The organism is Flexivirga endophytica (assembly GCF_014640635.1).
GTDB lineage: Bacteria > Actinomycetota > Actinomycetes > Actinomycetales > Dermatophilaceae > Flexivirga > Flexivirga endophytica.
The window spans coordinates 1-57671 of the sequence record NZ_BMHI01000007.1 but is presented as its reverse complement, the minus strand read 5'-3'; the positions used below and the strand labels follow the sequence as shown (position 1 = coordinate 57671).

50 protein-coding genes, 1 tRNA gene and 2 pseudogenes (1 of these 53 running past the window's edge) are annotated in these 57671 nt (G+C 68.0%); 32 read left to right on the top strand and 21 right to left on the bottom strand.

Annotated elements, in window-relative coordinates:
* On the top strand, positions 1–603 hold the 3' portion of the coding sequence (locus IEX71_RS20050; RefSeq protein WP_188838860.1) for an ABC transporter ATP-binding protein. The gene continues 207 nt to the left of window position 1, outside the view; the window shows 603 of its 810 coding nt (coding positions 208–810); the start codon falls outside the window, past its left edge; it ends in the stop codon at positions 601–603.
* Between the two features lie 5 nt (positions 604–608).
* Positions 609–3182, top strand: a complete 2574-nt coding sequence (locus IEX71_RS20045; RefSeq protein WP_229749900.1) for an ABC transporter permease — start codon at positions 609–611, stop codon at positions 3180–3182.
* Between the two features lie 79 nt (positions 3183–3261).
* Here the strand turns inward: IEX71_RS20045 and IEX71_RS20040 are convergent, their stop codons facing one another.
* Positions 3262–3483 carry a DUF3107 domain-containing protein gene (locus tag IEX71_RS20040; protein WP_188838859.1) on the bottom strand — a complete coding sequence of 74 codons (222 nt, stop codon included), beginning with the start codon at positions 3481–3483 and terminating at the stop codon, positions 3262–3264.
* Positions 3484–3664: 181 nt separating this feature from the next.
* Complete coding sequence (locus IEX71_RS20035; RefSeq protein ID WP_229749899.1) at positions 3665–4294, bottom strand: TetR/AcrR family transcriptional regulator; 630 nt, start codon at positions 4292–4294, stop codon at positions 3665–3667.
* Between the two features lie 76 nt (positions 4295–4370).
* Between IEX71_RS20035 and moeB the strand changes: the two genes are divergently transcribed.
* The 4 genes from moeB (at position 4371) to IEX71_RS20015 (ending at position 12510) form a co-directional block, all read left to right on the top strand.
* Complete coding sequence (moeB, locus tag IEX71_RS20030) at positions 4371–5537, top strand: molybdopterin-synthase adenylyltransferase MoeB (protein WP_188838857.1); 1167 nt, start codon at positions 4371–4373, stop codon at positions 5535–5537.
* A 9-nt stretch (positions 5538–5546) separates the two neighbouring features.
* Positions 5547–5867: an MGMT family protein gene (locus tag IEX71_RS20025; protein WP_188838856.1), complete on the top strand. Its 321-nt coding sequence runs from the start codon at positions 5547–5549 to the stop codon at positions 5865–5867.
* Positions 5868–5980: 113 nt separating this feature from the next.
* Entirely contained in the window at positions 5981–9100 is a 3120-nt protein-coding gene (locus tag IEX71_RS20020) for an ATP-dependent helicase (RefSeq protein ID WP_188838855.1), read from the top strand.
* On the top strand, positions 9097–12510 hold the full coding sequence (locus IEX71_RS20015; protein WP_188838854.1) for an ATP-dependent helicase: 3414 nt from the start codon (positions 9097–9099) through the stop codon (positions 12508–12510). The genes IEX71_RS20020 and IEX71_RS20015 overlap by 4 nt, the downstream gene beginning before the upstream one ends.
* A 186-nt stretch (positions 12511–12696) precedes the next feature.
* Here the strand turns inward: IEX71_RS20015 and IEX71_RS20010 are convergent, their stop codons facing one another.
* On the bottom strand, positions 12697–14067 hold the full coding sequence (locus IEX71_RS20010) for a phosphotransferase (protein WP_188838853.1): 1371 nt from the start codon (positions 14065–14067) through the stop codon (positions 12697–12699).
* Between the two features lie 41 nt (positions 14068–14108).
* Here IEX71_RS20010 and nudC point away from each other — a divergent pair, with 41 nt between their 5' ends.
* From nudC to IEX71_RS19975, 7 genes are all read left to right on the top strand, one after another.
* On the top strand, positions 14109–15086 hold the full coding sequence (gene nudC / locus IEX71_RS20005) for an NAD(+) diphosphatase (RefSeq protein WP_188838852.1): 978 nt from the start codon (positions 14109–14111) through the stop codon (positions 15084–15086).
* Positions 15083–17233 carry an ATP-dependent DNA helicase UvrD2 gene (locus IEX71_RS20000; protein ID WP_229749898.1) on the top strand — a complete coding sequence of 717 codons (2151 nt, stop codon included), beginning with the start codon at positions 15083–15085 and terminating at the stop codon, positions 17231–17233. Before nudC ends, IEX71_RS20000 begins: the two co-directional genes overlap by 4 nt.
* Before the next feature lie 235 nt (positions 17234–17468).
* Complete coding sequence (locus IEX71_RS19995) at positions 17469–17759, top strand: hypothetical protein (protein WP_188838851.1); 291 nt, start codon at positions 17469–17471, stop codon at positions 17757–17759.
* 294 nt (positions 17760–18053) lie between these two features.
* Positions 18054–18320 carry a WhiB family transcriptional regulator gene (locus IEX71_RS19990; protein ID WP_188839031.1) on the top strand — a complete coding sequence of 89 codons (267 nt, stop codon included), beginning with the start codon at positions 18054–18056 and terminating at the stop codon, positions 18318–18320.
* 494 nt (positions 18321–18814) lie between these two features.
* Positions 18815–19468 (top strand): DUF6801 domain-containing protein, encoded by a 654-nt coding sequence (locus IEX71_RS19985; RefSeq protein WP_188838850.1) that lies wholly within the window; start codon positions 18815–18817, stop codon positions 19466–19468.
* A 307-nt stretch (positions 19469–19775) separates the two neighbouring features.
* Positions 19776–21380 carry a PucR family transcriptional regulator gene (locus tag IEX71_RS19980; RefSeq protein WP_188838849.1) on the top strand — a complete coding sequence of 535 codons (1605 nt, stop codon included), beginning with the start codon at positions 19776–19778 and terminating at the stop codon, positions 21378–21380.
* Between the two features lie 180 nt (positions 21381–21560).
* Positions 21561–22406, top strand: a complete 846-nt coding sequence (locus IEX71_RS19975; RefSeq protein ID WP_188838848.1) for a GNAT family N-acetyltransferase — start codon at positions 21561–21563, stop codon at positions 22404–22406.
* 27 nt (positions 22407–22433) lie between these two features.
* On the opposite strand, the gene IEX71_RS19970 is transcribed toward IEX71_RS19975, so the two are convergent.
* Positions 22434–23987 (bottom strand): serine hydrolase domain-containing protein, encoded by a 1554-nt coding sequence (locus IEX71_RS19970; protein ID WP_188838847.1) that lies wholly within the window; start codon positions 23985–23987, stop codon positions 22434–22436.
* Between the two features lie 323 nt (positions 23988–24310).
* On the opposite strand from IEX71_RS19970, the gene IEX71_RS19965 reads away from it, so the two are divergent.
* Genes IEX71_RS19965 through IEX71_RS19945 form a run of 5 tightly spaced genes read left to right on the top strand, consistent with a single transcriptional unit; the run spans position 24311 to position 29496 of the window.
* Positions 24311–25813: an ABC transporter substrate-binding protein gene (locus IEX71_RS19965; protein ID WP_188838846.1), complete on the top strand. Its 1503-nt coding sequence runs from the start codon at positions 24311–24313 to the stop codon at positions 25811–25813.
* Between the two features lie 32 nt (positions 25814–25845).
* The gene (locus tag IEX71_RS19960) at positions 25846–26781 is read left to right on the top strand and encodes an ABC transporter permease (RefSeq protein ID WP_188838845.1); all 936 of its coding nucleotides are present in this window, start codon (positions 25846–25848) and stop codon (positions 26779–26781) included.
* Complete coding sequence (locus IEX71_RS19955) at positions 26778–27671, top strand: ABC transporter permease (protein WP_188838844.1); 894 nt, start codon at positions 26778–26780, stop codon at positions 27669–27671. The genes IEX71_RS19960 and IEX71_RS19955 overlap by 4 nt, the downstream gene beginning before the upstream one ends.
* 8 nt (positions 27672–27679) lie before the next feature.
* A complete protein-coding gene (locus IEX71_RS19950) occupies positions 27680–28711 on the top strand; it encodes an ABC transporter ATP-binding protein (protein WP_188838843.1) in 1032 nt (343 codons plus the stop codon).
* Positions 28708–29496, top strand: coding sequence for an ABC transporter ATP-binding protein (locus IEX71_RS19945; protein ID WP_188838842.1), 789 nt, complete (start codon positions 28708–28710; stop codon positions 29494–29496). The genes IEX71_RS19950 and IEX71_RS19945 overlap by 4 nt, the downstream gene beginning before the upstream one ends.
* A 6-nt stretch (positions 29497–29502) precedes the next feature.
* Here the strand turns inward: IEX71_RS19945 and IEX71_RS19940 are convergent, their stop codons facing one another.
* The 5 genes from IEX71_RS19940 to IEX71_RS19920 form a co-directional block, all read right to left on the bottom strand.
* Positions 29503–30828, bottom strand: coding sequence for an ABC1 kinase family protein (locus IEX71_RS19940; protein ID WP_188838841.1), 1326 nt, complete (start codon positions 30826–30828; stop codon positions 29503–29505).
* Positions 30825–31679 (bottom strand): TOMM precursor leader peptide-binding protein, encoded by an 855-nt coding sequence (locus IEX71_RS19935; protein WP_188838840.1) that lies wholly within the window; start codon positions 31677–31679, stop codon positions 30825–30827. Before IEX71_RS19935 ends, IEX71_RS19940 begins: the two co-directional genes overlap by 4 nt.
* Positions 31680–31775: 96 nt before the next feature.
* Positions 31776–34433: a multicopper oxidase domain-containing protein gene (locus tag IEX71_RS19930; protein WP_188838839.1), complete on the bottom strand. Its 2658-nt coding sequence runs from the start codon at positions 34431–34433 to the stop codon at positions 31776–31778.
* Positions 34430–35551: a DUF8744 domain-containing protein gene (locus tag IEX71_RS19925; RefSeq protein WP_229749897.1), complete on the bottom strand. Its 1122-nt coding sequence runs from the start codon at positions 35549–35551 to the stop codon at positions 34430–34432. Before IEX71_RS19925 ends, IEX71_RS19930 begins: the two co-directional genes overlap by 4 nt.
* Positions 35524–35808 carry a DUF2249 domain-containing protein gene (locus IEX71_RS19920; protein WP_188838838.1) on the bottom strand — a complete coding sequence of 95 codons (285 nt, stop codon included), beginning with the start codon at positions 35806–35808 and terminating at the stop codon, positions 35524–35526. Before IEX71_RS19920 ends, IEX71_RS19925 begins: the two co-directional genes overlap by 28 nt.
* Positions 35809–35948: 140 nt before the next feature.
* Between IEX71_RS19920 and IEX71_RS19915 the strand changes: the two genes are divergently transcribed.
* On the top strand, positions 35949–36521 hold the full coding sequence (locus IEX71_RS19915) for a M48 metallopeptidase family protein (protein ID WP_188838837.1): 573 nt from the start codon (positions 35949–35951) through the stop codon (positions 36519–36521).
* Positions 36522–36569: 48 nt separating this feature from the next.
* Here the strand turns inward: IEX71_RS19915 and IEX71_RS19910 are convergent, their stop codons facing one another.
* Both IEX71_RS19910 and IEX71_RS19905 read right to left on the bottom strand, forming a co-directional pair.
* Positions 36570–37064, bottom strand: a complete 495-nt coding sequence (locus IEX71_RS19910; RefSeq protein WP_188838836.1) for a hypothetical protein — start codon at positions 37062–37064, stop codon at positions 36570–36572.
* Complete coding sequence (locus tag IEX71_RS19905; RefSeq protein ID WP_188838835.1) at positions 37061–37291, bottom strand: hypothetical protein; 231 nt, start codon at positions 37289–37291, stop codon at positions 37061–37063. Before IEX71_RS19905 ends, IEX71_RS19910 begins: the two co-directional genes overlap by 4 nt.
* Before the next feature lie 176 nt (positions 37292–37467).
* On the opposite strand from IEX71_RS19905, the gene IEX71_RS19900 reads away from it, so the two are divergent.
* Both IEX71_RS19900 and IEX71_RS19895 read left to right on the top strand, forming a co-directional pair.
* Complete coding sequence (locus tag IEX71_RS19900; RefSeq protein WP_188838834.1) at positions 37468–39492, top strand: sensor histidine kinase; 2025 nt, start codon at positions 37468–37470, stop codon at positions 39490–39492.
* On the top strand, positions 39489–40151 hold the full coding sequence (locus IEX71_RS19895; RefSeq protein WP_188838833.1) for a response regulator: 663 nt from the start codon (positions 39489–39491) through the stop codon (positions 40149–40151). The genes IEX71_RS19900 and IEX71_RS19895 overlap by 4 nt, the downstream gene beginning before the upstream one ends.
* A gap of 20 nt (positions 40152–40171) precedes the next feature.
* Here the strand turns inward: IEX71_RS19895 and IEX71_RS19890 are convergent, their stop codons facing one another.
* Both IEX71_RS19890 and IEX71_RS19885 read right to left on the bottom strand, forming a co-directional pair.
* Positions 40172–40738 carry an NUDIX hydrolase gene (locus tag IEX71_RS19890; RefSeq protein WP_188838832.1) on the bottom strand — a complete coding sequence of 189 codons (567 nt, stop codon included), beginning with the start codon at positions 40736–40738 and terminating at the stop codon, positions 40172–40174.
* 8 nt (positions 40739–40746) lie between these two features.
* Positions 40747–42249: a zinc-dependent metalloprotease gene (locus IEX71_RS19885; protein ID WP_188838831.1), complete on the bottom strand. Its 1503-nt coding sequence runs from the start codon at positions 42247–42249 to the stop codon at positions 40747–40749.
* Positions 42250–42493: 244 nt separating this feature from the next.
* On the opposite strand from IEX71_RS19885, the gene IEX71_RS19880 reads away from it, so the two are divergent.
* Both IEX71_RS19880 and IEX71_RS19875 read left to right on the top strand, forming a co-directional pair.
* Positions 42494–42922 carry a molybdenum cofactor biosynthesis protein MoaE gene (locus tag IEX71_RS19880; protein ID WP_188838830.1) on the top strand — a complete coding sequence of 143 codons (429 nt, stop codon included), beginning with the start codon at positions 42494–42496 and terminating at the stop codon, positions 42920–42922.
* A gap of 4 nt (positions 42923–42926) precedes the next feature.
* Positions 42927–44048, top strand: a complete 1122-nt coding sequence (locus tag IEX71_RS19875; protein ID WP_188838829.1) for a YlbL family protein — start codon at positions 42927–42929, stop codon at positions 44046–44048.
* A 127-nt stretch (positions 44049–44175) separates the two neighbouring features.
* Here the strand turns inward: IEX71_RS19875 and IEX71_RS19870 are convergent, their stop codons facing one another.
* Positions 44176–44721, bottom strand: coding sequence for a PPA1309 family protein (locus IEX71_RS19870; RefSeq protein WP_188838828.1), 546 nt, complete (start codon positions 44719–44721; stop codon positions 44176–44178).
* Between the two features lie 121 nt (positions 44722–44842).
* Here IEX71_RS19870 and IEX71_RS19865 point away from each other — a divergent pair, with 121 nt between their 5' ends.
* From IEX71_RS19865 to IEX71_RS19840, 6 genes are all read left to right on the top strand, one after another.
* Positions 44843–47854 (top strand): UPF0182 family membrane protein, encoded by a 3012-nt coding sequence (locus tag IEX71_RS19865; RefSeq protein WP_188838827.1) that lies wholly within the window; start codon positions 44843–44845, stop codon positions 47852–47854.
* 138 nt (positions 47855–47992) lie between these two features.
* Positions 47993–48066, top strand: a tRNA-Met gene (locus tag IEX71_RS19860).
* Positions 48067–48248: 182 nt separating this feature from the next.
* Positions 48249–48479 (top strand): helix-turn-helix transcriptional regulator, encoded by a 231-nt coding sequence (locus IEX71_RS19855; protein ID WP_188838826.1) that lies wholly within the window; start codon positions 48249–48251, stop codon positions 48477–48479.
* A gap of 6 nt (positions 48480–48485) precedes the next feature.
* A complete protein-coding gene (locus IEX71_RS19850; RefSeq protein WP_188838825.1) occupies positions 48486–49679 on the top strand; it encodes a tyrosine-type recombinase/integrase in 1194 nt (397 codons plus the stop codon).
* Positions 49680–49921: 242 nt separating this feature from the next.
* Positions 49922–50062, top strand: coding sequence for a hypothetical protein (locus IEX71_RS22615; protein ID WP_229749896.1), 141 nt, complete (start codon positions 49922–49924; stop codon positions 50060–50062).
* Positions 50046–50369, top strand: a complete 324-nt coding sequence (locus tag IEX71_RS19840) for a YlcI/YnfO family protein (RefSeq protein ID WP_188838824.1) — start codon at positions 50046–50048, stop codon at positions 50367–50369. The genes IEX71_RS22615 and IEX71_RS19840 overlap by 17 nt, the downstream gene beginning before the upstream one ends.
* On the opposite strand, the gene IEX71_RS19835 is transcribed toward IEX71_RS19840, so the two are convergent.
* From IEX71_RS19835 to IEX71_RS19810, 6 genes and pseudogenes are all read right to left on the bottom strand, one after another.
* Entirely contained in the window at positions 50370–51662 is a 1293-nt protein-coding gene (locus tag IEX71_RS19835; protein WP_188838823.1) for a hypothetical protein, read from the bottom strand.
* Complete coding sequence (locus IEX71_RS19830) at positions 51662–51982, bottom strand: hypothetical protein (protein ID WP_188838822.1); 321 nt, start codon at positions 51980–51982, stop codon at positions 51662–51664. The genes IEX71_RS19835 and IEX71_RS19830 overlap by 1 nt, the downstream gene beginning before the upstream one ends.
* 128 nt (positions 51983–52110) lie before the next feature.
* Complete coding sequence (locus IEX71_RS19825; protein WP_188838821.1) at positions 52111–52740, bottom strand: hypothetical protein; 630 nt, start codon at positions 52738–52740, stop codon at positions 52111–52113.
* Positions 52741–52742: 2 nt separating this feature from the next.
* Positions 52743–53180, bottom strand: a complete 438-nt coding sequence (locus IEX71_RS19820) for a single-stranded DNA-binding protein (RefSeq protein ID WP_188838820.1) — start codon at positions 53178–53180, stop codon at positions 52743–52745.
* Between the two features lie 135 nt (positions 53181–53315).
* Positions 53316–54524, bottom strand: coding sequence for a competence protein CoiA family protein (locus tag IEX71_RS19815; RefSeq protein ID WP_188838819.1), 1209 nt, complete (start codon positions 54522–54524; stop codon positions 53316–53318).
* Positions 54525–54613: 89 nt separating this feature from the next.
* Positions 54614–55099: pseudogene (locus tag IEX71_RS19810) on the bottom strand (type IV secretory system conjugative DNA transfer family protein); the annotation flags it as partial.
* Here IEX71_RS19810 and IEX71_RS19805 point away from each other — a divergent pair.
* Positions 55084–55740, top strand: a pseudogene (locus tag IEX71_RS19805) (ABC transporter); the annotation flags it as partial. The pseudogenes IEX71_RS19810 and IEX71_RS19805 overlap by 16 nt on opposite strands.
* Before the next feature lie 43 nt (positions 55741–55783).
* A complete protein-coding gene (locus tag IEX71_RS19800) occupies positions 55784–55945 on the top strand; it encodes a hypothetical protein (RefSeq protein WP_188838818.1) in 162 nt (53 codons plus the stop codon).
* A gap of 370 nt (positions 55946–56315) precedes the next feature.
* Here the strand turns inward: IEX71_RS19800 and IEX71_RS19795 are convergent, their stop codons facing one another.
* Positions 56316–57257, bottom strand: a complete 942-nt coding sequence (locus IEX71_RS19795; protein ID WP_188838817.1) for a GlxA family transcriptional regulator — start codon at positions 57255–57257, stop codon at positions 56316–56318.
* A gap of 108 nt (positions 57258–57365) precedes the next feature.
* On the opposite strand from IEX71_RS19795, the gene IEX71_RS19790 reads away from it, so the two are divergent.
* The coding region (locus IEX71_RS19790) for a putative quinol monooxygenase (protein WP_188838816.1) at positions 57366–57671 on the top strand (306 nt) is incomplete at its 3' end.

Below are 57671 nucleotides of genomic sequence, written 5' to 3'. Positions count from 1 at the left end.
GCAGGACTCGACACCGCGTCGTTCGGCACCGCGCAGATCGGGTCGACCGAGCTCACCGGACTCAACGACAAGCAGATGACGAAACTGCGGCGTGACCTGATCGGCTTCGTCTTCCAGTCGTTCAACCTGGTCCCGACGCTCACCGCCCGGGAGAACATCACGCTCCCGCTGGACATCGCCGGCAAGAAGGTCGACAAGGAGTGGATGGACGCCGTCGTCGATCGGCTCGGTCTGGCCGACCGGCTGGGTCACCGACCCAGTGAGCTCTCCGGTGGGCAGGTGCAGCGTGTGGCCTGTGCCCGTGCCCTCGTCGGCCGGCCGCAGATCATCTTCGGCGACGAGCCGACCGGCAACCTCGACTCCCGGTCGTCGGCGGAGGTGCTGTCGATCCTGCGCGCGACCGTGGACGACTTCAAACAGACCGTGGTGATCGTGACCCACGACCCGCGCGCGGCGTCATACGCCGACCGGGTGATCTTCCTGGCCGACGGCCAGATCGTGAACGACCAGCGAGGTCTGTCCACGGACGACATCTACGAATACATGAAGCACCTGGACGAGCACCCGCCCGCCCCGGTCCCGGTGCCGGACGAGCAGGACTGAGCGCGATGGCATCCACGATGCGCAAGGTCTCCTTGCGAAATCTCGCGGCGCACAAGTTGCGCCTGATATTGACGGTCCTGTCCGTCGTGCTCGGCACGTCATTCATCGCCGGTGCGCTCATCTTCACCTCGACGATGAGCAACTCCTTCAACGGCATCTTCGACAAGGTCGCCATCGGCGTCGACACCCAGATCAGCCCGAAGACCACCGACACCAACGCGTATGGCGGGGTGGAGAGCCTCGGGGTGCCGGACTCCGTCATACAGCAGATCCAGCGCGACAAGGACAAGCTCGGCGTCGCACAGATCGTCCCGGGCTACCAGTCGATGATGACGATCGCCGACTCGAAGGGAAAGGCGATCCAGACCGGCGGCGCGCCGACCATGGGCGCCAGCTGGGTTCCCAAGACCCAGGCGCTCGACCCCGACGGCGCGACGATCCTGCCCGGTGGTCGCGCGCCCAACGGACCGCACGAGGCGGTGCTCAACGAGAGCGCGGCCAAGCGGGCCGACCTCAAGGTCGGGTCCCGCACCAAGGTCGTCGTGTCGGCCGGCAACGCCAAGCCCTTCGAGGTCAAGATCGTCGGGCTGGTCGACATGGCGGGCGACACGTCCGGCTACACCGAGATGGACTTCGACGCCGCCACCGCGAAGACGCTCTTCACCGACGGTTCGCACGCGTCGATGGTCCAGCTCGGTGCGGTCAAGGGAGTGTCCGCCGATACGTTGAAGCAGCGCATCAACAAGGAGTTCCCCGGCTACAAGGTCCAGACCGGCGACGAGGTGCGGCAGGAGAACAAGGACGCGATCAATTCGTTCCTGCAGATCTTCAACTACATCCTGTTGGCCTTCGCGGCGATCGGTCTGATCGTCGGCACGTTCATCATCTACAACACCTTCTCGATGATCGTCGCCCAGCGGGTGCGTGAGCTCGCGCTGCTGCGTGCCATCGGCGCCGGGCGTGGCCAGGTGCTGCGTTCGGTGATGCTCGAGGCGGTCGTCGTCGGACTCTTCGGCTCGATCGTCGGCCTGGGAGTCGGCACCGGTCTGGCCGCCGGACTTCAGGCCCTGTTGTCCAGCACCGGCACCGGGCTGCCCAGTGGCTCGCTCGTGGTCGGTCCCGCCGCTATCATCGCCTGCCTCGTGGTGGGCGTGGTCGTCACGACGGTCAGTGCGATCGCACCGGCCCGCCGCGCGTCGCGGGTCGCGCCGGTCGAAGCGATGCGGGAGAGCCAGACCGACGGCGCCGCGTCGCTGAAGGTGCGCACCATCATCGCGATCGTCCTCGCCGTGCTCAGTGCTGTCGCGCTCGCGATCGGTGCCAGCGGCAAGGGTGGCAACGCGGCCCTCATGGTCGGCATCGGTGCCTTGGGCACGATCATCGCGGTCGTCTGCGGAGCGCCCGCTCTGGCGCGACCGGTCGTGGGTGCGCTCGGATTGGTGCTGGCCAAGCCGTTCGGCAAGCTCGGACAACTGGCACGCACCAACGCCATACGCAATCCACGTCGTACGGCGGCAACCGCGTTCGCGCTCACGCTCGGCCTGATGCTGGTGGCGATCATCGGCACGTTGGGTGCGTCCTTCAAGTCGACGATCGACCGCGCCGTCAACGACGAGGTCAAGGCTCCGATCATGGCGATCGGCACCGGTGGGACGGGTGCGCTGCCGCCGGCGGTCAGCAAGGAGATCAAGAAGGTCGACGGTGTCGACAGCGTGATCTCGATCCACGGGGTCGAGGGGACGCTGAACGGCAAGGAGGTCGGCGGCAATTCGCCGAGCGGCGACCTGACCAAGGCGGCGAACATCAAGCTGGTCAAGGGCAGCTCGAAGCTGACCCCGAACGGCCTGCTGACCTCCGACAAGGCGGCCAAGAAGTACCACTGGTCGGTCGGGGAGAAAGTGACCTTCACCAGTCACTTCGGGAAGAAGGCCACCGTCCAGGTCGTCGGCATCTACAAGAGCTCGGCGCTGCTGGATCCGTGGCAGATGGGCAATGCGGCCTACGAGAAGCTGACACCGCCGAGTATGCGGGCCGACTACGTCGACCTCATCATGCTCGACGACGGCGCGGACAGCGCGGCCGTGCAGCAGAAGATCGAGGACGCGACGGGTAGCTACCTGACCGTGAAGGTGCAGACCAAGGAGGAGTTCGCCAACTCCTCGGCGCAGCAGATCAACCAGATGCTGGTGGTGCTCTACGGCATGCTCGGCCTGGCCCTGATCATCGCCGTGCTCGGCATCATCAACACGCTGGCGTTGTCGGTCGTCGAGCGCAAGCGGGAGATCGGGATGCTGCGTGCCGTCGGGATGCTGCGCAAGCAGGTACGTCGCACGATCTACCTGGAGTCGGTGCTGATCTCCATCTTCGGAGCGCTGCTCGGCATGGTGCTCGGGGTGATCATCGGATGGTGCCTGGTGCGGACCTTCCGGGAATGGATGGCCGGCATCACTCCGGTCGTCCCGTGGGGCACGGTGTTGTTCACGCTGGTCGCCGCGGCGGTCTGCGGTGTGCTCGCCGCGCTGTGGCCCGGCATACGGGCCGCCCGCACCAAACCGTTGGAGGCCATCGCGGACGTGTGATCCGTGGGTTGCAGCGAACGGGCCGGGTCATCCGAAGTGGATGATCCGGCCCGTTCGCTGTGCGAGCTCGACCAAGGATTCAGCCGCCGAAGCCGACCCGGCCGCGCTGCTCGCTGCCGATGTCGACATACCCCAGCTCACTGCCGGGTATGACGACGTGGTGGCCGCGCTCGTCGGCGAGCACCAGGGGAGTGCCCTTCTCGAGAGCGGTTTCCACCAGCTTGCGCACCTCTTCCGGCGACTGCTCGGACTCCAGGACGACCTCGCGTGCGACGTGCTGCACACCGATCCGGATCTCCACGTTCAAGCTCCTTTGAGTTGGGCTGCTTCACGAACTGGCGCTCACTCTACGTCCGGCCGGTCGGCACCGTGGAAGGTGCCGCAGCGACTGGCACAGTTACCGCCCAGTGGCGCACCCGCAGGTGTGCCCCTCGGTGGGAAGTGTGCCACTCGGTGAGTGGACGGTATGCCGTCAGTGCGCGTCAGGCGTCGGGCTGTTCCGGGTGCAACGGGAAGCCGGCCAGGCCGCGCCATACGAGACTGGAGACCAGACCCTCGGCAACCTCGCGCGGGACGGTGCGGCCCTGCATCCACGAACGCGCGACGGTCTGCGACATGCCAACGGTTGCGACACCGAGCAGCAGCGCGCTCTCCGGCGGCAGGTCGGTGTCCTCCTGGATGACCTTGGCGACGGCGGCGGCGCACTCGGCGCTCATCTTGTCGACCCGCCCGGCAACCTCGGGCTCACCGAGCAGATCCGACTCGAAGACCAGCCGGAACGCTGCGTCCTCGCGCTCGACGAACGAGAAGAAGGTGCGCACCGCGGCAGCGACACGCTCCTGGTTGTCCTGTGTCGAGGCCATGGCCGCGCGGACCAGCTCCGGCAACTCCGAGGTGTGCTGCTCGATCAGCGCGAGGTAGAGGTCGAGCTTGCCCGGGAAGTGCTGGTAGAGAACGGGTTTGCTGACGTGGGCGCGCTCGGCGATCTCGTCCATGGCCGCCGCGTGGTAACCCGACTCCGCGAACACCGACTGCGCAGCCTCCAGCAACTGGGCACGGCGGGCCGAGCGTGGCAGTCGTCCTCCGCGGGCTCCCGCGTCCGCAACACTCACTCCAGGTTCCTTTCTGATCAACGCCCGACAAGGCGCATCCGCTCGGCATACTAGAGCGAGACTAGGCTTCGGCATTGTGACTTGCCCACAAAGGTTACGCGGCGGTACGCCCAGCGACAGCAACCAGGCCGAGCGATATTCGCGGCACACGCTGCTGCCCGAGGTCGGGGTGGCCGGCCAACGCAAACTCGCGGATGCCCGCGTGCTCATTGTCGGCGCGGGAGGTCTGGCAGCTCCGGTGCTGTCCTATCTGGCCGGCGCCGGAGTCGGTCGGCTGACTGTCATCGACGACGACGTCGTCGAGCTGAGCAACCTGCACCGCCAGGTGATCCACCGGACCGCCGACATCGGTGTCGCCAAGGTCGACTCAGCGGTGCGCGCGGCCACCGATCTCAACCCCGACATCGAGGTCGTCGGCATCGAAGCGCGGCTGACCGCGGACAACGCGCTGACCGTCTTCGCCGACCACGATCTGGTCGTGGACGCCACCGATAATTTCGCCACGCGCTACCTGATCAACGACGCCTGTGTGCTGCTCGGACTGCCGCTCGTGTGGTCCTCCATCAATCGCTTCGACGGCCAGGTCACTGTGTGGGCGTATGGCGAATCCCCTTGCTACCGCTGCATTTTCCCGACCGCTCCACCGCCGGGAACGGTGCCGTCCTGCGCGGAGGCGGGTGTCGTGGGGTCGCTGCCCGGCGTCATGGGGTCGATCCAGGCGACCGAGGCGGTCAAGCTCGTGCTCGGCATCGGCGAGTCGCTCGCCGGGCGCATGTTGGTGCACGACGCGCTCGCCGGGACGTGGGACAGCGTTCCCGTCGTTCGTGATCCCCAGTGCGCGGTCTGCGGCGAGCACCCGAGCATCACCGTGCTGCAGGACGAAACGGGTTCGTGCGAGGTGGCCGGGGAAGCCGTCCCGACGATCAGCGCGCGCGAGCTGGCGGAGCTGATGGAGTCGGGCCGGGCTCCGGTGTTGGTCGACGTGCGCACCCCCGGCGAACGCGACATCGTGTCGCTGCCCGGCGGCGGCATACAGGTGGAGGTCGGGGAGTTGCGCGACGGCAGCGGGCTGGACGCGCTGGCCGGGATCGACGGATCCGCTGTCTTTTATTGCAAGAGCGGTGCCCGCTCAGCCGACGCCGTGCGGCTGGTCGCGGCCACGACGGGCGTGCGGGCCCGGTCGCTCGACGGCGGCGTGCTCGCGTGGATCGACGACGTCGACCCGTCCCTGCCTCGCTACTGACAGGGCGCGATGACCGTCCACGAGTTGCCCGACCTCGCCGACGCGGTGCTCGAGGTCGTCGACCAGGTGCCGCCCGGCCGGGTGGTGACGTATGGCGACATCGGCAAGGTCGTCGGTGCCGGACCGCGACAGGTCGGCGCGGTGATGTCGGAGTACGGCGCGATGGTCACCTGGTGGCGAGTGTTGCGGGCTGATGGCCGGCCGCCGCAGGGGCACGAGGACGAGGCGCTCGCGCACTACCGCGAGGAGGGCACCCCGCTGAAGGGGACGTTCCTGGACCGGGTGGACCTGCGCCGCGCGCGCTTCGACCTGGTCGACGCCGGACTCTGATCAAGCGGGGTACCCGTGCATCGAGCGGCATGGCAGGACAGGGCGATCAGCCATGCCGGTCAATACGTCGGTATGCCGGTCGATGAAGGCGTATGTCGGTCGCGCGTGATGGGATGAGCCACGTGCTGGAGCTACGACGACCGCCGGACCTGACGGCCAGTCCGCCGGTCCTGGACGACGTGCAGCAGGCGGTGCGCGACAGCACCCAGCGGGCGTCCGTCGTGATCGGCGCACCCGGCACCGGCAAGACGACGCTCGCGGTCGAATGTGTCGTGGCGGCGGTGGAGCGCGGCATCCGCCCGGACGCCTGCCTGCTGCTGGCCCCGACCCGGCTCGCGGCAGCGGAGCTGCGCGACCGGGTCACCGCCCGGTTGCAGCGGACCTCCACCGAGCCGCTGGCCCGCACCCACCAGGCGCTCGGTTTCGGCATCCTCCGGCAGGCTGCGGCGCTGGAAGGTGAGCCGGCGCCACGGTTGCTCAGCGGGCCGGAGCAGGACGTGGTGCTGCGTGAGTTGCTGGCCGGTCACGAGGCCGGTGACGGCATACCGCCGGGGTGGCCGGAGTTCGTGCACAACGCGTTGCCGACCAGGGGCTTTCGCAACGAGCTGCGCGACCTGCTGATGCGCGCGGTGGAGTGGGGGCTGACCGCTGCGGAGCTCGCCGAGCTCGGGCGCCGGCACGAGCACCCCGAGTGGGAAGCCGCAGCGCGGGTGCTCGACGAATACGACCAGGTGACAGCGCTTTCGCGGCCCGGCGCGTTCGACCCCGCGTGGATCCTCAGCGCCGCCGCCGATCTCCTGGAGACTGATCCCGACGCGCGTGATCGGGTGCAGCGGGCGATCCGGGTCGTCGTGGTCGACGACGCGCAGGAGCTCACCCGGGCGGCCGCGCGCCTGCTGCGGTTGGTCGTCGCACCCGACACGCGAGTGGTGCTGATCGGGGACCCCGACGCCGCCGTACAGAGCTTCCGGGGCGCAGACCCGCTGATGTTCGGTGCACTCGGTGACCACTTCGGTGCACCTGACCGCGTGACGCTGCCGGCCGGACATCGCCAGCCACTGGCGGTGCGCGAGGTGGCCGAGCGGGTCGCCGAGCGCATCGGCGCGGTCGCCGGGGCGGAGCATCGGGTGGTGGCGTCGCGACCCGGCGGACGCGTCGATGTCGCGCTGTTGCGGTCGGCTCCGCAGGAGGCGGCCCACATCGCGGCACAGTTGCGGCGGGCGCACCTGCTGGACGGACTGGCCTGGTCCCAGATGGCGGTCATCGTGCGCGGGCAGGGCCGTGCCGGGTCGTTGCGTCGTGCGCTCGGCACCGCAGGTGTGCCGGTCAACTCGCCACCCACCGTGGTGCCGCTGCGCGAGGAGCCGGCCGTGCGTCCGTTCCTCGCGCTGCTGGAGACCATCGGCAAGCTGCTGACCGATGACCCCGATCCGATGAGTCCGGAGCTCGCCGCCGACGTGCTGACCTCTCCGTTGGGTGGCGCGGACGCCGTGGCGATGCGCCGGCTGCGGCGGGCGTTGCGTGCCGAGGAGCTGGGTTCGGACGGTTCGCGGTCCTCCGACGAGTTGCTCGCCGCCTCCGTCATCGGGCTGCCGTGGCTGGAGTTGCTGGGCCCGGTCGCGACCCCCGCGCTGCGGGTCGCGGGCGTCATACGGGCGGGACGCGAAGCGGCCGTCGCACCGGGCGCGACCGCCGAGACGGTGCTGTGGGCAATGTGGGAGGCCAGCGGGCTGGCCGGCGACTGGCAGGCCAGGGCGCTCGCGGGTGGTCGTGACGGAGCCCGTGCCGACAGCCGGCTGGATGCCATCGTCGCGTTGTTCTCCGACGCCGCCGCGTATGTCGACCGCCTGCCCGGCGCGGCACCGCTGGACTTCCTGGAACACATCCGTGGCCAGGACGTGCCCGGTGACCGGCTGGTCGCTGCCGCACCGGACGACGCGACCGTGGCGTTGTTGACTCCGCAGGCCGCCGCCGGTCGTGAGTGGGAGTTCGTGGTCGTCGCGGGCGTCCAGGAAGGCGTCTGGCCGGACCTGCGGCTGCGCGGTTCGCTGCTCGGGTCCGAGCGGCTGGTCGACGTGCTGGCCAGCCGTGGCGACTCGTGGCGTGCGGCCCAGACCGCCGTCCGGTACGACGAGACGCGCCAGTTCCTCGTCGCGGTCACCCGAGCCACCGAGCGACTGCTGGTGACGGCGGTGCGCAACGAGGACGAGCAGCCGTCGGCATACCTCGACGTGGTCGATCCGCTGGACCTGACCGACGATCCCGACAAGCTGCGCGACTTCACCGAGGTCGCCAGGCCGACCACGCTGCCGGCGGTCGTGGCGGAGCTGCGCCGCGAGCTGGCGGTCGGTGACGACGAGGCCCGCGGCCAAGCGGCTGCACAACTGGCCACGCTCGCCGGAGCAGGGGTGCGGGGCGCGGACCCGGCGCAGTGGTGGGCGCTGCGCGAGCTGAGCGACGACCGTCCGTTGCGGGCGCCCGACCAGCTCGTGCAGGTGTCGCCGTCGCGGGTGGAGAGCTTCGGCACCTGCTCGCTCAACTGGCTCCTGACGACAGCCGGCGGCGATGGTCCCGACGTCGGCGCGGCGGCGCTCGGCACGTTGGTGCACGAGGTCGCGCAAGAGTTCGCCGACGACGACCCCGAGGCGATGGCCGCCGCCCTCGACGAGCGGTGGCCACGGCTCGGGCTCGGGGACACCTGGGTGTCGGCGCAGAAGCGCGTGACCGCACACCAGATGCTGGAGCGGCTGACCGGTTATCTCGATGAGGCGAAGGCGCAGGGCTGGCGGCCCGTCGGGGTCGAGATCGACTTCTCCGTGCTCGTCGGACGCGCTCGGCTGACCGGCCGGGTCGACCGCATTGAGCAACGTGCCGACGAGATCCGCATCATCGACCTCAAGACCGGCTCCTCCAAACCTCCCGCCGCAGACCTGCCGACCAACCCGCAGCTGGGCGCCTACCAGGTCGCGGTCGCCGAGGGCGGTTTCGAAGCGAGCACCGTCTCCGGCGGAGCCGCACTCGTGCAGATCGGCAAGGCGGGCGGCAAGCGAGCCGCGACCCAGGTGCAGGCGCCGCTCGCCGAGCAGGAGGACCCGCAGTGGGCCTACGACCTGCTTGCCGAGACCGCCGATGGCATGTCCGGCGCCACCTTCACCGCTGAGATCAACAAGCGGTGTCGCACCTGCCCGGTGATCAACAGCTGTCCGCTGCACTCCGAAGGAGGTCGCCTGTGATCGGCGAAAAGCTGTATGCCGCAATCGATCTCGCGGAGGCGCTTGGCCTGCCGACTCCCACCGACGAGCAGATCGCGGTAACCGAGGCGCCACCGGACAAACCCCTTCTGGTGGTGGCCGGGGCCGGTTCGGGCAAGACCGAGACGATGGCGGCGCGTGTGGTGTGGTTGGTGGCCAACGGCCATGTCGAGCCCGACCAGGTGCTGGGGCTGACCTTCACCCGCAAGGCCGCCGGCCAACTCGCCGAACGCATCGGCCTCCGGTTGCGCCGGTTGCGCCGCGAGGGGATCTGGCTGCCGACCAGCGAGGACGGCACCCCCGCGCTGGCCGAGCTGCCCACGGTGCAGACCTACCACTCCTACGCCGGCCGGCTGGTCGGCGAGCACGGCCTGCGTCTCGGCATCGAACCCGAGTCCCGACTGCTGTCCGAGGCCGCTGCCTGGCAACTCGCCTCGGAGGCGGTGCTCGGCTACGACGGTCCGATGGACCAGGTGACCAACACCTCGGGCAACGTCACCACCGCGGTGGTGAGCCTGGCCGGAGAGCTCGCCGAGCATCTCGTCGGTGTCGACGATCTCATCGGCTATCTCGACCAATACCTCACGGACACAGCCGAATTGCCGCCGGTCGGCGCCACGAAGGTGACCGGGGGAGACATGAAGGCAGTCGCCGCGGCGTTGACCGCCCGACGGCAGGTCGTGCCGATCGTGGCGCGCTACCTGCAGCTCAAACGGCAGCGGTCCGCGCTCGACTTCGCCGATCAGATGGCGCTCGCGGCGCAGCTGGCGCAGTCGTTCCCGGCGCTCAGCGCGTTGGAGCGCGGTCGCTTCCGCGCGGTGCTGTTGGACGAGTTCCAGGACACCAGCGAGGCCCAGATGGTGTTGCTGCGCTCCTTGTATGCCGGCTCGGACGAGGTCCGCGGCACGGACGTCCGGGTGACAGCGGTCGGTGACCCGCACCAGTCGATCTACGGCTGGCGTGGTGCGAGTGCGACCACCCTGGGCAGCTTCCCGAGGCTGTTCGCCGACAGCGCCGGGCCGGCGAACGTCCTTCAGCTGTCACGTAGCTGGCGCAACGACAGCACGATCCTGGCGGCGGCCAACCGTGCGGCCTCACCGTTACGGGCGGCCAGCGCTGTGCCGGTCGCGACCCTGCAGCCACGGCCCGGTGCGGGTGCCGGAGCTGTCACGGCGGCCCGCCTTGCCGACCAGGAGTCGGAGGCGGCATACATCGCGCAGTGGGTTGCCGAGCGGCATACCGACGCCGACGGCGAGTGGACGAAGCGGACCGCTGCCGTGCTGTGCCGCAAGCGGTCGCAGTTCACGGCGGTGGTCGAGGCGCTGCGCGAGCGCGACCTGCCCGTCGAGGTGGTGGGTGTCGGTGGCCTGCTGACCACGCCGGAGGTTGCCGACATCGTGAGTTTGCTGTGGGCAGTGCAGGATCCGACTCGCGGCGATCAGCTGATGCGGTTGCTCACCGGGCCGCTGATGCGCCTGGGCGCGGCCGACCTGGACGGGCTGGGCGAATGGGCGCGCGACCTGGAGCGCCGAGACCGGCCGAAGCCGACAGGTGACGAGCGCGCTCAGCAGGACATCTCGGCCGAGACCCGCGACCGGCCGTCGATCATCGAGGCGCTGGAGGAGTTGCCCGACGCCGACTGGGCCGGTTCCGCAGGCCAGCGCATCAGCGCCCTCGCGCTGGAGCGACTCGCTGGGCTGCGCGACGAGATCCGCCGGCTGCGTTCGATGACCGGACTCCCGCTGAGCGAGCTGGTCGTCGAGGCCGAGCGCGCCCTCGCGCTCGACATCGAGGTCCTTGCCCGACCCGGCCAGACGCCGGAGACCGCACGGGTCCACCTTGACGGATTTGCAGAGGTGGCAGCGGGTTTCGCCGCTTCATCGGATCGGCCGACGCTCGGTGGATTCCTTGCCTGGCTCGCCGCTGCAGAGCGGGAGGAGCGCGGGCTCGACCGGCCATACCTCGAGGCGGAGCCGCGCGCCATACAGGTGCTGACGGTGCACGCCGCCAAGGGACTCGAGTGGGATCTCGTGGCGGTGCCCGGGCTGGTCGAGGGCACCTTCCCGGACCACTCCGGGCAGACCAGCTGGAGCGCTGACTACCTCGGCTGGAAGATCAGCCCCAAGGGAGTCCCGGGTGACCCTTCGTCGTGGGCGATCAACGCGACCGAGTGGATCGGTGGACTCGACGGGCTGCCGTTCGACCTGCGCGGGGACGCCGACGGGTTGCCCGAGTTGCGCTGGGCCGAAGCGACCGACGCGCGCGAGTTGCGTGACGCGATCGCCGAATTCAAGGCCGCCGCAGGCGTGCACGGTCTCGACGAAGAACGCCGGCTCGCGTATGTCGCCTTCACCCGCGCCCGTTCGGAGCTGTTGCTCACGGCGTCGGTGTGGGCGACGGCGTCGACACCCCGCATCACCTCGCGCTACCTGGCCGAGCTCGTCGACTCCGGGCTGGTGCGGCAGGACAGCTGGGAGTCGCTCCCCGAGCCGGAGCCGGGGGAGACGAAGGTGCCCGACCCGCGGGCCGGCGAGGACGCGACGGTCAGCTGGCCCACCGACCCGATGGCCGGCCGACGGGCCGATCTCGCCGACGGTGTCGCGCGGGTCTCGGCCGCGCTGACCGCAGACGCGAGCCAGGGAGCACTGCCGCTGGACGACCGGGAGCAGGAGATCGAGCTGCTGCTACGGGAGCGGGACCGTGCGCGCACCCGTGGCGCCGGCACGGTGCAGCTGCCACGCCACCTGTCGGCATCGGCGGTCGTGTCCCTGGCGGACGACCCGGTGGAGTTCATCAGTCGGTTGCGCCGGCCCATGCCGTCACCACCGGCGCCGGCAGCCCGGCGCGGCACGGCGTTCCACGCCTGGATCGAGCAGCACTACGCACAAGCGGCGCTGGTCGATGTCGTGGAGCTGCCGGGCGCGGCCGACGAGGGCGCCGACGACGGTGCGGACCTGGAGATGTTGAAGGAGCGCTTCCTCGCCTCCGAATGGGCTTCGCGGACACCGATCGAGATCGAGGTGTCGGTCGAGACCTGGATCGACGGCATCTCGGTGCGTGGCCGCATCGACGCGGTGTTCCCGCGTGACGGCGTGACGACTCGTTCCTCGCCGTCACGCCGTCCGCCTGTGTTCGACGATGCGGCCTCCGGCCGCGATGACGGCGGATTCGTCGTCGTCGACTGGAAGACCGGCGCTCGGCCGTCCGGGGCCGCGATGCGGGTGCGGGCGTTGCAGTTGGCGGCATACCGGCTTGCCTTCGCCCGGTTGCGCGACGTGCCCACCGATCGGGTCGACGCGGCGTTCTATTTCGCGGCGACGGGCGACACAGTGTGGCCGGAGCTGCCTGCCGACGACGCGATCGCGGAGTTGTTGCGGCAGATCCCCGGCTGAGTCCGGTGATTTGGGGACGACGGTCGTCACGTCGTGACGGGTTTGGTGACATGTCCGGTGATTTGGGGACGACGGTCGTCACGTCGTGACGGGTTTGGTGACATGTCCGGTGATTTTGGGACGACGGTCGTCACGTCGTGACGGGTTTGGTGACATGTCCGGTGAGTTTGGGACGACGGTCGTTCTTCAATTCCGCGACGCGTCGGGCTTCCCATCGCGCGGCCGCGAGTCGTTGCCCGTGGCCTCCGCCTCCCCGTCCTCGCCAGTCCCGTCCTCGCCAGTCCCGTCCTCGCCAGTCCCGTCCTCGCCAGTCCCGTCCTCGCCAGTCCCGTCCTCGCCAGTCCCGTCCTCGCCAGTCCCGTCCTCGGCTGCCTTGTCCTCCGACTCGTCGTCAGCGGCGCCGTCGGTTGAGTCCTCGTCGATCGGATAACTGGACTGCTCCGGCTCGTGCGCGGCCTCGTCGTCGGAAGGGTCCGATGAGTCCGCCGCGGCCTTGTCGCGCGGGCTGACCGGGATCTCGACCGTCTCGTCGTCCGAGCCGGCGTCCTGGAACTCCACGACCTCGATGTCGTCGGGATCGACAGCGGGCGTCGGTTCCTGCGCCGCGACCTGCGGCATATTGCGGCGACCGGGCGCCGGTGGCAGCAGCGATTCGTCGTCCTGCATGGACTCGTCCAGCCGGCGCAGTGCCGCGCTGCGCCGGGCCACGAGCTCGCTGTCGTTGCTGGTGACCGCATCCATCAGCGCGTTGACGCGTTGCAACTCGGCGGCCAGTCGGACCCGGCGCTCCAGGTGGGGGTCGAGGGAGTCGCGCCGCGCGCCGGCATACGACTCGAGGACGGTGTCGAACGCCGCCGGCTCGGCAAGCACCGACAGCACCGCGAAGTCAGCGGCCGGATCGGACACTCCGGCCTGCTCCCAGCCGGTCATCGCGACTACCTCGTCGCCGTCGACCAGCACGTGCGAGCCCTCGAGCGGGCCGTGCACCGTGCAGGTGGCGAACTTCCAGAGCGCGATCTCCTCCAACGCACGCTCCCATCGGGACAGCAGTCCGGAGGGCACGTGCCCGGTGGCGGCGGCGCGGTCGAGGGTTGCGAGTCGACGGGCGCGGTAGGCGTCGGCGTCGTAACCCGGCAGCCCGGCCTCCTCCACCGCACGCGGGTCGGTGTCGTGGACCGCTGCCAGCGCTCGGCCGATGCTGCGCGCGACGGGAGAGCCGGCGCGCAGGTCCCGCCATACGAGCGGGTTGCCGGGCAGCCGGGTCTGCACGGACACGACGGTGCCGTCGTCGGCGACGGCGGTGCCCTCGATACGCGGCACGGCGAACGGCACGCGAGAGGCCAGCAGGCGCAACAAGCCGTCGGACTGCTCCATCTGCGCTCCGGCCGCGGTGCTGCGGCCGGCGCGCACGACCCATTCCTTGCCGTCGGCGGTGGTCACGAAGGCGACCTGGAAGCGATCGTCGTGCGCTGTCGAGGTGCCCTGGACGGTCGCCGGCCGGAAATGCGGGACGGCGGCGGTCGCTAGGGCGGCGAGGTTCAACGGACTGCGGAGCACGGCCCCACGGTAAGCCGAAGCGACCGCATAACCTGGATGGCGTGCCCGCAGCTTCGCAAACTGGTTTCGATCTCGTCCTCGACAGCTCTACCCTCGACCGCCGCTCGCTGCGGCGGCGCGACCCCGACCTGATCACGTCCTTGCTCACCCGGCCGTCCACCGCCGTCCTGGACGTCTATGGCGACAGACTTCCCAACACCGGCGACGGCGACCGCCTCCACTTCCGCAAACCCCGCGAGGACGACCGCGACGAGTTGCTGGTCTATCTCGGCGAGGTCGGTGGCCGGGAGGTTCTTGCGGTGCTGCGGGACGACCCGGGTCCCCGTGAAGAATCGGGGGAGCGCAGCGGAGGAGAACTTCGCGGGGTGGTCGACGAGGTGCCCGCGCAGGGACTGCGCTACCTCGGCATGCGGTTGCACGCTGACGACGTGCCGATCGCGGTCACCGCCACCGGCATCGGCCGCTGGCACGCGGTCAACGGTTTCTGCTCCAAGTGCGGCCGGGAGACGCAGGTGACCGAGGCGGGCTGGGTGCGGCACTGCGACAACTGTGGACGAGACCATTACCCGCGCACCGACCCGGCGGTCATCATGTCGGTCGTCGACGCCGACGACAGGTTGCTGCTCGGCCGCGGTCGCAATTTCGCCAGCAACGGGATGTCGGTGCTGGCTGGTTTCGTGGAGCCCGGCGAGTCACTCGAGACCGCCGTCGCCCGCGAGGTCATGGAGGAGGTAGGTGTGTCCGTCACCGACGTGCGGTTCCTCGGTGATCAGCCGTGGCCGTTCCCGGCCTCGCTGATGGTCGGTTTCACCTGCCGCGCCACCACGACCGAGCTGACCCTCGACCCGGAGGAGATCGCCGCGGCCCGCTGGTTCACCCGTGCCGAGCTGGCCGATGCCGTCGCGGCCGGCGAGGTCCACCTTTCGCCGCGGTTGTCGATCGCCCGGCACCTCATCGAGCACTGGTACGGCGCACCGATCGACCAGCCCGACGACGGATCGTTGTTGCGGCGCGTATGACGATCGAGGACGGAGGCACGACCGGAGGTATGGCGAGCGCTGACGAGGTCCTGGCCGGACTGGATCCGGAGCAGCGGCAGGTCGCGAGCAACCCGCTCGGCCCGATGTGCGTGCTCGCCGGTGCTGGGACGGGCAAGACGAGGGCGATCACCCACCGGATCGCCTATGGCGTGCACGCGGGCGCCTACCGACCCGATCGGGTGCTCGCGGTGACGTTCACCGCACGGGCGGCGGGGGAGATGCGCACCCGGTTGCGCGGGCTCGGCCTGCCCGCGGTGCAGGCACGGACCTTCCACGCGGCGGCCTTGCGCCAGCTGCAATATTTCTGGCCGCAGGCGATTGGCGGCCCCTTGCCCCAGATTCTCAAGCACAAGGCACCGGCGGTCGGCGAGGCCGGCGCTCGGTTGCGGCTGGAGCTGGACCGCGTCGTGATCCGTGACCTGGCCGGCGAGATCGAGTGGGCCAAGGTGTCCATGTTGACGCCGGAGACCTACCGCGCGGCCGCCGCCAAGGCCGGGCGGTCGCCTGCCGAGCTCGACCTCACCGCGATGGCCCGGCTGTGGGAGACCTACGAAGAGGTCAAGTCAGCACGCGGCGTCATCGACTTCGAGGACGTGCTGCTGTTGATGGCCGGGGTGCTGGCCGAGCGCGACGACATCGCGGCGACGGTGCGTGGCCAATACCGCCACTTCGTGGTCGACGAATACCAGGACGTCAACGCCGCGCAGCAGGCGTTGCTCGACCTATGGGTCGGTGACCGACCGGATCTGTGCGTCGTCGGCGACCCGGCACAGACCATCTACTCCTTCACCGGCGCGACACCGCGGCACCTGCTGGACTTCGCGAGCCGGCGTCCGGGCACCCAGACCGTCCGGCTGGTGCGCAACTACCGATCCACGCCACAGGTGGTCGACCTGGCGAACCTGGTCCTGCAGGCCGGCACCCGTCGTGCCGAGACCGTGCAGTTGCGGGCGCAGCGTGAGGCCGGACCGCCACCGGTGCTGACGCAGCTGACCGACGACGACGCCGAGGCGGCATACGTCGCGGAGTCGGTGAAAAAGCTTCTGAAACAAGGGGTTCCGGCCAGCGAGATCGCAGTGCTCTACCGCATCAACGCGCAGAGCGAGGCGATCGAGCAGGCCCTGTCGGCGGCCGACGTGCCTTACCTCGTGCGCGGCGGGGAGCGGTTCTTCCAGCGGTCCGAGGTCAAGCAGGCGATGGTGCTGCTGCGCGGCGCGGTGCGCAGCGACGACGGCAGTGTCGAGCTCGGCAAGCTGGTCAGTGACGTCGTCACCGGTGCCGGGTGGTCACCGCAGCGGCCGTCCGGTGGTGCGGTGCTGGAGCGCTGGCAGTCCCTCAACGCGCTCGTGGAGCTGGCCGACGACCTCGGTGGCGCGGACGACAGCTTCCGGCTGCGCGAGCTGGTCGCCGAGCTCGATCGGCGTGCCGCAGAGCAACACGCGCCGACGGTCGAGGGCGTGACGCTCGCGTCCCTGCACGCGGCCAAGGGGCTGGAGTGGGATGCCGTGTTCCTCGTCGGTTGCTCCGACGGCCTCATCCCCATCTCGCTCGCCGAAGGTCCGCAGGCGATCGAGGAGGAGCGGCGGCTGATGTATGTCGGCCTGACGCGGGCCCGCAAGCACCTGATGCTCAGCTGGGCGGCAGCGCGCAATCCCGGCGGCCGGGCCGGCCGCCGTCCCTCGCGCTTCCTCGACGCAGCCGCGCCCGTGCTCGGCCCCGGCGCTCGCAGTGCACCAAGGACCAGGTCCGGGCCCGCTCCGAAGAAGCCCGCCAAGCCCAAGACCTGTCGCACCTGCGGCAGCACGCTGGACACCGCCGCCGAGCGCAAGATCGGGCGCTGCGCGGACTGTCCGGCGACCTACGACGAGGCACAGTTCGAGGCGTTGCGCACTTGGCGGCTGGAAGTCGCCACGCTGACCAAGGTGCCCGCGTTCGTAGTCTTCACCGACGCCACGCTCATCGCGATCGCCGAGCGCCGGCCCAGCGACATCGCCGGCCTCGCCGGCATCTCCGGAGTCGGCAAACACAAGCGCGACACCTATGGCGAGGCGGTCCTCGCGGTGCTGGACGGTGCTGATCCGGCATCGGCTGCGGCTGAGTGTGTGACGGCGCAGAACAGTGCCTGAGTGGAACTCCGGCCGTGGTGACCGAAGCGGCAGCCCGCGAATGCTGACGAGGCCAGGCTTTTTGGACGCGAATCCCGTTGGTGTGCAAGCTTTTTCGGCAGCTACCAAATTCCCGCAAAAAATTCTCGTTAATTCAGTTGCTCGCGTACATATGCACGCCGTAACCTGTTGGCTGTTCAGCTCGCGCGTCCAGGCGGCGCGGCGAGGTTCGCAACAGCGAGAGGAGGGGTTCGACGTGGAAAGCATCCAGATGACGCAGCCGTGTGACAAGCACGCCGCGATGACGTCTGCCCTTCCGATGGTGACGAGTGTTCACCTCGCTCCCGCCGGTGGTCGGATCCAGGGGATCAGTGCGTCCGCCGCCGGCAGTGTCAAGGGTCTGGTCGTGCGCGAGCGCTCCGTCGACGGCATTGCCATGTCCGCAGTTGACGCCACCGATCTGGGTGTCAAGCGCGACGTCCCGACCTACAACTCCAAGTTTGCCGGCGGTGTCCGGCGTTCCGTCCTTCCGAGGCCACCTGTCTGACTCAGACATCAAGGTCCTCATCGAAGGCCGCGGAACCCGACACCAGGGTCCGCGGCTTTTTTGTGTCGCGGGCTTCCACCACAACAAGGAAGACCGAGCTCCATGTCTCAGTACAGGACGAAGGAACGACCGGCCAGCGCACACGACGCGCGAACCGAGCAGAACGGGCCCCGCACCAGGGGTCACCGCGACAAGGAGGTGCCACCGATGATGTTGACCGATCTCATAGACGCGATCGAGCTGGCCGAGCAGTCCGGCCGGAGGACGGCCAAGAGCGCAGCATCTGACCCGAAGATGAGGAACGAAGCTTCGCGTCAGTGCGGCGAGCAGTTGCCCTGCCACCAGAACGACCCCGAGCTGTGGTTCGCCGAGCGTCCCGAGGACGTCGAGTTCGCCAAGATGCTCTGCACCGCGTGCCCGCTGCGGGAGGCCTGCCTCGCCGGAGCCAAGGACCGTGGCGAGCCGTGGGGAGTCTGGGGCGGCGAGCTTTTCGCCCAGGGCGTCGTCATTCCGCGGAAGCGGCCGCGTGGCCGGCCGCGCAAGCAGACCGTGGCCGCGTGATTCCCATGCGAACCACCACATCTCGACTTCATGACACCGGCATGCCGCATGACCGGTGTGTCCCAGGACAACACCGGTCATGCCGGGATGCCCATCCCGAAAGAGCCTCCACCATGTTTCAGTTGCTGCGGGTCGAACCGACTCGACCGCGTCCACCGACGGGGCAGCCGGCGACCAGGCGAAGCAAACACGTGACGCGTGTGCTTCCCCCGCCGACCACACCACGACGATGAACCCCTGTATGCCGCCTCGTGATGGCGGTCCGATCGCAAAGCCGGTCGCGGCTTACCGCGGCCGGCTTTGCCATGTCCGTACAGCTCTCGAAGTGGTCGACCGTCCCAGACGGTTGTCTAGTCCTTTATGGGCAGAACTTTACTGAATCTTGAATTTTTCTACGTCTCGGTAACTTACTCAGGTATAAACATGTGAGCCGGATCTCACCTGTGGGCTGCGGCGCCGTTCAGCACCTCGCAACCTTGCCCGAGGAGGGCTTCATGTCTCAGACCGAGACCAGCAAGACCCAGGTTTCCCGCCGTACCCTGGCCAAGGGAGCAGCCTGGTCAGTTCCAGTCATCGCCACCGCCGCAGCCGCACCGGCCGCCAGCGCCAGTGTTGTGCCTGGCCAATCGGCCGTGAGTGACCTGGCATACACCTGTAACGCTGTCGCTCACACGTCGTTCGGCGACGTTCCTCAGGGTCCCTTCGCGTGGACGGCTGACATTACGGCCACGACCCCGACAAGCGTCGCGCCGGGCGATTCCATCCCTGCGCCCACCATCACCGCCAACGTGACCACGGACACTTCGTCGGCCGACACCCTCAGGCAGCTCGGCGTCACCAGAGTGACAGGCACCAGTGCGGCTTCCTACGCCGTGGCCGGTGATGTGGTCGGTGCAGGCGCGCGCACCGGCTCGCTGAGCGTGCCGCCGACGGACGTTCCGGCCAGCGGCCCGATCGTCACCGTCGCTTCTGGGCCGGGGGTCGAGGAAACGGCCGGTAGCGGCACCGGTGCGATCACAAGCACCGTGGGGAACTTCACGGTCGAACTGACCACGACCGGTGGCACCATCGTTCAGGGGCTCAGCGTCACGTGCACACTCGACACGGGGCAGGCCGCTGACCTCGTCCCATCAATTCAGGTCAAGTGACGAGAGCCCACAGCATTCCGCAACAGGCCAATACCGAGCCCGGCGACCAACTGGTCGCCGGGCTCGTTCGTGCCACGGCGTCATTCGGTGCCGATCCGGGCCGGAGGCCCGAGCATCGGCGTCGGATGCCGAACCGCGTCCCCGTCCATCGCCTGAGACGTCTTTCGTGCTCAGGCGAAAGATCTTCCCGACTGGACGATGATTCTCGCCATCCATGCGTAGCCGCCGGTCGGCATCACGCAAATCTTCCTCCCCAGCCCGTCCGGTGCCCCGCAGGTCATACGTTCGCGCCGGATGGGAGATATTGATGGTTGGTCACACCACGCTCGGGACGGTTGTCGAATGGCTCGGGCTGACGCTGCTCACCGCACGAGCCGGATCCGTGGACAGCGCCCGGCCGGTGCAGAGCGTCGTGGTCTACGACGTGGCCGACCCACCCGCGGTGCCGGCAGGTGCGGTCGTGCTCGGGGTCGGGGTTCACGGCGAAGAGCTGATCGCCGAGCTGCTGGAGGACCTGTCGAGGCGGAAGGCGGCCGCATTGATCGTTCGGGAGCCGGTCCCGGTCAGCCCGATGATCGAGAACACTGCGTCGTACGGCGGCGTCGCGTTGCTGGGACTGGTCCGTGGTGCCTCGTGGATGCAGGTCGCGCGGATGCTCGACGACAGGCACGCCCACGGCGACGGCTCCGCCGGCGCAGCAGCGGATGCGCTGGATCTCTTCGAAGTCGCGAACTCCTTGTCCGCACTCTTGAACACTCCCGTGACGATCGAAGACGTCAGCTCGCACATCGTCGCGTTCTCGGCGGACCAGGCCCACGCCGACGAGGCACGCAAGGCCAGCGTGCTCGGTCACCAGGTGCCGGCCCGGTACAACGACCCGATGGTCGAGGGCGGCGTGTTCCGTCGGCTCTATGCCGCGAGCGAGCCGATCTTCGTTCCTTCGATCGCCGACGGCATCCGGCCACGTGCCGCGATGCCGGTCCGGGCCGGATCCGAGGTGATGGGTTCCATCTGGGCCATCGTCGATGAACCGCTCAGCCGTGCACACGCAACCGCGATGGTCGAGGCGGCCAGGACCGCAGCCATCGCGATGCTCCGTCAGCGGGTCGCCACCGATGCTTCCCGACAGATGCGTACCGCACTGGTGAGTGGCCTCATCGATGGTGGTCCAGAGGCCGTCAGCGCAGCGGCGAGGATGCGCGGGACCATCTCTGGCGGTTGCGTCCTCGCTGCCGGCATCCGGGTGGAGCGCACGTCGCACGATGCCGCGGTGTCGGCGCAGCTCGATCGCCTGGCGAACGCGCTGCGGATGTGGCTGCATCCCGAACTCCCGGACTCGGCGGTGGCCGTGGTGGACGAGACCGTCTACGCAGTGGTTCCGACGTATGCGGATCAATGTCTGAAGATGCGGCAATTACGCCGTCTCGCAGGCGGATTCGTCAAGCGGGCAGCCCAGCACGACGAGTTCGTGATGGCCATCGGCAAACCCGTGGCGGGAGTCGCGGCACTGGGCGAGTCCCGTCGGGAGGCCGATCTGGCGCTTCGGGTCCTGCGGACGACCGACACGTTGTCCCAACGCGTGGCGGTCGCCGCCGATCTGCAGTCGCACATCCTGCTGATGCAGTTGGCTGACCTGATGGCCAACGAGAACACGACGCTGTCGGGACCCATCGCCATACTGCGTGCGTATGACGAGCAACATCAGGCGGCGCTGGCGGACACCCTGCATGCCTGGTTGGACAACTTCGGTGACGTCGCTGCAGCCGCTGCGGCGCTGCACGTGCACAAGAACACCTTCCGGTATCGGCTCGGGCGCCTGGTGCAGATCGCGGACATCGACCTGGATGATCCGGAAGTGCGTTTCCAACTCATGATGCAGTTCCGACTGGCCGCGCAGCTGTTCGTCCAGTAGGACAACGGTGGCCGGGAAGTTCGTCTGAACGCATGAGGTCAGGCGCCGTTCGATGATCGATGCTGGCTCACGTGACAGCAACGGGCAGCCGGTCGGACACATGGCGCGAGGTGATGCCCGGCACCGACGCCGGCCTGAACACGATCGTTCGGGACCGACCGGACTCGCGGGTGTGAGGCGATGCCCGTCGACCGTGCACTCGACGACGCGGCCCGAGAGGTCGCGGCGTCATACGCGCGGCGCAGCGGGGTCGACGTCCGTCGGCTGCAATCGGCTGAGACGCAGGAGGCCTGCGACCTCCTGGCCCAGATCTGGGCTTCGGGGCGAGGGCGAGTGCCCATCGAGGCGAGTCTGCTGGTCGCCCTGCTGCACTCGGACAACTATGTCGCCGGTGCCTTCGACGGAACGAGGCTGGTCGGCGTGTGTGTCGGCTTCTTCACCTCGCCCGGGCAGGCCGGCCTGCACTCGCACATCGCGGGCGTTCGGAGAACTCACGTCGGGCGCGGTGTGGGTGTGGCGCTCAAGTTGCATCAGCGGGCCTGGGCCATCGGCAACGGCATCACGACGATCAGCTGGACGTATGACCCCTTGGTCGCGCGCAACGCGTATTTCAACCTGCATCGCCTCGGTGCGCGTGCCATCGACTATGTGCCGGACTTCTACGGCGACATGAGTGACGGTCTCAACGACGGGCACGGTAGTGACCGGATGGTGACCCGTTGGGATCTCGCAGTGTGGCCGCCCGATCATTCGGCCATGCCTGTCGGGCCACCCGCACTCGAGCTCGGGCGGGCAAGGGAACCCGTCCGCATCACGGTGCCCGCGGATGCGCAGACCTGCCGCGTCGCGGTGCCCGACGACATCGGCGCGCTCCGGCTGCGCGACGTCGATCTGGCCGTGGAGTGGCGTCGTACGACCCGCGACGTGCTCACCGACTTGATCGGCAGTGGTTGGAGCATCAGTGGATTCGCCCGTGCCGGCTTCTACTCTTTGGAGAGGACCCCAGCGCACGGCACTACCCGCTGATTCCGCGGTGTCGAATTCTGAAGCAGGTCAGGGTAATTCGACGCGCACATTGCGTGTCGCGGAGATCGTCGTGTCACTCGGGTTGCCACGGCGCGGGGAGAGGTCGACCGGTGCGGCCGCGCGAGGCCGGCCGGCCGGGACTGCCTGTATGACGAACTCCTGCACCTGCGCGGGCTCCACCGGAGTCAGGTGGATCATGCAGAGCAGCTCACCACGAGCACCTGGAATCGACCACGTGACGTCGGCGGCGGTCGCGGCAGAGACGATGTCCTCGGCGGGCCGAGGCTCACCGAGCGGGCCCACCTGCGCGACCAATTCCGCTACCTCGCAGCGTCTTTCGGCGAGGGGACGGTCGAAGTCGACGTTCGGCGCGAATACCTGATGCGCGAGGTCCTCATCCCAGGCGCGGACCAGCCGGTCGATGGACTGACGCAGCTGGACGGTCTCCGGCCACAGCACGATCGTCGCCGACGGGGTGTCGTCATACGCCAGCAGTTTGCTCAGCGCCTCCATGCACAGCGTGCCGGCGCTGCCGCGGTGACTGTTGGTCAACGCGACGATGCCGTGGCCAGAGTCGGGGTGCCAGCACATGAAGAGGCTGAAGCCCGGGAGCCCGCCGCCGTGCGCGACGATCGGTCCGCGCTGCAGGTCCAGGTCGATACGCAATCCCAGGCCGTACCCGGAGATCGTCGGATGCAGCGAGCCGTTCGCGCCGACGGTGACCGACGGCGCGTCGAAGATGTGCAGCCGTTGCATCTCACGGCGCGACGCACGGCTCAGCACGGAAAGGTCGTCGTCGTGTGGAGCGCGGAACGCGGAGCCGAGCCAGCTGATCCAGATGACGAGATCGTTGATGCTGCTCATGATCCCGCCGGCCGCGGCGAACGCGGCGGATGCGACGTGTGGATAGCCGACCCAGGTGCCGTCGGCGTCGAGGTGGTAGCCGGTCGCGCGGTCCGCGTCGCCGGGCGCCGAGTTGTCGAAGCAGGTCGAGTGCAGACCCAATGGCACGAAGATCTCCTCGCGCACGAAATCCTCGATCGGGCGGCCGGCGGCCTGGCCGACGGCGAGCCCGGCGAGTGTGTAGCCGAGGTTGGAGTACTCGTAGACCACCCCGGGCACATGGCTGTAGCGCAAGCCCTTGGCCACCTGCTCCAGCAGGACCTCTTCGCTCGCGTCGATGAACGGGTCGACCCACGAGTTGTCCTCGGTCAGCCCGCCCGACATCGACAGCAGCATGCCCAATGTCGGTGGGTCGCAAGGGTCGTCGGCTGTACCGCTCGCCGAGAACTGCGGGAAGTATGCCGTGATCGGGTCGTCCAGGGACAACAGGCCGCGGTCCCGGGCGATCAGGGCCGCGCAGGCGATGAAGCTCTTGGTCATGGATGCGATCGGGAAGACGGTGTTCGCGTCCGGCACCAGGCCGTCGTCGGAGACGACACCGAAACCGCAGCTGTGTCGAAGCCCTGTGGGTCCGCTGATGCCGTACGCCAGTCCCTTGGCGGTGTCGGCCGCGACGTACTGGGCGAAGAACGCGTCCAGTTGGGATTCGATCGGGATGCGGATCGTCTCGTTCGACATCGTGTGCACACTCCTTGTGGCGACGCCTCGCCTGGTCTGTCCGGGTGGCCGGCGGGTGGTCAGCGGCACACCACAAACTAGTGAGCGCAGTCCTGTGAAAGACCGTCCGGCTGCACCAAATCCGAGCACAAGTTTCGTTCCAGCGACCAGTTCGGACGTCCCCGTCGCGGACCTACTGTGGCTCGTGCCCGCCAGGGCGGACATCAGTGAGTGCACCGCCGCAGCATGACTGAGGCGGCTCGCCCTCGTTCGACAGGAGCTGACGATCAATGACCCGCAGGAAGACTCTCATCAGCGCTTTCGCGATTGTGGCAGCAGCATCCATGGCTGCCTGTTCGTCCGGCTCCGGTGGCTCGGGCGGTGCTGCCGGCAAGCCACAGTCCGGTGGGGACCTGGTGATGGCTCGAGCCGACGAGGCGACCTCCCTGCTGCCATCGGTGCCCACCGACAACTCGGCGATCTGGATCATCGAGGAGATCTACTCCACGTTGGTCGTTCCTGCCCAGGACGGCAGCGGTGTGCAGCCGTCACTCGCGACCAAGTGGAAGCAATCGGCTGACAAGCTGAGCTGGACATTCCAGCTGCGCAAGGATGCGAAGTTCACCGACGGCCGACCGGTCACGTCGGCCGACGTGAAGTTCTCGATCGAGCAGGTGCAGAAGAAGTCCTCGCCGTTCGCATTCATCGACGCGGTCATCACCAAGATGGACACCCCGGATGCTCACACCATCGTCTTCCACACGGCGAAGCCCTGGGCGCCGCTGCCGGCGGACATGGCGCTTTTCGCCAACTCGATCGTGCCGAAGGACTACGGCGGCAAGTCCGCCCAGGAGTTCGCGAAACACCCGATCGGGTCCGGTCCGTTCAAGTTCGACAGTTGGACCAAGGGCAGCCGGCTGAAGATCGTGAAGAACACCGACTACTGGCAGAAGGGCACTCCGAAGCTGGACTCGGTGACGTTCAACGTGGTCCCGGACAGCAACACCCGCGCAACCCAACTGTCCAGTGGTCAGATCCAGATCAACGAGTACCCGTCGAACTCGAGCATCAAGACCGTGTCGAAGACACCGGGACTGAAGTTCAGCAGTTTCCCGTCCAGCGAGGTCGACTACCTGGGCATGAACGGCAGCCGCAAGCCACTGAACGACGTCAACGTGCGCAAGGCGATTCGGCTCGCCATCGACAAGGAAGGGATCCTGAAGTCGGTCTACTACGACCGGGCGAAGCTCGCCGGCCCCTACTTGTCGCCGACGACCTGGGCACACAACGACGCGATCAAGCCCACGAAATTCGACCTGAAGGCGGCGAAGGCGGCTCTCGCCAAGTCGAGCGTGCCGAGTGGCTTCACCACCACCATCACCATCTCGTCGGGCGACCAGGACGCCTCGGCGGAGGCCCAACTGATCCAGTCGGCGCTGGCCAAGATCGGGATCAAACTGAAGATCAAGAGTCTGGACCCGTCCGCGCTGTACTCCGCGAAGGGCGCCGGCAACTACGACATGGCGTTCGGGCTCTACACCACGGACATCGTCGACCCGGACGAGATCGCCCGGTTCGGAGGGACTTTCAGCGGCGGCGTACACACGCTCTACACCTGGTTCAACAGCCCGACGATGAACAAGTTGGCGGACAAGGCCAGCAGCGGATCCGATCAGGCCTCCCGCAAGAAGGACTACGACCAGATGCAGCAGATCATCGACGACAACGTGCCGTACATCCCGCTCTTCTACGTTCCCGGCAACTACTCGTACTCGAGCAAGGTCCATGGCTTCAAGCCGGGTGCCACGGGCAACTACTTCCTCGAGAAGGTGTGGCTGTCCAAGTAAGCACGCGACCCACACACTGAAAGGAGAGACGCGTGCTGCGATGGCTCGTTCGACGGCTGCTTCTTGCCGTACCTGTCGTATGGGGTGTCGTCACCATCTCGTTCGTCCTCATGCACCTGTCGCCGGGTGATCCTGCCCGAACAGCGTTGGGGGAGAAGGCAGATGCGGCATCGGTGGCCGCCCTGCGGCATCAGTGGGGTCTCGACAAGAGTCTCCCGCTGCAGTACCTGGACTATCTCGGGCAGTTGGTGCACGGCGACCTCGGGCAGTCGCTCTACTACCACTCGTCGATCACCTCGTTGATGTGGCAGCGGCTCCCGGTCACGCTGGTCCTCATCGTGTTCAGCGCGATCCTCGCGGTGCTGATCTCGGTCCCGCTCGCCTCGCGCAGCACGACCAAACCGAATGGTGCGGCGGCGCTGGTCGTGCGGTTGTTCAACGCCGTCATACAAGGATCGCCGACGTTCTTCATCGGCAGCATGCTGATCCTCTTCCTGGGCGTCCGCGTCGCGATCTTCCCGGCCGGCGGATATCCGAGCAGTCTCGGCTCGAGGGCATGGGCGTTGGTCCTGCCGGCGCTCACCATCGCGCTGAGCATCGTGCCGTTGCTGGTGCGCGGCTTGCGTGCCGCGATGATCGAGTCCTACAGCAGCGAGTACGTCACGTTCGCACGGTCGAAAGGCTTGGGAACAGGGCCGATCCGCCGGAGGTACGTGCTGCGCAACGCCGGGATATCCGGCGTCAGCATCCTGGGGATCCAGGTCGGTGCGCTGGCCAGCGGCGCCCTGGTCATCGAGCAGGTCTTCGCCATACCCGGCATGGGCTCGATGCTGATGACGGGGATCCTGAACCGCGACTACGCGCTGGTGCAGGCCTGCACGCTGGTGTTCGGCCTCATCGTCGTGGTCGTCTATCTCGTCACCGACATCGTGTATGCCCGGCTCGACCCGAGAGCGAGGCTGTCATGACGGCCAGCGAGACCACCCTTCCCGTCATCCCGCCGAGCGCGGAGGTGGATGCACGCGGCACGGGGTGGGCGCCGGGCTGGATGAGGCGGCACAACCTGCAGTTGTGGATCGGTGGCTCGATGCTCGGGCTGATGGTGCTCGCGGCGGTGTTCGCGCCAATCCTCGCGCAGCACAGCCCCACCGAACCCGACGCCGCCCATGCATTGCTCGGACCGTCCGGTGACCATCTCTTCGGCACCGACAACCTGGGTCGAGACATCTTCGCGCGCGTCGTCTACGGAGCCCGCAGCGACCTGACGATCGCCGTCGTCGCGGTCATTGCACCTTTCGTCATCGGGCTCGTATTCGGAATAGTTTCAGGGTATTTCGGCGGTTGGATCGACACGATCATGATGCGCTTGGCCGACATCGTGACCGCGTTCCCGTTCTTCATCCTGGTCATCGCCCTGGTTTTCGTCCTGGGCAACGGCGCCTGGAGCATCTTCGTCGCGATCACCTGCGTGTCATGGGTCGCCTACGCGCGACTGGTCCGCGGCGAGGCGATGGTGCTGCGTAACAAGGAATTCGTGGCGGCCTGTGAGGCCGGTGGCATCTCCACGAGCCGGATCCTGTTGCGGCACTTCGCCCCGAACGTCGTCACTCAGGCCATCGTCTACGCGATGAGCGACATCGTCATGAACGTCGGGGTCATCGTCACCCTGAGCTATTTCGGACTCGGCATCGTGCCGCCGACGCCCGACTGGGGATCGATGATGTCCGACGGTCAGCAGTTCCTCGCCGGCGGCTATTACGGATTGACGCTCTTCCCTGCTGCCGCCGTGATCTGGGTCAGTCTCGCGTTGTCGTTCATCGGTGACGGGTTGGCCCATGCCTTGCGGATCGAACGATGAGGAGCGAGATGACCGACCGTGCGCCATTGCTGGACGTTGCAGACCTGAGCGTGAAGTTGCAGGTCGGAGGCACCGAGCTGCATGCGCTCGAGCACGTGTCGTTCAGCCTCGGGTATGGCGAGGCGCGCGGCCTCGTGGGGGAGTCCGGCTCGGGCAAGAGCCTCACGCTGCGCGCGCTCCTCGGACTGTTGCCACCCAACGCGACCGTGACGTCCGGCCGGATGACCTTCGACGGCGCGGAGTTCGACCTCGCCGGCACCTCGAGGTCGAAGCGACGGCGCCTCGAGCGGTTGCGTGGCACCGGGATCTCGATGATCTTCCAGGAGCCGTCGGTCGCGCTGAATCCGGTGATACCGGTAGGAGAGCAGATTGTCGATGCGGTGATGCGCCGGGACCGCATGCGACGTGCGGAAGCGCGGGACTACGCCATACACCTGATGAAGCTGGTCGGGATCCACGACGCCGAAAACAAAGTCGACGCATACGAATTCGAGTTGTCCGGTGGTCTGAAGCAACGGGTGATGATCGCCGCCGCGGTCGCGAGCAAGCCCAAGCTGATCCTCTGCGACGAACCCACGACCGCGCTGGACGTGACGGTCCAGCAGCAGATCCTGGACGTCTTCACCGACCTGCGCGACGAGCTCGATGCCGGTCTTCTCTACGTGACGCACGACCTCGCCGTCGTGTCGCAGCTGTGCGACTCGGTCACCGTGCTGTATTCGGGCAACGTCATGGAGAGTTCGGCGGATCTGCGCGACATGTTCGATGCTCCGCGGCATCCGTACACGGAGGCGCTGTTGCGGTCGACGCCCGACGTCGACCGGATCGGCCGGCGTCTCTACTCGATCCCGGGAAGCGCACCGTCGCTCGACGATCGACCACGGGGCTGCCCGTTCGCACCACGTTGTGAATACCGGCACGACGACTGCGAAGAAGCACGCGTGCCCGACAAATCGACCTCGAGCGGTCGTGAGGTGCACTGTCTCCACCAGGTCCAGCAGGGCGTCAGTCGGGTCGCGCTCACGAAGGAGGCACGATGAGCGACGACCCGCTGTTGCGGTGCTCCGATGTGGTGGTCACCTTCCAGCAGAAGCAGACCCGCACGACGCTGACCGCGGTGAAGTCGGCTTCGTTGGAGGTCGGGCGCGGACAGATCGTGGGCCTGGTCGGCGAGTCCGGGTCGGGCAAATCGACCCTCGCCCGGGCCGTGGTCGGCCTGCAACGGATCGACTCCGGCTCCATCGTGTTCGACGGCAAGCCGTTCGCTGCGCGTCGCAGGCGAGCGGACCGGCGCGGTGTCCAGATGGTCTTCCAGGATCCCTATGGCTCCCTGGACCCACGTATGACGATCAGCGGCACGCTCACGGAGATGATCCGACGGCACACCGCCTTGCGAGGCAGCGCAGTCGACAAGCGATGTCATGAGCTCATGGACATGGTTCGACTGCCGTCGTCGCTGCTCACGTCGCGCCCCGCAGGTATGTCGGGTGGTCAGCGGCAGCGCGTTGCGATCGCACGCGCGCTGTCGATCTCACCGAAGCTCCTCGTCGCGGACGAGCCGGTGGCCGCGCTCGACGTGTCCGTGCAGGCCGGCATCGTCAATCTGCTGGCGGACCTGCGCGAGGAGGTGGGCCTGTCGATCCTGTTCATCTCACACGACCTGTCGATCGTGCGCACCCTGTGCGACCGGGTGAACGTCATCTATCGGGGTGAGATCGTCGAGGAACAGCCGTGCGCGGAATTGTTCGCCGCGCCGCGTGACGAATACACCAAGACGTTGCTGGCAGCGATCCCACGGATCGGTGGTCCGCGTGCGGGCAGGTGACCTGGGTCAGTCGGCGATTTTGGGCAGCTCGGCGCCGGGCACCCAGCGGTCGAAGATCTCCCGCGCAGGGACATTGCCGCCGATCTGACACAACACCGCGATGCCGCCCAGCCAGGCGCGGTGGATCATCACGTAGCTCGGTGGCAGGTTGAGCCGCAGGCCGACGGTGAAGGTCGAGTTGCGTGGGTCGTTGAGGTAATTGAAGATGCCGCGCAACCAGTCACGGTCGAAGCGGAACTCGTTGCTGCGCAAAGGTTTCAGGAACACACCGAGGTAATCGAGCACGTCCTGCGCGTCGACGTCGATCGAGCGCTTGACGAAGCCCTCTTCGCGTAGCCCGTCCAGCAGCGCCAGGTCGTCCCCGCGCAACGCGTCGGTGATCAGTGCACCCATCGCCGGCGGCAGGCCGTCGGGGAGCCGGTTGACCGCTCCGAAGTCGAGCACGCCCAGTCGGCCGTCGGGCAGCAGCCGAAAGTTGCCCGGGTGCGGGTCGGCATGCAGCAGTCCGGCGCGTTCGGGTCCGCTGACCAGGAATTCGAAATAGCGTGTGGCGGCCAGGTCACGCTCGGCCTGCGTGCCGGACTCGATGATCCGGGACAGCGGTACACCGTCGATCCAGTCGCTGACGATCACCTGCTCGGTCGCGAAGACCACCTCGGGCAGCAGGTAGTCGGGGTCGTCGGCATACGCCTCGGCGAACTGCTCGTGCATCGCCGCCTCGAGACTGTAGTCGGTCTCCTCCGCCATCCGGCCCTTCAGCTCGCGCAGGATCGGTGCAACGTCGAGACCGGGCACCCAGCTGGTGCTCATCCGGGCCACCCGGGACAGCTGATTGAGGTCCGACATCAGCGCTTCGGCGGCACCGGGGTATTGCACCTTGACCGCGACCTCGCGGCCGTCGCGCCATACGGCGTGGTGGACCTGGCCGATAGACGCCGCGGCGCGCGGCTCGTCCTCGAACTCGCGGAACTTCGACCGCCACCGCACACCCATCTGGTCGGCGAGCACCCCGTGCAACGACGTCGTCGACATCGCGGGCGCCGTGTCCTGCAGCTTGGTCAACGTCGCGCGGTAAGGCGCTGCCAGTTCCTCGGGGAGCGCGGCTTCGAACATCGACAGGGACTGGCCGAACTTCATCGCGCCGCCCTTGAGGTTGCCCAGCACCCGGAACAGCTGCTCTGCCGTCTGCGCCTGCAACTCCGCGGTGACCGCTTCGGCGGGGCGGCCGCCGACGCGCTTGCCCAGCCCGACGGCGGCACGTGCACCGATGCCGATGGGCAACGTCGCGAGTCGCGCGGCGCGCGTCACCGTCTTGCGGGGCAGATCAGTCATGCATTCATTGTCACCCTTGTGTCTGCGGCGCCGCAGCAGGATGGGTGTCGTGTCCACAGGTGATGGTGAACTCTGGGCTGCGGACACTCCAGGCTCAGGCTCACCCCGGGCGGCAGCAGGTGGCCGTCGAGCATGCCGCGCACGATCAGCGCGGTGAGTGCGGCGGCGGTGGCACGCAACTCCGGCAGCGCGTCCAGCTCCCGGTCGATGTCCGTGTGCAGCGCCCGAGAGGCCAGCCACGGCGCCCACGCGGGATCCCGAGCGCCGCGATGCAGGTCCAGACAGCTCAGACACGGGCCCGCGTCGGGTCGCACGAGCGGACCCACGGCCAGCCGCCCGCCCGAGACGATGACCGGCAGTTGTGGCACCTCCCGGCTGTGCCATCGGCGCCCGGCGAGGGCGGCGATCGCGTCGACCGCGGGCAGCACCACCAGGTCGGGTGTGCGCCGCACAGGGTCGAGGTCCGGCGCGAGCAGGATCTCCGGCTCGGTGACCACCCGGGCGACGATCGGCTCGAGCACCCGGGCGATCGCCTCCGGCAGCGGCCCGTCGCCGAGCACCAGGATCTGTCCCTGCGCAGGGCCGGCGGGTGTGAGCCGCACGGCGGCCTGGCAGATGAAGTCCAGGATGCGTGACCACCGCGCCGACGGCGCGGGCCGTGGCCTGCTGCCGCCCGGCGCTCGAAGTGCGGCAGTCAGGCCGACGACGGCGATCGTCTCCGCCTCGGTCAACCCTTCGAGGACGAAACTGCCGGGGCCGGCGCCGGTCACGAGCACCGATCCGGCGCTGCGCCGCCGCACCGTGAGTGCCGATGGCAGCTCCGGCGGCGGCCAGTCGGTTTGCTCGCTCATCCGTGTCTCCTTCGAGGGCCGTGCCCGTGGAAGCGACACCGTGCCACTACCGGGCGGGCACGCGCAGAAGTTGTCCACAGGCCGTGGCGACGGGTCTCATCGGGAGGGCGTCACCTCGATGGTCCCGTGCGCGCCGTGCTCGGCGTCGTTCATGACGTGGCTGACGAACGGATAGTGGCCGGCGGCCGGTGGGGTGAACTCGACGAACCCGCCCTGGCCGGGTTGTAGAGCCAGCGCCTGCGCGCCGCCGTCGACGTCACCGAAGCCGTCCTTGCCGCGCTTGAGCAGGTAGCCGCCCTCGGCGTAGACGGTGTCGAACTGCGTCCCGATCACGTGGAAGCTCAACGCTTTTGCCGGGCCGGCGTCGAGGACCCAGATCCGCACGCGTGCACCCGCCCGCGCGGTGAGCGGTCGGGCGTCGTACTGGTCGGCCGCACCGTTGAAGGTGACGAAGGTAGGTGTTCCCTTCGCCGCCGTGTCGGCGTCCACCTCCCGCACCGGTGAGCGGCCGTCGCCGGCGACATACACCTCGGACTGCACGAGGAGGTAGCTGCGATCCACCGGCGGCAGGCCGGGTGGCTCGATGACGACCGCGCCCGCCATACCGGCCGCGATGTGCGCGGTCATCGGCATCGTCGCGCAGTGATACATCCAGATGCCGGCGCGATGCGCTGTGAACCGGTAGGTCAACGAGCGCCCCGGCGCGACCTCTCGCATCGGCCGGTCGGGGGAGACCTCGCCGGCGTGGAAATCGATCGAGTGATCCATCGATCCCTTGTTGATCAGCTTGACGACGAAGGTGTCGCCGACCCTCCCGTGCAACGTCGGCGCCGGGACCTTCCCGTTGTAGGTCCACCGCTTCTGGCGTATGCCGGGAGCGACCTCCATCTCGACGTCGCGGACGGTCAGCGTGACGTGATGGACCGTCGCAGCGGTGAGCGGCGGCAGGCTCGGATCGGCTGCGCGGAACGACGCGGGGAACGCGCGGTCAGCGTGGACAGCACGCTTCGGGGCGGCGGAGTGGCCCATCGCTGTAGCGGGGGCGTCAGTCGTCTTGACGGTGAAAACCATTCCCATTGCTCGGTGTCCGGGCACAGTGCACCAGCCCTGCATGCTGTGGGTGATCACCCCGACCTCAACCCGCGCGCTCTTGCCCTTGGCGAGCAGAGGTGCTTTGGCGCCGTTCGGGAAGGCGACGTCGTGAGACGTCGAGCTGTCGGTGTTCGTGAGGACGACCACGAGCTTGTCGCCCCGCGGCACCGTGACCGACGACGGGTGGAAACGCATGTCGGCCGCGGTCACCCGCACCGTGGTGGTGTGTCCGGTGGCCTGCACGGCGTGCGTGTCTCCGCCGGCGTCGACCGCGCCGATGCCGGTCGGATTCCACGCAATGCCGATGCTCACGGCGAGTGCGATCACCGCGACACCTGCGACGAGCTGACCCGATGACCAGATGCCGGGGTCCACGCCGAGCTTCCGGCCGCGCAGCGAGTGGTCGTCCGCCAGTTCCCGGCGTAGCCGCGCGGCGGCCGTGGTGCCGAGGATCATCAACGGCACCAGGGTCAGCAGTGTCACCAGCGTCAGCAGCTTCGCGGTGTCACGCACGGCCGGCGGGGTCGGCGTCACCCACAGCACCAGGCCTAGGTTGACGACCGTGATCCGCGCGACCGCGAAACGGTCGAACCACACCTGGGCGGCGCGGACCACCTGTGCGCCGCCGCCGATGACGACCGGCACCAGGTGCGACAGCGCGCCGGACAGCAACTGGAAGGCGAAACCGACCGCGGCGATCGTCGCCACGGCGTCATACCGGTCGGTGACCCGGCCCCAGGACGCGGCGGTCGCGACCTCGACCGGCACCAGGATCAGCAGGACCGCAGCCCACACCACCGCGGAGCCGACGAAGTATGCCGAGGCATGTCTCGGCGGACTGGTGCGCACCGGCCGGAGCAGCGCTCGCCCCCACCAGCACACGCCCGCCGCATAGACGGCGAAGCAGCCGACGGCGGCCGGACGGGACGCGGCGAGGGTGGCAGCGTCGATGCCGATCAACCCGACCAGGACGACCGGAAGCGCCTGCCGCGCAAGGGTTTCGGCGCGTTCGTCCATGCGGGTCCGCAGCATCGTCGGCCACAGGGTCAGCAACGTGCCGAGCACGGTGAGCCCCAACCAGCCGAGCAGCATGGTCATCGAGTGGGCGAGCACCAACCGGCCGTGCCACTCGTCGCCGGATCCCTTGGCCAACGCCACTCCGAACCCGGCGCCGACGGGCACACAGATGGCCGCGGCCAGGTAGTAGTGGACGGTGGTGCGGAAGCGGCGGGCGACGCTCTTGCCCAACCGGACCGCGAGGGCGACTGCGTGCCAGAGGACGGCGCACGAGACCAGCGACGCCCCGACGATCACCAGCGGCCAGTGTGCGGTCGGCACTCCGACCAGCACGCACACGACACCGATGATCACCAGCACGATGCGCGCGGACTGCAATCGTCGCGGGTCCACGTCCTCGGACGTCTTCAGCAGCGCCTGGGCGAAATAGGTGCTCCACACGATCGCCGCGTGCGTCATGGCGCCGAGCAGGATCATGTGCACCATCAGCCAGTGCGAGTCGGCCACGAACGGGTGCAGCAACGCCACCGCGACCGCGCCGACAATCCAACCGACCGCCGGCTGGTCGCGCAGAGCCCATCTGCCACGCGTGGGGCTCACAGCGGCAGTGCCCGGGCCGGGGCGCTGGGAGGGTGCGGCGATCATGTCGTGGACTTCCCTGGGACGAGGATGCTCGCGAGCATCGTGAGAGGTAGCAGCAGGAGTGCGACGACGCCGAGCAAGGCGCCGGCGGTCCACAGACTCTGTATGCCGAGGGCGTTTCCGCCGAGCAGGCGCAGCACCAGGCTGAGGTGCAGCACGACGAGCGGCAGCCACTGCATCGGGTGGTAGGGCATCGGCCGGCGTATGACGGCAGGCAGAATCACCGGCGCGTGCGCGATCACCATCGACATGCCGAAACCGAGGAAGACGCCGTGCACTGCAGTGTCGTATTGCGCTGTGGTTGTTGGGGTTCCGGCATACAGCCAGACGCCGGCGGCGACGGCAAGCCAGGCGTAACCGCCCAACAACGCGGCCGCGGACAGTCGTGGCACCCCCGGCGACCGGATCGTATGGCGCGCCACGTCGTGCCGAGCCAGCGCGGCGGTGATCAGCAGCAGGATGCCCCCAGCGGCGTGGTCGCCGAGGTCGGGCCACGCGAGCGACACGACCGCGGTCAGCATCAGCAGCACACCCCCGGCGATCAGGAGGTGTCCGGCACGCGCAGGTAGGTGCAGCCGAGCCAGCTCCACGCGCTCGGCGGCGATCGTCAGCACCACGAAGGCGACCAGCCAGAGCAACAGCTCGGAAACGGGAAGCCGCAGCCAGAGCACCGCCGCGCCGGTCGCGGCCACGGCGCCCAGTGCCTCCACCGCTGTCGGCTCGTCATGCTGGCGCTGGTAGAGCTTGCCGTAGACGGCGACCAGCACCGCGCCGCCGTCAGCCAGCAGGACCGCGCCGGCATGTGCCGGCAGTCCGACGGCGAGAGCGCTCCCCCCTGCGCCGAGCAGCGCCGGCGCGGCATACCCCCACATGGCGCGCAACGCGACCGAGCGCTCCAGTGCGATGAGCGTGCCGAGGAAGCCGAGCGTCATCAGCACGCCGTGTCGCGCCGGCAAGGTCCCGTTGCGGACCGGCGCGGCGGCGTCGGCGAGCAGCAGCGCGGCGTCCAGCCCGGCCAGCAGACTGAGTCCCGCGGGGACGAGGAGCCACGCGCGCAGCGGCGCGCGCGTGGCTCCGCCCCGGCGTGGGGTGCTCAGCGCCGCGTCATACGCAGGTGCCACGCCTCCGGGCCTTCGACCAGGTAGGCGATCTCGATGGCACCCTCGCTGCTCTCGGCGATCTGGGCGAGCAGCGGCTTCGGGTCGTGGGACGCGATCAGCACCAGACCTTCGCCGGGCCGCAGTGTTGCCAGTGCGCCGAAGACGGCACCGTGCCGCAGCGCGTGGGGGATGGTTCGGGTGTCAAGCTCGGGCAGGCCGGCGGAGTCTGAGCAGCCACAGCCGCAGCTGTGCGCCTCGGTGATCGGCAGTTCGGTCATCACATTCCTCGGGTGGACGTATTTATTACAACATTGCATTGTGAAAAATACTCCTCCCGGCCGCGCGGAGCGAATCGGCAGGTCCGTGCTCCGCGTTCGAGATGGTCGCCAATGTCACCGGCATCGCTTAGGTTCGACGTATGACGTCGCCGACACCCGAAGTGGAAGTGCGGCGCTCCGCGCGGCGCAGGCGCACGGTGTCGGCATACCGCGAGGGCGACCGCATCGTGGTGCTGGTCCCGGCGCGGCTGTCCAAGAAGGACGAGCAGCGCCTGGTCGCCGACATGGTCCGCAAGGTCCAGGCCGCCGCGGACAAGGGGCGGTCGACCGACGCCGAGCTGATGGAGCGTGCCACGCAGCTCTCCATCCGTTACCTCGGCGGCCTGGCGCATCCGGTCTCGGTGCGGTGGGTCGGCAACCAGCACGCCCGATGGGGCTCCTGCACCCCGGCCAACGGCACGATCCGGCTGTCCGACCGGCTGCAGGGGATGCCCGAATACGTCAGCGACTACGTCCTGCTGCACGAGCTGGCGCACCTGCTGCAGCCCGACCACGGCAAGAGCTTCTGGTCGCTGCTGGAGGCCTACCCGCGGTTGGAGCGGGCACGTGGCTATCTCGACGGTGTCGCCTTCGGATCGGGCATCCCGGCCTCCGCTGCCGACGACGAGCCGGACGAGCCCGGTTCGTTGCCGACCTCGGCGCTCGACGGCTGATGCAGTGAATCAAGAACACGGCTGCACTGGTGCGGTGAGCGCCGCCCGTCAGTGACAGGCGAGGTGATCGAACGACGCGCGTGTCGTGCCCCGACCGTCGACGCTCAGGTGCAACGTCTCGTGCAGGTCGTATGACGTGCCGTCGCTGCCCGTGATCGTGCCGTTGACGGTCCGGGTCATCACCCTGGTGTCCGCTCCGTCGTCGGGGTACGTGCCGGTCTGGATCATCGTGTAAGACCCGCGGTAGCTCGGCGCCGAGGTCGCATCGGGGGAGAGCGTGACCTGACCCTCGACGGTGGTGTGCACGTGGGCGATGCCGTCCGCGGTCAGGAAGCCGACGTCCCGTCCGGTCAGGTCCTCCACCAGGGTGCCGGTGAAGGCCGGGCATCCGGGGCCGATGCCGTCGACCTGGGTCACGTCCTGCTCGGTCCACGGGTTGTCGATGCGCTGCCCGCTGTCGGCCACGGCCGGTGCTGCCGCCACGGCGAACGCGGCCATGGCGGTCAAGACCGCACCGGAGCAGCGCAGGCCGGCGCTCTTCACGATGCGCTCCGCGCGTGGCCGGTCCGGTGGGCGAGGGTGTAGACCCCAGCGATCACGAAAACGAGCGCGGTCAGCAGGAATCCGAACCAGCAGATGTTGCCGAGCACCAGGTTGGTTCCGTGGTGGGCGTTCTTCAGGGCGGGGATGCCGCTGCACATGAACAGCACGAATGCGACGGCGAGCAGCCCGCCGAGCGTCGTGAGTGGGTGCTCCCGTAGTTGTCTCATGTCGGTCTCCTTGTTTCCTCGGCCGGACCCGGGTGGGTCGCCTGGAAGATCCAGCGTGCTGGTGTCGCGCACGATCGGGCAGGGGCTGTTGTCCCGGTTCGACCGGGACGTTCTCCGGCCGAAAAATGCCAAGTCGTAGGGCATTTCGGGGCCAAGATGGGGTCCCTGGAGGACGCATGACCACTGTCAGCACACCGGCCGCAACGGCGATGGTCCGTGAGCCACGGATCGGCGCGCGATGGATCGGCATCGCCTGCGGGGTGCCGGTCATCATCGCGTCGGTCGCCGGCGCCTGGCTGGCGCATGGCCCCGGTGGACGCAGTCTCGTCGGCATGATGCACGACAACGTCATCAACAACGTCGTCAACGGGATCGTCTTCGGCGGCGTGGCCATGGTGCTGATGTGGCTGCGTCCGGCGAACCGGGTCGGCTGGTTGTTGATGTATGCCGGGGCCGTCAACGCCATCGCGATCCTCGGCGAGGGCTGGACACTCGCGTCATACGATCTCTCGCTGCCCGGCCGGTCGCTCATGGCCTGGCTCGGCTCCTGGCTCTGGGCGACGGCGCTCTTCCTGGGTGCGACTGTCCTGCCGGCGATCTATCCGACCGGTCGCGCCACGACACGACTGGCTCGCTGGGTGGTCCGGCTGGGCTGGGTCATGAGCGTTCTCTTCGCTGCTGGGCTGTCCGGCCTGGACGATGCGTACCGCGGTGTCGCGCCAGGACATCACCTTGGATCGAATCCGTTGAGCCACGGTCATTTTCAGCCGGTCTTCCTCGGCGCGGCGGCGGTGGGGGTCGTCGGCTCGGTGCTGTTGTCCGCGGTCACCCTCGGTTGGACCGTCCGGCGCCTCGCCCGGGCCGCCTCCCCGGAGCGCGAGCAACTGGCCTGGCTCGTGGTGTCCGTCCTTCCGGTGATCCTCGCCGCCGTGCTCGGTCTGCCGGTCGTGCTCTTCGTCGTGACGCTGCTGACGACCGTGACCCTCCTGGTCGGTGTGGTGCGTTACCAGCTGTTCGACATCAAGCTCATCCTGCGCAGTGGCCTGCTCTACGGCGCACTGATCGGGCTGGCCGCCTGCGCCTACTTCGCGGCGGTCGCCGCCGCGGGACTCGCGTCGCGGTCCAGTGCCGTCTCGCCGTTCTTCGCTGCCGCGGCGATCGCGCTGCTCGCGCGCCCCGCCTACGCGGGACTGTCCCGCTGGATCAGCCGGTTCGTGTACGGCGACCGTGCCGAGCCGGCCCGCGCACTCGGTCGACTGGGGCCGGTGATGGGTGGCGCACTCGGCCCGGACCTGGACGCGGTGGTCGCCGCGGTCGCGGAATCGGTGCGGTCGCCATGCGTCGAAGTGGTGGGCACTGACGGGCAGGTGTTGGCCCGTGCCGGTCGGGTGCAGGCGCACTCCGCGCACGAGGTCGGCCTGAGTCGCGACACCGGCGAGGTCGGCATGCTGCGGGTCTGCTGGCGAACGCCGAGCGACCCGCCCTCACGTGCTGACCGTGCGCTCATCGACGCCCTCGCGGTCCCGGTCGCCGTCGCCGTCCACGCAACGCAACTGGCGCGTGATGTGGAGGAGTCCCGAGCCCGGGTGATCGAGGTACGAGCCGCTGAGCGCAGCCGGCTGCGGGCGGATCTGCACGACGGCGTCGGACCGTCGCTGTCGGGTGCTGCCCTCGGTGTCGAGGCAGCGCTGCGCAGCGAGCACCCCGAGCGCACCCGGGAGATTCTTGCTGTCGTTCATGGCGAGATGAAGCATCTGGTGCGCGAGATCCGTTGTCTGATAAGCGATCTCGACCCAGCCGGCCTGGAGCACGGCCGCTTGCACGAAGCGCTCGCGGCGCACGCCGAGGTCGTCAACGCGCTGGGAGCGGTGCGAGTCGCGGTCGATGTCGATGCGCTGCCGTCGGTGGGTCTGCCGGTCGAGGTGGCGGTGCACAGGATCGCCACCGAGGCGATCACCAACGTCGTACGACACGCGGCTGCGAGCTCGGCGCAGGTCTCGTTGCGCTGCGACGGGGCGTGTCTGGTGCTCGAGGTCCGCGACGATGGGATCGGACTGGGGTCCTCGACACCGGGAGTGGGCCGAGCGTCGATGAGCGAGCGAGCACGGTCGGTCGGTGGCGACGTGACCATCACGGACCGGCACCCGCACGGCACGCAGGTGCTCGCCCGGGTTCCGTTGTTGCGTCAGGAGCAGGGGTGACCGGCAGCGAACCGGTCCGGGTGGTGCTGGCCGACGACCATCCGATGTACCGCTACGGGGTCGCTGCGGTGCTTTCGGCCGAGCCACGGATCGCGCTGGTCGGCGAGGCGGCGAGCGGCCGGCAACTCCTGGCGCTGGTCGAGCAGACCCGACCCCGGGTGGTCGTCACCGACCTGCAGATGCCCGATCTCGACGGTGTGGCGGTCACCCGTGAGCTGTGCAGGACCGAGCCGGACCTGCCGGTGCTGGTGCTGACGATGCATGACGACGACGAGAGCGTCTTCGGCGCGATGCGGGCCGGCGCGAGGGGTTATCTGCTCAAGGGCGTCGACGCAGACGAACTGGTCGCCACGATCCTCACCGTGGCGGCCGGTGGGACGGCGTTCGGTCCGTCGGTGGCGCGCCGGATCGTGGGCTTCTACCTGGAATCCACGAGCCGATACGCCCAGGGCGCGTTCCCGCAGCTGACCACTCGTGAGCGGGAGGTGCTCGACCTACTGGCGGCGGGTCGACGCAATTCGGCGATCGCGGCGGCGCTGGGGCTCAGCGAGAAGACGGTGCGCAACCACCTGTCGGCGATCCTCGCCAAACTGCAGGTGACGGACCGCTCCGCCGCCATCGTGCGCGCACGGGAGGCCGGGCTCGGCCGTGACCGGTGAGCTCCGGGCGCGGCAGACTCTCAGGCCGAGAGCAGGCGTGCCCGCAGTTGTTCGATGCAGTCGGCCAGGTCCGGGTCGGTCGGTTCCGGCAACGCATCGACCGGCCACCAGCGCACGTCGTCGGACTCGTCCGAGACCGTGACCCGGGCGTCCTGCGGCGCGACTGCCGCGACCCGGAGGTCCCAGTGCGCCGTGCAGCGCCCGAACGCAGCGACCAGGTCGTGCCGGTGCAGGAAGAGTGCACCGGGCACCGGGGTCAGGCCGTCTATGCCGGATTCCTCCGTCGCCTCCCGCAGTGCGGCACCCGCCACCGAGCGGTCGCCGTCCTCGAAGTGACCGCCCGGCTGCAGCCACAACCGCGCCTTCTTGTGCAGCACCAGCAGCACCTGGCTGCCGTCCGCGGAGAAGACGACTGCGCTGGCGGTGAAGTGCTCCGGTGGACCATCGCGCCACAGGGCGTCGTCGTATGCCGCGAGGTGTGCCTCGAACGCGTCACGCACCGCGCCCGGCGCTGCGGCACGCAGGACCTCGAAGGCATTGTTGCGCAGCACTTTCCGGTCCGGGATGTTCAGATCGGACGCTGTCATGGGGGTGCTCAAGCCTTGTCGTCCCCGTCGCCGTTGTTGTCGCTTCCCTCGCTTCCCTCGCTTCCCTCGCCGCCCTCACCGGGCTCGTCCCGCTCGGCGTCCAGCTCCGCGGTGCCCTGCGCCAGCAGGGCTTCGAGGGCGGCGTCGACCTCGTCGGGCTGCGACGCGCTCTCCTCGGGTGACTGGCGACGCCGGACATAGCCGCTGGGATCGTCCAGGTCGGCCGTGGTCGGTGCGAAGTCGGGGTGCTTCCAGGCCTCGTCGCGCTCCGCGGCGCCGAGTGCTTCCTCCAGTTGGGTGAAGACCTGGGCAGCGTCGCGCAAGCGGCGCGGACGCAGCTCCAGGCCGACCAGCGAGGCGAAGAGCCGCTCGGCCGGCCCGCCCGACGCGCGGCGGCGGCGGACCGCCTCCGACAACTGGTCGGTGTGCGGCAGGTGCTTGCCGGCGGCCTGGTTGGCGACGACGTCGACCCAGCCCTCCACCAGCGCCAGGAGCGTCTCGAGGTGGGCGAGGGCGCGCTGCTGCGCCTCGGAGGGCTCGTCATTGAAGAGCGACCCCTGCAGGGCCTCCTGCATCGCTGCCGGGTCGGACGTGTCGGCGTCCGCCACCGCACGCTCGATGCCATCGGTGTCGATGGAGATGTCTCCGGCATACGACTGCACGGCGGCGATCAACGCCGGACCCAGCCACGCGACGGAGGCGAAGAGCCGCGCGCGGGCGGCTTCGCGGACGGCGAGGTAGAGGTGCACCTCTCCACCGTCGACCTCGAGCCCCTCGGCGAAGTCCCTGACGTTGGCCGGCAGCATCACGACGCCGTCGGTGAGCGGGAGGCCGACCTCGGTGCCGCTGACCAGCTCGCCGGCGAGTGCACCGACGGCCTGACCGATCTGCGCGCCGAACATGCCGGCACTCATCCGCGCCATCATCGGCTGCATCTGGCCCATCATCGCCGAGGGGTCGATGCCCGGTGGCAGACCCATCTCGTCGGCCTGATGAGGGTCGAGACGACGCAGTTGCTCACCCATCGCGCGCTCGATCGCGCCGTTGACCCCGCCTGCGACGGGCTCTACCAGCTGCCGCCACATCGGCATCGTCTGCTCCACCCACTCGGCGCGGCTGAGCGCCTTGGCCGGGCCGACGGCCGCGAACTCGGTGACCTCGTCCAGCCACAGGTTGGCGACCTGCACGACCTGCTCGACGTCGCGTGCGGTGCTGGAACTCACGCTGCTGTCGCCGGCGGCGGAGACGGTCTTGCGGGCGACGTCGGTTGCCAACTCCAGGTTGACCGGGCCGTCGACCGGACCCGACATCATCGCCTGCAGCTGACTCTGCAGGGCCTCCATCATCTGTGGGTTCAGGCCCTGGACGCCCATCTGCTCGAGGGCACCCGCGAGCTGGTCGTTGTCGGAGTCCCCGCCGAGGATCGACCGCAACAGCTCCGACAGGTCGGGCTGCTGTGGCTCCTCGTCCCCGAAGTCGTCGTCGGGGCGCTCGGGTGGGTAGTCAGACATCTCTTCTCCGTCCTCGAAGTCCATTCGGAACCAGCACAGCGAGCTTGGGCCGCGTTGGCACGGCGGCAGCTTGCTGACGCCCTGCCACGCGGAACACGCCTCCTTGCCGGATGCCCGGATGAGGCACGCGGCGAATGCGCGCCGAACGCAGTGAATAGGCTCTCCACTAGACAACCACGAACAGGCCGGTGGCGTTCCGCTGCCCGGCAGGTGTTCGCTCGCAGCAGAATCAGGAGGACGGCGTATGACGGTGCCAGACCCGCGGGTGCGTCTTGTCGATCTGCGGGACACCCCGCTGACGGTGGACGAGGCGCTCGCCGCCGTCAGCGACCCGGCAGCCGGGGGTGTTGCGCTGTTCGTGGGGACGGTCCGACAGCAGGACCACGCCAAAGCCGTTGAACTGTTGGACTATTCGGCACACCCGAGCGCGGTCGACACGCTGCGCGAGGTCGCCGAGTCGGTGCTGACCGACGAGATCACCGCGCTCGCGGCCGTGCACCGGACCGGTCGTCTGGCTATCGGCGACACTGCGGTCGTGGTCGCGGTCAGCGCTCCGCACCGGGGTGCGGCGCTCACAGTTTGCAAGGAGATGATCGACACCCTCAAAGCACAGGTGCCGATCTGGAAGCACCAGGTGTTCCGCGACGGAAGTGACGAATGGGTCGGACTGTAGATCGATGACGAGTGTGGACGAACACGGCAAGCCGACGGGCGGGGCGCAGGCCGGGGGGAACAACATCTCAGGGGGCAGGCTCAGCCGCCGCAACACGGGGCTCCTGGTGCTGGCGCTGGTGGTGGTCATCGCGATCGCCGCGCTCAACCTGATCCACGTGCCGAAGGTGATCATGCGGCCGGGTCCGGTCACCAACACGCTGGGTGAGAAGTCCGGCAAGCCGGTGATCGAGGTCAAGGGAGCCAAGACCTACCCGACGTCCGGGGCGCTCGACTTCACCACGGTGTCGATCGCCGGCGGGCCGCAATACCCGGTGAGCGTCATGGAGTGGCTGAAGGCGAAGTACATCGACGACGACGCCGAGATCTACCCCGAGGAGATGTGGTTCCCCAAGGGCATCACCTCCAAGCAGGTCGAGCAGCAGAGCACTGCCGAGATGACCAACTCGCAGCAGACCGCCGAGGTGGTGGCGATGCGTGCCGCCGGCGTCACGGTGCCCGAGACGATCCGGGTGGCGCAGCTGCAGAAGGGCGCGGCCGCCACGGGCAAGCTCGAGGTCAAGGACGTGCTGGTCGAGCTGAACGGCAAGAAGGTGTCCACCCTGGAGTCGGTCTCCACCGTGATGCACAAGGTGAAGGCGGGCACCACGGTCCCGGTCACCGTCAAACGCGGCACGAAGACGATGCACCTGAAGGTGCCGACGAGCGCGGGCGAGGACGGCCATGCGGTCTTCGGCATCGCGATCACGCCGGCATACAAGTTTCCCTACGAGGTGAAGGTCAACGCGGGCGACGTCGGCGGGCCGTCCGCGGGCACGATGTTCACCCTGGCGATCTACGACCTGCTCACCCCTGGAGCGCTCACGGGTGGCCACAAGGTCGCGGGCACGGGCACGATGAGCGAGGACGGCTCGGTCGGGCCGATCGGCGGCATCCGACAGAAGATGCTCGGTGCCGAGCGGTCCGGCGCGAAGTTCTTCCTGGCACCCAAGAGCGACTGCTCCGAGGCCAAGGGGCACGAACCCGACGGGCTCACGGTGATCAGGATCGACAACGTGCAGGACGCGATCGGCGCGCTCAAGCAGATCGCCGCGGGCAGGACCACCGGCTTCACCGGCTGCGGCTGAGCCGGACACCCTCCTCGCCGAGAGGACACCCGTTTGCCGAGAGGACAGGGAAAACAGGCCGAATTCGGGCGGTTTTCCCTGTCCCCTCGGTCATTGCCTGTCCTCTCGGCGTATGACGTGCGTCGGTTCAGTCGTCGAGAGTGACCTGCAAGGCGTGCACGAGTCCGGGAGCGATGTCCTTCCCGACGGCGACCTTGTCGTCCGTGTCGTGCGCGCGCTGGCGCAGCAGGCAGATCGACTCACCGTCGCGCAGGACCGCGACCAGCAGTCGGACGTCGGCGCGATCCGGGTGGGCGGCCAGCGCCTCGGCGGCGGCCTCGGGGTTCTCCGGCAGGTCCCGCTCTGCCTCGGGCGGCACGACGATCCGCTCGAGGGCCAGGGCGACACCGTCGACCTCGGCCGGCCAGGCCAGCTGCCGCAGCAGGCTCTCGATGTTGGACGTCTGCGGCAGACCCTCCTGCTCGACCGTGCTGTATGCCGAGGGGTCGGCGCCGCGCAGTTGCCCGGCCAGGCCGGGCTCACGGGCCAGCAGATCGGAGTTGCGCGCGATCGCGAAGAGGCGGGGGGACTGGTCCCACCCGGCGGACGCGACGTGGCGCTCGGTGTCCAGGGCACACTCGGCCAGCGGACTGAGGACCTGCTTGGCGAGGGGAGCGGAGTCGTCGGACGGCATACTGCAATGTTGCCGCACCATCTCGATTCCCACGGTGCCCGGGGCCGTTCATAGGAGCACGGGTTAGGTTTGTCCTTCAGTACCTGGCACACCACCGGCACCTTTGGACACGAGGCCCACGTTGACTTCTTCGGATGAGCCCACCGGCGACGAGCACGACGACCGGGTGCGCACGGTGCGCCGCTTCGGACCTATCGGCGCGCGCCGGGTGGTCATCGTCGCGGGCGCGATCATTGCTCTGCTGGTCCTGGCCCAGGTCTGGGCCAACGTGTGGACCAACCAGTTGTGGTTCGCCAGCATCGGTTATTCGTCGGTCTTCCGGACCGAATACCTCACCAAGGCGACGATGTTCGTCGGTGGCGCCCTGTTGGCCGGCGGGTTGATCTGGGTCAGCATGTGGCTCGCCTATCGGCAGCGGCCGATCTATGCGCCGGTCACCGCGGAGCTCGACACGATGGACCGTTACCGAGAGGCGATCGAGCCGTTCCGGCGGGCCGCCTTCTGGCTGGTGCCGGCGGTCTTCGCCCTCTTCACCGGGTCGGCGGCGATCGGGCAGTGGAAGGTCGCGCTGCTGTGGCTCAACCGGCAGAGCTTCGGTGCCGAGGACCCGGAGTTCCACAAGGACATCGGCTTCTACGTCTTCACGCTGCCCTGGCTGCAGGTCGTCATCGGGTTCCTCACCATGGCGCTGATCCTGTCGCTCATCGCAGCGGTCGTCATGCACTACCTGTATGGCGGGATCGCGTTGCGCGACAAGGGCGTTCACACCACTGGCTCCGCACGCATCCACTTGTCGCTGTTGCTGGCGGCGTTGGTGCTGGTGCGCGCGGTGGCCTACTGGCTGGGCCGCTACGACCTGACCGCGACGGACAACTCGCTCTTCACCGGCATCGACTACACCGCCCAGCACGCAGTGTTGCCGGCGAAGGCGATGCTCGCCGGAGCAGCCGTGATCTGTGCGGCGCTGTTCGTCGCGACGATCTGGACCCGCACGTGGCGGCTGCCGGTCGTCGGCCTGGTGCTGCTGATCGTCTGTGCCGTGGTGCTGGGCGCGATCTATCCGGCACTCGTGCAGCGCTTCAAGGTGCGCCCGACGGAGCAGTCGCTGCAGACGCCATACATCTCCCAGAACATCAAGGCGACCAAGGCGGCATACGGCCTCGACAAGGTGAAGGTGAAGTCCTACACGCCGACCAAGAAGACCGGCGCGGGCCAGCTCGCGCAGGATGCCGAGACGGTGCCCGGCATCCGGCTGGTCGACCCGTCGATCGTGTCGCCGACCTTCCGGCAGTTGCAGGGACAGCGCAACTACTACCAGTTCGGCAACACGCTGGACGTCGACCGCTACAAGATCGACGGCAACACCGAGGACACCGTGGTCGGTGTCCGCGAGATCGACCTGTCGGGTGTGCCCGATTCCCAACGCAATTGGGTCAACGACCACACGGTCTACACGCACGGGTTCGGTGTCGTGGCGGCATACGGCAACGAGCGGACCGAGGACGGCCAGCCGGTCTTCATGGAGTCCGACATCCCGCCCGTCGGGAAGCTGGGCGACTTCGAGCCGCGCATCTACTTCGGCGAGTCCTCACCGCGCTTCTCGATCGTCGGTGGCACCGCGAACGGCCCGAAGCGCGAGTTGGACTATCCGCGCACGTCCTCCGGTGGGGAGCAACGCACCACCTACTCCGGCAACGGTGGCGTGGGCGTCGGCTCGTTGAACCGCAAGGTCGCCTACGCGATGAAATATCACGACCTCAACTTCCTGTTCACCGGGTCGATCAACTCCGACTCGCGCATCCTGGACACCCGCAACCCGGTCGACCGGGTCAAGAAGGTCGCTCCGTGGCTGACCGTCGACGGCGACCCTTACCCGGTGGTCGAGGACGGTCACGTGCAATGGGTGGTCGACGGTTACACGACGTCCGCGCACTACCCCAACTCCCAGTTGCAGTCACTCGGCAACGCCACCGAGGACGCGCTGACGACGTCCTCGAACAACCTGCGCAACCTCGCGGGTGGGCGCGTCAACTACATCCGCAACTCGGTCAAGGCGACGGTCGACGCCTACACCGGCGAGGTGACGATGTACTCCTGGGACAAGAAGGACCCGGTGCTGAAGGCGTGGATGAGTGCGTTCCCCGGCACGGTGAAGTCGATGTCGAAGATCCCGGCCGGGCTGATGTCGCATCTGCGCTACCCGGAGGACCTCTTCAAGGTGCAGCGTGAGCTGCTCACCAAATATCACGTCACGGACGCGGGCCAGTTCTTCCAGGGCAACGACCAGTGGCAGATCCCGACCGATCCGGCGCGCGGCAACCGCGAGCAGCAGCCGCCCTACTACCTGTCGGTGGCGATGCCGGATCAGAAGTCGCCGACGTTCTCGCTGACCTCGACCTTCATCCCGACCGGTGACCGGCAGAACCTCGCGGCGTTCATGACGGTCGACGCGGACGCCGGATCCACGCCGGGCAAGAAGAGCGCCGGCTATGGCACGTTCCGCATCCTGGAGATGCCACGTAACGTCACGGTCAAGGGCCCGGGGCAGTTCCAGAACGACATCAACTCCTCCCAAGCGGTCTCACCCACCACGAAGCAGACGCTGGCGCAGTTCCTGACCTACAACAAGCAGGTCGGTTCCGAGGTGCAGGAGGGCAATCTGCTCACCCTGCCGGTCGGTGGTGGTCTGCTGTATGTCGAGCCGATCTACGTCAAGGCGGCGGGCACGACGTCGTTCCCGTTGCTGAAGGCGGTCGTCGTCGGGTTCGGCGACAAGCTGGCCTGGGACACCACCCTGGACGGAGCGCTCAACGAGCTGTTCGGCGGCGATTCCGGTGCCAGCGCAGGAGATTCGGGCCAGTCTCCGCCACCGTCGACGAAGCCGTCACCGTCCTCGTCGGACTCGAAGTCGTCCACGCCGTCCAAGTCCTCCAAGACCAGCAACGCCGAGGTCAAGCAGGCGCTCGAGGACGCGAACAAGTGGTACGCGCAGGGCGAGAAGGACCTGAAGAAGGGTGACTTCGCGGCATACGGCGAGGACCAGAAGAAGTTGAAGGCCGCGATCAAGAAGGCGATCGAGGCACAGGGCGGCACCTCCTCGTCCTCACCCGCACCGAAGTCGACGAGCAAGTAAGCCACCGGCGTCGCGCCCGCGCAATATGCCGATCGCGTTGTATGGCGCGTGTCTGGCATGCCCGTCGGCATGCTGATCGAGATCACCGGGCGCCGATTTGGCGCTCCGGCCACCGTCGCGTAGTGTTGGGTTCACCGACGCGGGGTGGAGCAGTTCGGTAGCTCGCCGGGCTCATAACCCGGAGGTCGCAGGTTCAAATCCTGCCCCCGCTACAAAGTTCAGGCTCGGAATCCACGGATTCCGAGCCTGAAAGCATTTGAGGATTTGAACCAGGTACCACTTACGGACCGAAAACTCGGTCCAGGAACCCGCATCGAGGTCGCTCCTCACGCCGGCTACGGAGCCAGCGCGTCTGGTGCTGGGGAGTGCGGTCGCAGCGGCGCACCTACCCAGTATGAAGACCTCAGAGACGACGATCGGCGGACTGGAACCGCTGATGAGCATCGAGGACCTGTCGGATTATCTCGACGTTCCGGTCAGGACTCTCTACGACTGGCGTCTGGCTGGACGCGGTCCGTGTGCCGTTCACGTGGGGCGCCAGCTCCGCTACTTCGTGAGCGACGTCCACGCCTGGCTGGCGACCCAACGGGAGCAAGAGCCGGGGCACTCGCTCGACGGGAGGTGAGTCGTCGTGGCTAGGCCCAGGACGCCGATCGGCACGTTCGGGGACGTCTCGTTCATCAAGGCCACGGGCGGGCAGGTCCGTGCCCGCACTCGGTATCGCGACGACGACGGCAAGGTCCGCCGCGTCTCGGCGACGGGAGCGACCAAGCGCGAGGCCGAGCGCAATCTGAAGCAGGTGCTGGCCGAACGGATGTCGTACCGGTCGAGTGGGGAGTTGTCGCCGGACAGTTCTTTCACCGCGCTGGTGGACGTCTGGCTTGCCGACCTCGACTTGGAGGCGAAGCTCGCCGAGAGCACGAGGGCCCTGTATGAGCGAAACATGCGACAACTGGTGATGCCGGCGTTCGAGGGATACGCGCTGCGGGAGATCACCGTGAGCAAGGTCGACCGCTTCCTCAAGGGGTTGGCCATCAACAAGAGTTACAGCACCGCCAAGCAGGCGCGAACCGTCCTCAGCCTGGCGCTTGGCCTCGCCATGCGTTACGACGCGCTCCCGAAGAACCCCGTTCGGGACACATCTCGGCTCCACAAGCCGCCGTCGCAAGCCACCGCACTCACGGCAGGCCAGGTGGAAGCGATCCGGTCGGCAGTGCGTGGCTGGCGTCGAGGCCCGGGCATCTCAGGACCGCCACCCGACGGACAGTTGGAGCAGATCATCGAAGTCATGCTCGGAACGTCGGCACGTATCGGCGAGGAGCTCGCGATCCGCAAGTGCGATGTCGATGTGACCAGCACGCCCGCGACGGTGCGGATCTCGGGGACGATCGTGTCGCCGGCCGGCAAGCCAACCCAGAGGCAGCCCCATCCCAAGACACAGAAATCGACCAGGACGGTGTCGGTGCCAACGTTCACGGCTGAGGTGCTGCGTGCGCGCCTGGCCAAGATCGGACCCGAGGATCCTGAGCACCTGATCTTCTTCACGCGCAACAAGACGCCACTGACGACCAACAACGTCCGTCGCCGTCTCCGAGCTGTCATGGAGGAGGCTGGGATCGAAGGAGTCACACCGCATTCGTTCAGGCGAAGGGTGGCGACAGTGATCGACCGCGCTGGGGGCGCCGATCTGGCCGCGGAGATGCTTGGTCATTCCTCGACCAAGATCACCAAGGAGCACTACATCGAGCCGGACGAAGCCGTGAATCCGGTGACGGCGGAGATCTTGGAGTCGCTCGCACCGAAGGGATGGACCGATGGATCCTGAGAGCGAACCGGCCCGGGTCACGCCACTACCCATCCGTAATGATCTGCATTACGATAGTGGCGTGTTCGAGAGGGTGGATTGGTCGAAACGTGGCGCGTACATGCAACGCAAACACCACGTCACTCCCGAGATGGCCAACGACCGCGCTCTCGGACGCTGACCGGGTTCTGATCGATCCGGACTACAACAGCACAAGCGGGAAGAGCGTCCGGATCATCGGCTATTCGATCATCGGTGACGCAGTGCTCACCGTCATCGTGGTGGAGCACGAGGGCACCGAGTACGGCGTCAACGGTTGGCCAGCCAACTCCAAGGACCGCCACATCTACAGTTCCGGAACGTACGAGACGCAGGAAGGGGAAACCGATGAGCAAGACGATTGACGAACTGCTCGCCGAGGAGGCGATCGCGGTTGAGGAGGCCGAGGCCACGAGTGACCCTGAAGCGCCCTTGCCTGCGCACGTGAAGGTCACGCGTGGACATCCTCGGGCACGCAACCTGCAGGTCCGGTTCCGTGACGATGAGTTCGAGGAACTGGCCGCCTATGCCGAGCAGCGCGGGTTGCCGGTCTCGACCCTGGTGCGGTCCCTGGTCCTGCAGGCGATTGCCCCGGCCGATGACCTGAAGACGGCACTCGACAAGCTGGAGACCGATCTGGCCGCGGTCCGCCGCAAGGCACTCAGCGCCTGATCACAGCGCTAGCCGCGGAACCTGAGATGTGTTGCCGGGCCGCCTAGGGGCCGAGTCGATGCTGCGAATGAAGCCCGCGCGTGACCGGATGGAGGTGCTGGCTACGGTCGCAGGCGTCCGCGCGGGCATCAGCCGCTCCTTGACGGTGTCGAGCACTGGCGCACGGCGTGGCACGTCGAGTGGGATGTGGCGTGCCCGCAGTGCCTTCACCGCGCCTGGCGATTTGAGGTCGATCCGGGGTAGTGAGACGCGCATCAGGTAGCTGCGGTCGTCGGCACCTGCGGTGATGGTCTCGGCCAGTCGGCGGTCGATGTGGGCGAACAGCGCATCGAGGTGTCGCAGTTGTCGCGGGTGCGTATGCCCAGTGTTGGGGAGAGCACGGATGTGAGCGGCTGCAAGGGCGCATTGTCCGGCTGCGTGGCCGGTGCCCACGAGGCCGCGCAGGTTGCGGGTCTGATCGACGAGTCGGGTGTGGGTCTCTGCCCGATCGCGCCAGCGTTCCACGAGCGCACTGGGTGCGCCAGCGGCTTCGCTGATTGTTGCGGCGTGGGTGGAGACGATGCGTTGGGAGTCGAGGATGAGTCGCAGGCTGTAGCCGTCGGGTTGGTGGCGCAGGTGGAAGAGCAGGTTGTTCTGTGCCTGCAGCACACCGTCGAGTCCATGTAGTCGTGGTCCGCCGACGAGTTGGACAGGGGGATGCCAGCCGCGCCGGTCGATGCTGTAGTCGGGCTCGTCGTAGCCGGCGTGGGCGGCGCAGACGACGGCGGCACGACCCATCTGGTCGGCCTCGGTGATGGGCTCCCAACCTTGAACGGTCGCGGTGTAGTGCCGGTCGAGCCCAGTAAGGGCGCGGGTGACTTCGGCAGCGTCCTTGAGGACGGTCATGGCTTGGGGTTCGGTGAGTTCGCCGTAGGTCAAGCCTGCGGGGAAGTCGTGCTCGCCGAGTGATGCCGCTTTCGCTGCACGCCGCCACAGGTCGACGACGTGGTTGCGGTGCGGCTCGGTGAGCTGACCCAGGCCCGGCAGGGCAGCGGTGTACGTCGACCTGGCTTGGTCGAGTCGGTACCGCAGTTCCTCAGCGGGGCCACGGGTCCGCGGCGTGCTTCCGCCCCGTTCACCGTCGGGGTTCGATGCTCGAACGGCTTGCTGGCACCACAAAGTCAGGCTGGTGCGAAACGACGAGATCATGGCGACCTCGGCCGGGGTGAGCGTGGCGAGTCCCTCGTGATTGCGAGTGATCTGCATGAGCGCGGCCAGGTTGTCGCGCAGGGCCGCGGTGTTGTCGCCGTACATCACAACCCGCTGGGCTCGGGGTCTGGGTTGTCGCGGTCGCGGGCGACGTCGAGCATGTCGAGGAGCAGTTCGACTTGGAGAGTGTCGACGCCGTGGTCGGTGAGTTCCTTGACGGCGCTGACGGCGATGGCGTGCAGGATGGCTCGGTCGTCGGTAAGTCCCTGAGTGTCGAGTGCGGGGACGTCTTGGCCGTGGATCAGGTCGAGGTAGAGAAGCGCGTGTTCGTACTCGACCGAGCCGTCGAACGTGGCTGCTTGGCCAGCCAATGCTGCGATGTAGGAGCGGGCCTCGGCCAGGGTGACCGCGTGAGCGAGAAGCATGAGGGTGTCCCTTCGTTGAGGATCAGGTGCGCGCACTGCCACCGTCGCCCGCGGACTGGGCCGCGCGGGTGATCAGTCGGGCGCGCTGTGGACAGCGGCGAGTTCTCCACAAGGACTGGAACACGGCGCTAGGAGGCGCGGGTTTCAACCTCGGCTTCGACCTGGCGTCGCGCCATGACGTCCTCCATCACGAACTGCACGAAGTCGGCATCGCGATCGGTGACTGACTTCTCAGAGCCGGGGACGGCTGCCGGCTCGCCCGGCCAGGCTGTCTGGCGGGTGGGACGGTCGCGGTCCAGTCGTGTGCCGCAGGCGGCGACCCAGTCCCGGAGTCGTTGCCGTGCGTCAGCGAAGTCGCGGTGCCACGCCAACGGGGAGGAGGGAGAGGCGTCGGGGCCGTAGGAGTTCAGCCAGTGCAGGTGCAGGGCGGACAACTCCCAGACGAGTTCGTCATGGCGATGCCACATGGGTGGGAGCTCGGTTGGTGCGAGCCCGTACGTGCCGCGCAGCCAGTTGACCCAGGCGTTGAGGTCGAGCCACTCGGCTTCAGCCTCGTCGGCTGTGAGGGTGTTCCAGTTGATCGGTCCTAGCGGCTCGTCCAACGACCCCGGCTCGAACGATCCCGGCCACTCCGACTCAGCCGCGTCGGAGGCGACGCCGTCCTGGTTGAAGTTCTGCCAGGTGTCGAAGACCGGATGCCGCTCCACATCGAGCACCGACGGATCTGCGCCGCCCGGCACTTCCGGGGCATCGGTCATGGTCAGATCCCGACAGCGGTCGTGGACGGCTCAACCGCCCGTTGGGCGTCGCGGCCGACATCGTTCCCGGTGTCACGTTCAGCAGCAGGTCGTTCGACGCTGTAGCGGGTGCGGGCGGTGTCGTGTCCGATCCGGCGGGCAACGAACTCCTCCCGCTCGACGGTGTCGCCGTCGCGTTCGAACTCGTACTCGTGGACGTAGCCGGAGGCGACGAACTGATCGCCGGCACGGAACCGTGCGTAGGCGCGCTCGGCCGAGGACTTGAACATCACCATGTCGCAGAACTGCGGGTCGAGTTTGGTGAACGTGCCGTCAGGCTCCTTGCGCCACTGCTCGATGCCGACCCGTGCGCGGAACCTGGCGACGGCGCTCTTGCCGTAGGTCAACTCTGGTGCGGTGGCGATGAAGCCATGCAGGCTCATCTGGGTGGGGATCGTCATCATCGACTCCTGACCTCGCGCGGCGCCGAGGTCGGCGATCGCTCTCAGTGATCAGGTGCGCGTCGTGTTGCGAACGCTTCTGAGGAATCCATGACAGGTGACCATCAGAGTTGTGTCCTGATCAGGAAAGTCGGATCACCGTCGGCCAAACATTCGACCCAGCGCTTGGTGGATCGGGATGCCCGAGGACGATCCGATGTGACCGACATGAGCGTGATCGACGGTCGTCTGTTCTGCAGGATCGTGGGCGCGGTCGGGTGCATAGAGTCGCTCGTACTCGGCAATCACTCCTGGCGGAGGAATTGGACACGGTCCCTCATCTCCGGCGAGACACCAATGCGGGAGTGGTATCACCGACGGTGAGACTTGAGTCTGGTCGCTCCGGGCGGTGCCTCCGTTTTCGAATAGCTCGACAACGAACATGTCGCCGCAGGTGGCGTTGCAGTGAGGGCAGGTGAAGGCCATGTAGTGCTTGCCGGCGGCTTGAGTGCGCCGGCGGAAGATTCGACCCGGAGCAACACCCAGGTCGCGCGATAGGGACTCCCCGGCCACGCGGATCTCGGGGAGTGCTTCTGGTCGATTCTGGGCAAAGACTCGGGGGACCAGTCGTCGAGCTTCTTTACGTCCGCACAACCCTTCGACAACAGTCTGACGCACGCGCCAGACGCCGAAGCTCTCGTGGCAGCGGTAGCAATCCATGACTCCAGCGTCGACTTCGGCTAGGGCAGTCCGACCACTGGCAACGTAGTCGCGGTGCTGCAATCTGCGATTCAGCAGCCGGTCCACCGCCTGGGCGAGCGAGATGGTCGCGGTGCCGATCACTGCTGTGGTCTCGCCCTCGTCGTCGATCTCAAGACCGAAGATGGGCAACTGCTTGTCGGACTCCGGGAGACCGTCGACGTGACGTGCGAACCATGCAACCGAAGCAATACCGGAGTCGAGATAGCGCTCCTGTCGGAGCCGGTAGTCAGAGAGGTTCTGCCGGGACCACTGGACTTCGAACACGACCCGAACGCCGCCCTTGGTCGCCATCACGTCCGCGACCCATCCGTCACCAGGCACCTCAGTCGCCGCGATCCAACCCGCCCGCGAGACGGCCTCGACGATCACCGCCTTTGCGCGCAGATGTTGGGCACTCTCGCCAGCGCTGCAGCCATCACCTCCGGGGGCGTGTGCGAAGTATTGGGTGCCGAGCTGGCTGGTCTTAGCCATGCCCCTCCAGCCGCAAGGCATCGTGATTGTCCGACGCTTCTCCCGGACGTCGTCCTTGAGCGTCGCCCACTGCTCGTCGCTGAGCAGACAACTGACGACTCGCTCCCCATCGATGAGTCCTGACAGCGGCATCGACTTCACCTCCCGCAGACTTTGTATCCTGACCCGCCGACACAACTTGCCGGACGGGACGCCAAACGGGAATCAGCAGGCGGACCTGATCAAGATGGCATGGTTCCCTGCTGCTGCCGCTGCAACGCGTGCTCGCATGACGACCTGCTGATTCGCAGTTCCTTAGCCTCCATGCGTTCATGCCATGGCCGGAGGTCGGTCATCACTGGTGGCGAACTGCGAAGCAGGACGAGTGCGGTCCCAAAGGGCAAGGTCCGGATCGCTTCGGGCGGCAGGATCGGTACGCGGCGGGTCGAGCGTTGCAGGGATCGGGATCCGTAATCGCCGATGGAGACGCTGTCGGTCTTCTCGTCGCGCTCGCCGATCAACGCGGATAGGTCTTGAAGGTCGCGGGCGGAGGAGGTGCCGCCGAGGATGATCTTGGCGATGGAGGCGTCCCAGATGGCGCCAGCTGCGTGGTCGCCCCACTTGTCGCGCGCCTGGGATAGCGACTGGAGGACCGGCATCGTGGTGATACCGGTGCCGCCGCCTTCAGCCATCAGCACGGGCAGCGACGGGGACGCCGCGGTCCAACCTCGCGACGTACACGGGGATGTTCGATGCCGTGCGGAAGTTGTACGCCGCCACGGACGCGGCCCGGGCTCGCGGCTACGGCGCCGGCCGCTTCTCCTTCAACGTCGCCGGGGGCCGCTGCGAGACCTGTCAGGGCGAGGGTTTCGTCTCCGTCGAACTGCTCTTTCTGCCTGGCAACTACGCACCATGCCCGACGTGCCACGGCGATCGCTACAACTCCGAGACGCTCGAGATCACCTACCGCGACAAGAACATCGCGGAGGTCCTAGCCTTGTCCGTCGACGATGCCGCGACGTTCCTCGCCGACGTGCCGGCCGCCGTACGCAGCCTTCGGACGCTTCGCGAGGTGGGCTTGGGCTATCTGCCACTGGGACAGCCGGCGACCGAGCTGAGCGGCGGGGAGGCACAGCGCATCAAGCTCGCTACCGAGCTCCAGCGCGCGCACCGAGGCCATACGCTCTACCTGCTCGACGAACCCACCTCCGGACTGCACCCCGCCGACACCGCGCTCCTGCTGCGTCAGCTGCACCGGCTAGTCGACGCCGGCGGTCGGGTCGTCGCGACCGGGACGCCGGCCGACATCGCGCAGGCCGACGAAAGCGTGACCGCGCCGTACCTGGCACGGCGGCTCGAGCGGACATGATCCGGCTGCGGCCGCCGCTGAGCACGTCGTCAAGGATGGCGACATGACCGTCTACCTGGCTTGGACCTCGGAAGACCTGACCGACCTGGCCGACCTGGAGGGGCCGTGGCATGAAGTGATGCTTCTTGCTCCGGGACTCATCGCCGTGGACAGCACTGAATCGCTGTCAGCCGTCTATCACGGCTTTTCCCAGATGAGGGTGTAGGTCGGCCGGGCGCGTCGGTCCGCAGATAGACGTCGAGGTCTCCCGACGATGGAGGTTCCTACGTCATTCATCCGAAAGACCTCGACGTGTCCGACGCTACCCCGCTGGCCGGCTTCGGCCGCCCTGACCTGACCGCCTTCGCGTCTCATCCCAATCGACCCTGATCGGGTCTGCTGACCCCCTCGACGAGAACGCAGCGACATCACAGCCACCCGACCCCGACCGTCCGGGAAGCCGGGGCACGTCATATGGCCTGTGCTGCGGGCGTGTCGAGTGGGTCGTCCAGGGGCGACGCAGGAGCGTCGACGCGACGTGCTGAGAGGTGGTTCCAGTCGAGCACTAGGACACCGGCTACAGGCATGGCGATAGGTCAGGAACGGCGTCGCTCCCTGCGCAGGAGGGAGCGCAGAGTCTCGGCGTTCGCGTAGCCGACCCGTCGCGCGATCTCGGCGGAGGTGAGGTCCGTGGTTGCTGAGAGGTGCCGAGCTCGTTCGATGCGAAGCCGTTGGACGAAGCCGAGCGGAGTGAGGTTGAGCGCCGCACGGACTCGTCGTTCGAGGGTGCGCCGGCTGGTGCCGAGCGACTGCGCGACGAAGGCGACGTTGAACGGTTCGTCCAGGCGGGCGCGCACGAAGCGTTCGAACTCGACGACGATCGGGTCCTCGTGCCGGAGATGTTCGTAGGCGACGAAGGCCGCCTGCGACGGACGCTCGTCGATGATGAGGAGCTTGGCGACATGTTGGGCCAGGTCGGGGCTGATCGATCGCACGAGTGAGAGCGCGAGGTCGATGTGGGCGAACGCGGCGCCGGCGGTGACGAGGTTCCCGTCGACCACGACCATGGTGTCGAGATCGAGGGCGACGGTCGGATAGCGCTTCAGGAACTCCGGCCCCAGGAACCAGCTGGTCGTCGCCCGCCGATGATGCATCCGTCCGGTCTCGGCGACAGCGAACACGCCGGTGCACGCCGCGGCGATCCGGGTGGTCGCGTCGTCGAGACGCCCGAGCGAGGCGATGACCGAACGAGCATCTCGGCTCTGGAGGGCGTCGTTGGTAGCGGCGGCCGTGAGGGTTCCAAGCGCAGGGACGACGACCACGTCGAACTCTGCGGACTCCGACAGCGGGTGGTCCACCGACAGGGTCATCGATGCTGTCGTGGTCACTCGCCGTTTCGGTCCGAGGATGGCGAGTTCGATCGGGTCGATCCGCGGGTCGACATCGCCGCGGGCTGCGTCGGCCACCCGCATGATGTCGATGACCGACGCGACCGCCGAACCGAAGCAGCCGTCGATCGCGATCAGTCCGATACGCATGGCGTGAACAATAGCAATACTGTCGTATGCGCCACTTCTCACCGGCCCTTGCTCGTCATACGCTGAACTCGCTTCATCAAGAAACCTCGACACCTAGGAGAACCCCTCATGTCCACACCCGCATCACTTCCGTATGCCTTCGTCGCCAAGATCGTCGCGGCCGATGGACAGCACGACGCGCTCGCCGATCTGCTCGCTGGCGCTGTCGCGCTCGCCAACGAAGAAGTAGGAACGATTGTCTGGTTCGCGGTCAGGACCCACGCCGACACCTTCTGGATCTTCGATGCATTCCCCGACGAGGCCGCTCGCGACGCCCACGCCAACGGCGCCATCGTCGCAGCCCTGACGGCCAACCAGCACCTCCTCGGCGCAGCACCCGAGATCCTGGCGGCCGACGTCCTCGCGTCCAAGCTC

What these genes read in the sequence shown, in the direction of transcription:
- IEX71_RS19945 (WP_188838842.1), top strand. Translation starts at nt 28,708, where the DNA reads ATGAGCGACGACCCGCTGTTGCGGTGCTCCGATGTGGTGGTCACCTTC.
- IEX71_RS19870 (WP_188838828.1), bottom strand. Translation starts at nt 44,721, where the DNA reads ATGCCGTCCGACGACTCCGCTCCCCTCGCCAAGCAGGTCCTCAGTCCG.
- IEX71_RS19885 (WP_188838831.1), bottom strand. Translation starts at nt 42,249, where the DNA reads ATGTCTGACTACCCACCCGAGCGCCCCGACGACGACTTCGGGGACGAG.
- IEX71_RS20045 (WP_229749900.1), top strand. Translation starts at nt 609, where the DNA reads ATGGCATCCACGATGCGCAAGGTCTCCTTGCGAAATCTCGCGGCGCAC.
- IEX71_RS19875 (WP_188838829.1), top strand. Translation starts at nt 42,927, where the DNA reads ATGACGAGTGTGGACGAACACGGCAAGCCGACGGGCGGGGCGCAGGCC.
- IEX71_RS19940 (WP_188838841.1), bottom strand. Translation starts at nt 30,828, where the DNA reads ATGACTGATCTGCCCCGCAAGACGGTGACGCGCGCCGCGCGACTCGCG.
- IEX71_RS19900 (WP_188838834.1), top strand. Translation starts at nt 37,468, where the DNA reads ATGACCACTGTCAGCACACCGGCCGCAACGGCGATGGTCCGTGAGCCA.
- IEX71_RS19905 (WP_188838835.1), bottom strand. Translation starts at nt 37,291, where the DNA reads ATGAGACAACTACGGGAGCACCCACTCACGACGCTCGGCGGGCTGCTC.
- IEX71_RS19930 (WP_188838839.1), bottom strand. Translation starts at nt 34,433, where the DNA reads ATGATCGCCGCACCCTCCCAGCGCCCCGGCCCGGGCACTGCCGCTGTG.
- IEX71_RS19920 (WP_188838838.1), bottom strand. Translation starts at nt 35,808, where the DNA reads ATGACCGAACTGCCGATCACCGAGGCGCACAGCTGCGGCTGTGGCTGC.
- IEX71_RS19935 (WP_188838840.1), bottom strand. Translation starts at nt 31,679, where the DNA reads ATGAGCGAGCAAACCGACTGGCCGCCGCCGGAGCTGCCATCGGCACTC.
- IEX71_RS19820 (WP_188838820.1), bottom strand. Translation starts at nt 53,180, where the DNA reads ATGACGATCCCCACCCAGATGAGCCTGCATGGCTTCATCGCCACCGCA.
- IEX71_RS19975 (WP_188838848.1), top strand. Translation starts at nt 21,561, where the DNA reads ATGCCCGTCGACCGTGCACTCGACGACGCGGCCCGAGAGGTCGCGGCG.
- IEX71_RS19835 (WP_188838823.1), bottom strand. Translation starts at nt 51,662, where the DNA reads ATGTACGGCGACAACACCGCGGCCCTGCGCGACAACCTGGCCGCGCTC.
- IEX71_RS19840 (WP_188838824.1), top strand. Translation starts at nt 50,046, where the DNA reads ATGAGCAAGACGATTGACGAACTGCTCGCCGAGGAGGCGATCGCGGTT.
- IEX71_RS20025 (WP_188838856.1), top strand. Translation starts at nt 5,547, where the DNA reads ATGACCGTCCACGAGTTGCCCGACCTCGCCGACGCGGTGCTCGAGGTC.
- IEX71_RS19970 (WP_188838847.1), bottom strand. Translation starts at nt 23,987, where the DNA reads ATGTCGAACGAGACGATCCGCATCCCGATCGAATCCCAACTGGACGCG.
- IEX71_RS20020 (WP_188838855.1), top strand. Translation starts at nt 5,981, where the DNA reads ATGAGCCACGTGCTGGAGCTACGACGACCGCCGGACCTGACGGCCAGT.
- IEX71_RS19825 (WP_188838821.1), bottom strand. Translation starts at nt 52,740, where the DNA reads ATGACCGATGCCCCGGAAGTGCCGGGCGGCGCAGATCCGTCGGTGCTC.
- IEX71_RS20000 (WP_229749898.1), top strand. Translation starts at nt 15,083, where the DNA reads ATGACGATCGAGGACGGAGGCACGACCGGAGGTATGGCGAGCGCTGAC.
- IEX71_RS19855 (WP_188838826.1), top strand. Translation starts at nt 48,249, where the DNA reads ATGAAGACCTCAGAGACGACGATCGGCGGACTGGAACCGCTGATGAGC.
- IEX71_RS19800 (WP_188838818.1), top strand. Translation starts at nt 55,784, where the DNA reads ATGACCGTCTACCTGGCTTGGACCTCGGAAGACCTGACCGACCTGGCC.
- IEX71_RS19915 (WP_188838837.1), top strand. Translation starts at nt 35,949, where the DNA reads ATGACGTCGCCGACACCCGAAGTGGAAGTGCGGCGCTCCGCGCGGCGC.
- IEX71_RS19955 (WP_188838844.1), top strand. Translation starts at nt 26,778, where the DNA reads ATGACGGCCAGCGAGACCACCCTTCCCGTCATCCCGCCGAGCGCGGAG.
- IEX71_RS19830 (WP_188838822.1), bottom strand. Translation starts at nt 51,982, where the DNA reads ATGCTTCTCGCTCACGCGGTCACCCTGGCCGAGGCCCGCTCCTACATC.
- IEX71_RS19880 (WP_188838830.1), top strand. Translation starts at nt 42,494, where the DNA reads ATGACGGTGCCAGACCCGCGGGTGCGTCTTGTCGATCTGCGGGACACC.
- IEX71_RS19890 (WP_188838832.1), bottom strand. Translation starts at nt 40,738, where the DNA reads ATGACAGCGTCCGATCTGAACATCCCGGACCGGAAAGTGCTGCGCAAC.
- IEX71_RS19990 (WP_188839031.1), top strand. Translation starts at nt 18,054, where the DNA reads ATGAGGAACGAAGCTTCGCGTCAGTGCGGCGAGCAGTTGCCCTGCCAC.
- IEX71_RS19815 (WP_188838819.1), bottom strand. Translation starts at nt 54,524, where the DNA reads ATGCCGCTGTCAGGACTCATCGATGGGGAGCGAGTCGTCAGTTGTCTG.
- IEX71_RS19795 (WP_188838817.1), bottom strand. Translation starts at nt 57,257, where the DNA reads ATGCGTATCGGACTGATCGCGATCGACGGCTGCTTCGGTTCGGCGGTC.
- IEX71_RS19965 (WP_188838846.1), top strand. Translation starts at nt 24,311, where the DNA reads ATGGCTGCCTGTTCGTCCGGCTCCGGTGGCTCGGGCGGTGCTGCCGGC.
- IEX71_RS19980 (WP_188838849.1), top strand. Translation starts at nt 19,776, where the DNA reads ATGGTTGGTCACACCACGCTCGGGACGGTTGTCGAATGGCTCGGGCTG.
- IEX71_RS19950 (WP_188838843.1), top strand. Translation starts at nt 27,680, where the DNA reads ATGACCGACCGTGCGCCATTGCTGGACGTTGCAGACCTGAGCGTGAAG.
- IEX71_RS19985 (WP_188838850.1), top strand. Translation starts at nt 18,815, where the DNA reads ATGTCTCAGACCGAGACCAGCAAGACCCAGGTTTCCCGCCGTACCCTG.